The sequence below is a fragment of the Streptococcus gallinaceus genome (assembly GCF_040545695.1).
GTDB lineage: Bacteria > Bacillota > Bacilli > Lactobacillales > Streptococcaceae > Streptococcus > Streptococcus gallinaceus.
Genome location: NZ_JBEPMK010000009.1, coordinates 1 through 44,521, shown reverse-complemented (window position 1 = coordinate 44,521; position 44,521 = coordinate 1). Strand labels below are relative to the sequence as shown.

Genomic DNA, 44,521 nt, shown 5'->3' with positions numbered 1-44,521 from the left:
CGGTAGTCGCTTAGCAATTGGGAGTTTAGCTCAGCTGGGAGAGCATCTGCCTTACAAGCAGAGGGTCAGCGGTTCGATCCCGTTAACTCCCATAAATAGAAGGTCCCGTAGTGTAGCGGTTATCACGTCGCCCTGTCACGGCGAAGATCGCGGGTTCGATTCCCGTCGGGACCGTAGACTCGTTAGCTCAGTTGGTAGAGCAATTGACTTTTAATCAATGGGTCGCTGGTTCGAGCCCAGCACGGGTCATATATGCGGGTTTGGCGGAATTGGCAGACGCACCAGATTTAGGATCTGGCGCTTTCGGGCGTGGGGGTTCAAGTCCCTTAACCCGCATAGTAAGAAAATAGGCCGGCTTAGCTCAGTTGGTAGAGCATCTGATTTGTAATCAGAGGGTCGCGTGTTCAAGTCATGTAGCCGGCATAGAATGCGAACGTAGTTCAGTGGTAGAACACCACCTTGCCAAGGTGGGGGTCGCGGGTTCGAATCCCGTCGTTCGCTTGAGTCGCCGGGGTGGCGGAACTGGCAGACGCACAGGACTTAAAATCCTGCGATGGCAACATCGTACCGGTTCGATTCCGGTCCTCGGCATAGAACCACAATAGTATAATGAGCACCCTTAGCTCAACTGGATAGAGTACCTGACTACGAATCAGGCGGTTAGAGGTTCGACTCCTCTAGGGTGCATAACTCGCTTAGTGTTTACATTAAGGGAGATTTATTTTTAATCATATCGGGAAGTAGCTCAGCTTGGTAGAGTACTTGGTTTGGGACCAAGGGGTCGCAGGTTCGAATCCTGTCTTCCCGATTTGTAGTAATGGCGGTGTAGCTCAGCTGGCTAGAGCGTCCGGTTCATACCCGGGAGGTCGGGGGTTCGATCCCCTTCGCCGCTATTTTTATGGCTGACTTTGGACCTTTAGCTCAACTGGTTAGAGCTCTCGGCTCATAACCGAGCGGTCGTAGGTTCGAGTCCTACAAGGTCCATAAGATACTAATACGGAGGATTACCCAAGTCCGGCTGAAGGGAACGGTCTTGAAAACCGTCAGGCGTGTAAAAGCGTGCGTGGGTTCGAATCCCACATCCTCCTTACACACATCGCGGGATGGAGCAGCTAGGTAGCTCGTCGGGCTCATAACCCGAAGGTCGTAGGTTCAAATCCTGCTCCCGCAATATTGGCTCGGTAGCTCAGTTGGTAGAGCAATGGATTGAAGCTCCATGTGTCGGCGGTTCGATTCCGTCTCGCGCCATTAGGTCTTTATACCAAGTTTTTACTTGGGCGCGTAGCTCAGATGGTTAGAGCGCACGCCTGATAAGCGTGAGGTCGGTGGTTCGATTCCACTCGTGCCCATTAATATAGCATAATGGAGAATTACTCAAGAGGCTGAAGAGGACGGTTTGCTAAATCGTTAGGTCGGGTAACTGGCGCAAGGGTTCGAATCCCTTATTCTCCGTAGTTTACGAGAGTATCTAACGATATTCTCTTTTTTGTACTTAATTTGAAAGTGGAGGTTGAATTATGAATCGCTATAAAAAGTCTAGATTATTTATTATTGTCTCAGTGTTGAGTATTATTTCTCTTTCCTTTCTTTTTTTGACGACTAAGAATAGTGTAGAAATTCCGCTTGTCTCTTCGGGTGCAAAAAATGTTGTTTCGGTTGTGAATGAAGTCTTATCAGGACCAGTTCGTTTTTTATCAGAGCGTAAAATGTTTTTTCAAGATTTAGTAGATACATATGGTGAGAACCAAGAATTGAAAAAGACTTTATCAACCCTTAAGGATGAGGCTGCCGAAAATCAAACTTTGAAAAAAGAGAATGATAGCCTAAAATCTTCTTTGGGTTTAACGGAAGAAGCTGGAAATAGGGTCAAGATTCCTGCCTTGGTTTCTGTCCGGACTCCAGTTAGTTGGCTAAATAAAATGGTAGTGAACAGAGGTTCTTCTCAAGGGGTAACTTCTAATATGCTAGTGGTTGCTAATGGCGGAATTGTTGGTATTGTAACAGATGTTGAAGAGAATTCTGCGTCAGTTCAGTTATTCACGAGTTCAGCAGATTTCACAAAAGTTGCTGTTCGCATTTCAGCGGCTGGCGAGGCTGTGTATGGTATTTTGAGTGGTTATGATATTGAAAATAAGGCTTTTATCGTGTCACAATTAAACTCTTCTGCAGATATTGCAGTAGGAAGTCCAGTTGTTACAAGCGATTTAGCAGGGGATATGGCAGCTAATCTATCAGTCGGTCAGGTCAAATCTGTGAAGACAAGTAGTAATAATCTTAGCCGGGAACTATATGTATCGCCGTCAGCAGATTTTTCAGCTATTTATTCGGTTACACTTGTGGGTGGTGGAGATGAATAAGAAGTATTTATTATATCTAAGTCCGCTTATTTTCCTTATAGCTTTTTTGATTGATGGGCAACTGTCTACGCTGATAACCAATTGGCTTCCAGGCGCTATGACGGTATCAAGCCATATTCTCTTTATTTTGTCTATCTTTTATAGTGTTGATATGACATTGCGGGGGCAGCTGATTATTATGACAGCATTAGGAGCTCTTTATGATATATACTATTTGAATGTTCTAGGGATAGGATTGACAATCTTGCCTTTGATGGTGTATTTAATTTATTATTTTTACCAGCAGTTAAAATTTAATGTCTTATCGAATATTACAATATTATTGGTTGTACTGTTTGGATTTGAATTTGGTAGTTTTTTACTCGGGCGCTTATTTCATTTAACAAATCTATCTATGTATATGTTTGTATTTTATAATTTAGCCCCGACATTACTCTTTAATTGCCTGACATTAGTAGCTCTCCAGCCATTTTTTAAAAAAATTTTTGGAATAACAAACAAGACATAGAAATGTAACAAACGCGTAACATATAAACGCGTTTTTTTTGTTATTATTGTATAGTCAAAAAGATTAGAGGAGAGATTTAGATCTATGAAGAAAAAAATCTTAGCTGCTGCTTTGCTTAGTATTGTTGTATTGTCAAATGCAAGTAATTTTGCAGTAGTAAGTGCAGATGATGTGGACAGTAAGATTGCTGCACAGGATAGTAAAATTAGCTCAATCGAGTCACAACAAGCTTCTGCTCAATCACAAGTAGATAGCTTACAAGCAAAAGTTGATTCAATTGTGGCTGAACAAGCTAGCTTGAAAGCAGAAAATGAAAAATTGACGGCTGAATCGGAGGCTTTGAGCAAAGAAATCAAAACTTTGGCTGCGGATATCGTGTCACGTTCTTCTGCTTTGGAAAAACAAGCACGTAGCGCACAGACAGATGCTTCTGCTACAAGCTATATCAACACAATTTTAGATTCTAAGAATATTGCAGATGCAGTTTCTCGTGTGAATGCAATGCGTGAAATCGTTGCAGCTAACAACAAAATGTTGCAACAACAAAAAGCTGATAAAGAAGCAATTGCTAAGAAACAAGAAGCTAACCAAGCAGCTATCAATACAGTTGAAGCTAACTGGAAAAAATTAGATGATTCAGCTCAAGAATTGCAAACTCAACAAGCAAACTTGAAGGCTGCACAATTGAGCTTGGCTGCTGAAAAAGCAACTGCTCAAGATGAAAAAAACTCACTTCTTGCACAAAAAGCTGAAGCTGAGGCTGCTGCTAAAGCTGCAGCAGAAGCACAAGCTGCTTACTTGGCTCAACAAGCTGAAGTTGCTGCGAAACAACAACAAGCAGTTGCATCACCAGTTACAACTCAAGCAGTAGCTACTGGAACATCGGTTGCTGCGACATCAGCACCACAAGCAGTAGCAAGCTATACAGCGCCAGCAACTACAACTGTAAGTTACTCAAGTAGCGGCGTTAATACATACCCTGTAGGTCAATGTACTTGGGGCGTCAAAGAACAACTTGGTTGGGTTGGAAACAACTGGGGTAATGCAAATCAATGGCTTTACTCAGCAGCAGCGGCAGGTCGTGCTACTGGATCAACTCCACGTGTAGGTTCTATTGCTGTTTGGACAGCTGGTACATACGGTCACGTGGCAGTAGTAGTTGCTGTTAACGGATCACAAATCCAAGTTCAAGAGTCTAACTATGCAGGTAACATGTACGTAGGAAACTTCCGTGGTTGGTTTAACCCAGCTGCTGATGGTGTAGCAGGTTATATTTATTAATAAAACAAAAAAGACTAGGAAGCAGTTCTTAGTCTTTTATTGTGGAGAAATTTGCTCTGGATTTTGTTTGAAAATTGTTCAAAAAAGCGTTAAAATAGTAAAGTAGAAATAAATAGGAGGCAGTCATGTCATTTTCTGACTTAAAACTCTTTGCCCTTTCGTCTAATCAGGAGTTAGCTGCGAAAGTCGCAAGTAAAATCGGACTTCCATTAGGTAAGTCTTCAGTTCGTCAATTTTCTGATGGTGAAATTCAGGTTAATATTGAAGAATCTATTCGTGGTGCACATGTTTACATCCTTCAATCCACTAGTTCACCAGTAAATGATAATCTCATGGAAATTTTGATTATGGTTGATGCCTTGAAACGGGCTTCAGCTGAGTCAGTGAATGTTGTTATCCCTTATTATGGTTATGCACGTCAGGATCGTAAGGCACGTGCACGTGAGCCAATCACGTCAAAATTGGTAGCAAATATGTTGGAAACTGCTGGTGTTGATCGTGTCTTGACAGTTGATTTGCATGCAGCACAGATCCAAGGTTTTTTTGATATTCCTGTTGATCACTTGATGGGTGCTCCACTGATTGCGGATTATTTTGAGCGTCGTGGTATGGTAGGAGATGGTTATGTAGTTGTTTCCCCAGACCATGGTGGTGTAACTCGTGCGCGTAAATTGGCACAGTTCTTGAAAACACCGATTGCCATCATTGATAAACGCCGTAGTGTCGATAAAATGAACACTTCTGAGGTGATGAATATCATCGGTACTGTTGAAGGTAAAACATGTATCTTGATTGATGATATGATTGATACAGCTGGAACAATTTGTCATGCGGCAGATGCTCTTGCTGAAGCTGGTGCAGTTGCTGTATATGCTTCCTGTACACACCCTGTCTTGTCAGGACCTGCTATGGACAATATCACAAAATCAGCCATTGAAAAATTGGTGGTTTTGGATACGATTCAAATTCCTGAAGACCGTTTGATTGATAAAATTGAACAGATTTCAACAGCGAAATTGTTGGCAGAAGCCATCATTCGTATTCACGAAAAACGTCCACTTTCACCACTTTTTGAGACTTCAAAAGATAAATAAGAAGGAGCTGGGGAGTAATCCTCGGTTTTTTCTATTGGGGAAGTCTTTCTTTAGACTTGTTAATTGTCAGAAAATTTCGTATGATAGTAGGAAAGAAAGAATGAGGTGCATTCGATGAAGTTAGAAAATCGTTTTAATAAAAATTTGAATCGGATTGAAGTGTCTATGATTCGCCAATTTGACCAATCGATATCAGACATTCCTGGAATTTTAAAAATGACGTTGGGAGAGCCTGATTTTACGACACCAGACCATGTAAAAGAGGCAGCCAAGCGCGCCATTGATGAAAATCAAAGCCATTATACTGGTATGTCTGGATTGTTGGAGCTGCGTCAGGCAGCATCAGAGTTTGTGTCAGAAAAGTACAATCTTTCCTATAAAGCTGAGAATGAAATTCTGGTGACAATTGGTGCGACAGAGGCTTTGTCCGCCTCCTTGGTAGCCATCTTGGAGCCAGGTGATACAGTCCTTTTGCCAGCGCCAGCTTATCCTGGTTATGAGCCGATTGTCAACATGGTAGGAGCAGATATTGTCGAGATTGACACGACGGAAAATGATTTTGTCTTGACGCCTGATATGCTTGAAAAAGCGATTGTGGAGCAGGGAGACAAGCTCAAGGCAGTTATTCTCAACTATCCTGCCAATCCAACTGGTGTGACTTATTCACGAGAGCAGATAGCTGCTTTTGCGGATATTTTGAAAAAATATCCTATCTTTGTATTGTCAGATGAGGTCTATGCAGAGTTGACATATACTGGACAGCCTCATACTTCAATTGCAGAGTTTTTACCAGAACAAACGATTTTAATTCAAGGTTTATCAAAATCGCATGCCATGACAGGTTGGCGGATTGGTTTAATTATGGCCAAAGAAGAAATCATCGCTCAGTTAATTAAGAGCCATCAATACTTGGTTACTGCTGCTTCAACTGCTATGCAATTTGGTGCTTTGGAAGCCTTGAAAAATGGAAAAGATGATGCGCTACCTATGCGGGAAGAATATCTGGTGCGCCGAGATTACATCATCGAAAAGATGACAGAGCTCGGATTTTACATTATCAAACCAGACGGCGCCTTTTATATTTTTGCAAAAATTCCTGCAGGTTACAATCAGGATTCTATGGCGTTCTTGCAAGAATTTGCACGTAAAAAAGCAGTTGCCTTGATTCCAGGTGCAGCTTTTGGTCGATATGGTGAAGGCTATGTGCGGATTTCTTATGCAGCAAGCATGGAGAAAATCCAGGAAGCTATGAAACGTTTGAAAGAATTTATGGAAGAACATGGAGAGAATTGAGACCAGAGGACTTGTTCTTTACAATCGGAATTTTCGAGAAGATGATAAGTTGGTGAAGATTTTTACAGAGAAGGCAGGCAAGCGAATGTTTTTCGTGAAACATGCATCAAAATCGAAGCTGGTAGCGGGAATTCAACCTCTGACGGTGGCAGATTTTATAGTGAAAATCAATGACGATGGCTTGAGTTATATAGAGGATTTTCATCAGGTTCAGCCTTTTAAGAAGGTCAATGAGGATATTTTCCAGCTCAGCTATGCTTCTTATATCGTTGCCTTGGCAGACGCTTGTCTTCAGGATAATATGCATGACCCAGCACTTTTTCGATTTTTGGAAAAGACCTTGGAGTTGATGGAAGAAGGCCTGGATTATGAGGTATTGACCAATATTTTTGAAATTCAGCTTTTGGGGCGATTTGGTGTGTCCTTGAATTTTCACGAATGTGGTTTTTGTCATCGTGTTGGTCTGCCATTTGACTTTTCCTATGCCTATTCGGGTTTGCTCTGTCCTCAGCATTATCAAGAGGATGAGCGGCGGAGTCATTTGGATCCCAATGTTCCTTATTTGATTGATCAATTTCAGGCTATTTCGTTTGATGAGTTGAAGACCATCTCATTGCAGCCAGAAATGAAGAAAAAATTACGGCTTTTTATCGATCAATTATACGAAGAATACGTTGGTATTCACTTGAAGAGTAAGAAGTTTATTGATGATCTTCAAAATTGGGGAGACGTCATGAAGGGTAAAAAGTGAGATGAGATTGTTTTCCGTGCTATAATAGGATGGAGTAATCGATGAGAGAGGTAAAGAATAACTATGAAAAAAATTGCAGTTGATGCTATGGGTGGCGACCATGCTCCTAAGGCTATTGTCGAAGGGGTTAATCAGGCTTTAGAGGCTTTTTCAGATATTGAGATTCAACTTTACGGTGATGAAAATAAGATTAAGCCCTATTTGACGGCAACAGAGCGTGTGAGCATTATCCATACGGATGAGAAAATTAACTCAGATGATGAGCCGGCTAAGGCAGTTCGTCGTAAGAAAAATGCTTCTATGGTATTGGCAGCCAAGGCTGTGAAAGAAGGACAAGCCGATGCAGTTCTTTCTGCAGGAAATACAGGAGCTCTACTTGCAGCTGGTATTTTTGTAGTGGGGCGTATTAAAGGAATTACGCGTCCAGGGCTATTGTCAACCTTGCCGACTACAGATGGTAAAGGGTTTGATATGCTAGACTTGGGAGCCAATGCTGAAAGCACAGCAGAGCACTTGCATCAGTATGCAGTTTTAGGTTCTTTCTATGCTGAAAATGTCCGCGGAATTGCTCGTCCACGCGTTGGTTTGTTGAATAATGGCACCGAAGAAACCAAGGGTGATCCTCTTCGCAAGGAGACCTTTGCACTTCTGTCACAAGAGCCGTCCATTCATTTTATTGGAAATGTAGAGGCGCGTGACTTGATGTCTGGAGTGGCGGATGTTGTCGTGACAGACGGATTTACAGGAAATGCTGTCCTCAAGTCTATCGAAGGAACAGCGATGGGAATTATGGGGCAACTCAAGTCTGCTATTGAAGGCGGAGGCTGGAAGGCTAAAATCGGTTATCTCTTTATGAAAGATAGCTTGCGGACTATGAAGAAGTCCTTGGATTATTCTGATGCTGGTGGTGCTGTTCTTTTTGGTCTCAATGCGCCAGTTGTGAAGGCACATGGTTCGAGTGATGCCAAGGCGATTTTTTCAACTATTCGCCAGGTTCGCTTGATGTTGGAAACGCAAGTCGTACCGAAGTCGGTTGAAAAATTCTCAGTAGTGGAGGAAACGAATGAGTAAAGAGAAATTATTTGAGCAGTTGATCGAGTTAATCGATGCAGAAAAACGTGCTCAGCTCGCTATCACGATGAATACCGAAATTGCGAGTTTTGCAGAGGACTCTGTCGAGTTGATGGAATTTGTCGTTACAGTGGAGGATGTCTTCGGAGTGGAGATTCCAGATGAAGCGATTGAAAGTTTCACAAGTGTGTCTGATTTGGTAGATTATATAGCTGAACAGAAATAACGTCCGTAAAATACGGACGTTATTTTTTATATTTATAAAAAAGTCTGTTTTTGATTTGTTTTTAAAAAATTGTGTGCTATAATCAAAACAACAAAGCATGAAAGGCGAACGAAAACATGAAAAGAGATTTGGTTTATTCAGGTAAAGCAAAGGATATTTATAGCACAGAAAATGATGATTTGATTGTTTCGGTTTATAAAGATCAGGCGACCATGCTTAATGGAGCCCGAAAAGAGACGATTTCCGGGAAAGCAGTACTCAATAACCAGATTTCTTCTCTTATTTTTGAGAAATTAAACGCTGCGGGTATTGCAACACATTTTGTGGAAAAATTGTCAGAAACCGAACAATTGAATAAAAAAGTTGATATTGTTCCGTTGGAGGTTGTCCTTCGTAATGTGACTGCTGGTTCATTTTCAAAACGTTTTGGCGTGGAAGAAGGACTTGCTTTGGAGATGCCGATTGTTGAATTTTACTATAAGAATGATGATTTAGATGATCCATTTATCAATGATGAACATGTGACCTTCTTGAAGATTGCAACTGATGAGGATATTGCCTATATCAAGGCTGAAACACGTCGAATCAATGAACTTTTGAAAGATTGGTTTGATCAAATTGGTCTTCGCTTGATTGACTTTAAATTGGAATTTGGTAAGGATAAAAATGGCAAGATTATTTTGGCGGACGAATTTTCTCCAGATAACTGCCGACTGTGGGATGCTGAGGGGCGGCACATGGATAAAGATGTCTTCCGTCGGGAACTTGGTAGCTTGATAGATGTTTACAAAGAAGTGCTTGAAAAATTGCAGGAGCTTAAATAAAATGGATAAACGTATTTTCGTTGAGAAAAAGGCTAATTTTCAGATTAAATCAGAATCTTTGGTTAAGGAATTGCAACATAATTTGCAATTGAAAACCTTGAAAGATGTTCGGATCATTCAAGTGTATGATGTGTTTAACTTGGCAGAGGATTTGTTTGCGCGTGCGGAGAAACATGTTTTTTCTGAGCAAGTAACGGATACAATTTTGGACGAGGCGACTGTAGAAGCTGACTTAGCAAAGGCAGCCTTTTTTGCCATTGAGGCTGTTCCAGGTCAATTTGACCAACGTGCAGCGAGTTCACAAGAAGCCTTGCTTTTGCTTGGAAGTTCTAGCGATGTGGTTGTCAATACGGCTCAATTGTATTTGGTTAATGCTGATGTGGATGCTGATGAATTAGCGACTGTAAAAAATTACTTGTTGAATCCAGTCGATTCACGTTTTAAAGATATTACGGTTGCTATTCATCCGCAAGAATTTTCAAATTCTGATAAGACTATTCCAAATCTTGATTTCTTTGCAACGTATACAGCAGAAGATTTTGCAGCTTATAAGGCTCAAGAAGGTTTGGCAATGGAAGTTGATGACCTTCTGTTCATTCAAGATTACTTTAAATCAATCGGTCGTGTACCAACTGAGACAGAATTGAAAGTCTTGGATACGTACTGGTCTGACCATTGTCGTCATACCACTTTCGAGACGGAGTTGAAATCAATTGATTTTTCAGAGTCTAAATTCCAAGCACAATTGCAAGCAACCTATGATAAATACATTGCCATGCGTAATGAACTTGGTCATTCTGAAAAACCAGAAACTCTTATGGATATGGCGACAATCTTTGGTCGTTATGAACGTGCTAACGGGCGCTTGGATGACATGGAAGTGTCTGATGAAATCAATGCCTGCTCGGTTGAGATTGAAGTGGACGTTGATGGTGTCAAAGAGCCTTGGCTCCTTATGTTCAAAAATGAAACCCACAACCACCCGACAGAAATCGAACCATTTGGTGGTGCTGCAACTTGTATCGGTGGAGCCATTCGTGACCCGTTGTCAGGGCGTTCTTATGTTTACCAAGCTATGCGTATCTCAGGAGCTGGCGACATCACGACTCCAATCGCTCACACGCGTGCTGGTAAATTGCCTCAACAAATCATCTCTAAAACAGCGGCGCATGGCTATTCTTCATATGGTAACCAAATAGGTCTTGCAACAACTTATGTGCGCGAGTATTTCCACCCAGGTTTTGTTGCTAAGCGTATGGAGCTTGGTGCTGTTGTCGGCGCTGCTCCTAAGAAAAATGTTGTCCGTGAAAAACCAGAGGCTGGTGATGTGGTTATCCTCCTCGGTGGGAAAACAGGTCGTGACGGTGTCGGTGGTGCGACCGGTTCTTCTAAGGTTCAAACGGTTGGGTCTGTGGAAACAGCTGGCGCTGAAGTCCAAAAAGGGAATGCCATCGAAGAACGTAAAATTCAGCGTCTTTTCCGCAATGGCGATGTGACTCGTCTCATCAAGAAATCAAATGATTTTGGCGCTGGTGGAGTCTGTGTCGCTATCGGTGAATTAGCTGACGGTCTTGAGATTGATTTGAATAAGGTACCACTCAAATACGCTGGTCTTAACGGAACCGAAATTGCCATCTCAGAATCACAAGAACGTATGTCAGTTGTAGTTCGTCCCAGTGATGTGGACCAATTTATCGCCGAATGTGCTAAGGAGAATATCCATGCGGTTGTGGTGGCAATCGTTACTGAAAAACCAAACCTTGTCTTGACTTGGAATGGTCAAAAAATCGTCGACTTGGAGCGCAGTTTCCTTGATACAAACGGTGTGCGCGTGGTGGTTGATGCCAAGGTGGTTGACAAAGCAGTTGACCTTCCAGGACAAATTGATACGTCAGCTGAGACGCTTGAAGCTGATGCGCTAGCCATGCTTTCAGACTTGAATCATGCCAGTCAAAAAGGTCTTCAAACCATTTTTGACTCATCTGTTGGTCGTTCAACCGTCAACCATCCAATCGGTGGTCGTTACCAAATCACACCAACTGAGGCTTCTGTTCAAAAGCTTCCAGTTCAAAATGGTGTGACCAAGACCGCATCTGTTATGGCACAAGGTTTCAACCCATATTTGGCTGAATGGTCACCTTACCACGGTGCAGCTTATGCAGTGGTCGAAGCGACAGCGCGCTTGGTTGCAACAGGTGCCAACTGGTCTAAAGCGCGCTTCTCTTATCAAGAATACTTCGAGCGTATGGACAAACAGGCAGAACGCTTTGGTCAACCTGTGTCAGCCCTTCTTGGTTCTATCGAGGCGCAAATTCAACTTGGTTTGCCATCAATTGGTGGCAAGGACTCCATGTCTGGAACCTTTGAAGAATTGACAGTGCCACCAACCTTGGTAGCTTTCGGGGTGACAACCGCAGACAGCGACAAGGTACTTTCTCCTGAGTTTAAGGCCGCAGGTCAAAACATTTACTACCTTGCAGGTCCTGCTCTTGGTCAAGATATCGACTTTGATACGATCAATGCTAACTTTACAGCCTTTGAAAAGATTCAGGCTGAGCACACTGTTACAGCAGCGTCAGCCATTAAATACGGCGGTCTTCTTGAAAGCCTTGCTCTGATGAGTTTTGGTAACCGTATCGGTGTCTCTGTCAATGTGGCAGAGCTTGACAAGGTCTTGACAGCGCAACTTGGTGGTTTCGTCTTCACGTCAGATGAAGAAATTGCTGGCGCGGTTAAAATTGGTCAAACAACCGCTGACTTTACAGTGGTTATCAACGATGTGCTTCTTTCAGGTGACAAGCTCCTCTCGGCCTTTGAAGGCAAACTTGAAGAGGTTTACCCAATAGAATTCGAACAAAGCACCGCACTTGAAGCAGTGCCAGCAGTGGCTTCAGATGCTGTGATTACAGCCAAAGAAACTGTTGACAAACCATTGGTTTACATCCCTGTTTTCCCAGGAACAAACTCCGAATATGACTCAACTAAAGCCTTTGAACAAGCAGGTGCAGCAGTCAACTTGGTGCCATTTGTCACCTTGAACGAAGCTGCTATTGCTGACTCAGTTGACACCATGGTTGCTAACATTGAAAAAGCCAATATCATCTTCTTTGCGGGTGGCTTCTCAGCAGCTGATGAGCCAGATGGCTCTGCTAAGTTCATCGTCAATATCTTGCTCAATGAAAAAGTTCGCGCAGCTATTGACGCCTTTATCGAACAAGGTGGTCTCATCATCGGTATCTGTAATGGTTTCCAAGCCCTTGTCAAATCAGGTTTGCTTCCTTATGGTAACTTTGAGGAAGCTGGCACAACTAGTCCGACACTCTTCTACAACGATGCCAATCAACACGTCGCTAAGATGGTGGAAACACGTATCGCTAATACCAATTCACCATGGCTTGCGGGCGTGCAAGTCGGTGATATTTATGCCATTCCAGTGTCACATGGTGAAGGTAAATTTGTTGTGACAGCAGAAGAATTTGCAGAACTTCGTGATAATGGTCAAATTTGGAGTCAATACGTTGACTTTGATGGCAAGCCAAGCATGGACAGCAAGTACAATCCAAACGGTTCAGTCAATGCCATCGAAGGGATTACCAGCAAGAACGGTCAAATCATCGGTAAAATGGGGCACTCAGAACGCTGGGAAGATGGTCTCTTCCAAAACATCCCAGGAAACAAAGACCAACATCTCTTTGAATCAGCTGTAAAATACTTTACAGGCAAATAAGGCGAACGCAGTGAGCCTATAATCATACTTACCGCTGTGGCAAGAGTAACCTAACAATGTATTTGTTAGGTTACTGGGGAACTTTGAGACCTTAGGCTCAAAGTTAAGGTATGAGACATCGAAGATGGTTGCTACCGTCCCTGCCACCTAAGGTAAGTATAGAAAAAAGTGTTATATTAGGAAAAACAATGACATACGAAGTAAAATCATTAAACGAAGAATGCGGTGTCTTTGGAATCTGGGGGCACCCACAGGCAGCACAAGTAACTTATTTTGGGCTACATAGTTTGCAGCACCGAGGTCAAGAGGGGGCAGGCATTATCTCAAATGATGCAGGCAAACTCCTCCAGCATCGTAATACCGGTCTGCTCTCAGAAGTTTTTAAACATCAGGAAGATTTGGAGCAATTAACAGGTAGTGCGGCCATTGGACATGTTCGCTATGCAACAGCAGGCACAGCCTCTATCAATAACATCCAGCCCTTTCTCTATAATTTCACAGATGAGCAGTTCGGCCTTTGCCACAATGGGAACTTGACCAATGCCCTTTCCCTAAAAAAAGAATTGGAGCATCAGGGAGCTATTTTTAATGCTTCATCAGACACTGAGATCTTGATGCACCTGATTCGTCGCAGCCACCATCCAGACTTCATTGGAAAAGTCAAAGAGGCGCTGAATACGGTAAAAGGTGGCTTTGCTTATCTTTTCATGACAGAAGACAAGCTCATCGCTGCGCTTGATCCCAACGGTTTTCGTCCCCTGTCGATTGGTCGGATGAAAAATGGTGCATGGGTTTTAGCTAGTGAAACCTGTGCCTTTGAAGTTGTTGGTGCCGAGTGGGTGAGAGACGTTAAGCCTGGGGAAATCATCGTCATTGATGACAAGGGGATTACCTATGACCAGTACACCACAGACACTCAGCTAGCCATTTGCTCTATGGAGTATGTCTACTTTGCTCGTCCAGACTCGACCATTGCTGGAGTTAACATTCATACGGCTCGTAAAAATATGGGGAAAAGGCTGGCGCAGGAATTCAAGCATGAGGCTGATATCGTGGTCGGTGTGCCCAACTCGTCACTCTCAGCAGCTATGGGCTTTGCCGAAGAATCCGGACTTCCAAACGAGATGGGCTTGGTAAAAAATCAATACACCCAGCGCACCTTCATTCAACCCACACAAGAATTGCGTGAGCAAGGCGTACGGATGAAGTTATCTGCTGTTTCAGGAGTGGTCAAAGACAAGCGCGTGGTCATGATTGACGATTCTATCGTACGTGGGACGACCTCTCGCCGCATCGTGCAATTACTGCGTGAAGCAGGAGCCAAGGAGGTCCATGTGGCGATTGGCAGTCCAGAGCTTAAGTATCCTTGTTTCTACGGCATTGATATTCAGACACGGCGTGAGTTGATTTCAGCCAATCATACTGTTGATGAAGTCTGCAAGATTATCGGTGCAGATAGTTTGACCTACCTCTCCTTAGATGGTTTGATTGACTCAATTGGTCTTGATACTGATGCGCCAAATGGTGGTCTCTGTGTGGCTTACTTTGATGGCCATTATCCAACGCCGCTTTATGATTACGAGGAAGCCTATCTGAAAAGTTTAGAAGAAAAAAGTAGTTTTTACATTGATGAGGTCAAGTAACAGCTCTGCTATTTTCCAAAAAGAAAGGAATAAAAATGTCTAAAAAGAAAAATGCATACGCTCAGTCAGGTGTTGACGTTGAAGCGGGTTACGAAGTGGTTGAGCGCATCAAAAAACACGTGGCGCGGACCGAGCGTGCGGGTGTCATGGGAGCTCTCGGTGGTTTTGGAGGGATGTTTGATCTGACAGCGACCGGCGTCAAAGAGCCGATTCTCATCTCTGGAACTGATGGTGTGGGCACCAAACTCATGTTGGCTATCAAGTATGACAAGCATGACACGATTGGTCGGGACTGTGTAGCCATGTGTGTTAATGACATCATTGCAGCAGGTGCAGAGCCGCTCTATTTCTTAGACTACGTAGCGACTGGGAAAAATATTCCTGCTAAACTGGAGCAAGTGGTAGCCGGTGTGGCTGAAGGTTGTGTTCAAGCTGGCGCCGCTCTTATTGGTGGCGAAACGGCTGAAATGCCTGGTATGTATGGCGAAGACGATTACGATTTGGCTGGTTTTGCGGTCGGCGTAGCTGAAAAATCACAGATTATTGACGGTTCAAAAGTCAAGTCTGGTGATGTTCTGCTCGGTCTTGCTTCGTCAGGAATTCATTCAAACGGTTATTCGCTTGTCCGCCGTGTCTTTGCGGATTACACAGGTGAGGAAGTCCTTCCTGAATTGGAAGGTAAGAAACTCAAGGATGTTCTTCTTGAGCCAACCCGTATTTATGTGAAAGCCTTGCTTCCATTGATTAAGGGAGGTTTGGTCAACGGGATTGCCCACATCACAGGTGGTGGTTTCATCGAAAATGTGCCTCGTATGTTTGCTGATGATTTGGCTGCTGAGATTGAGGAAGACAAGGTGCCAGTTTTACCGATTTTCAAAGCCCTTGAAACATACGGTGAGATTAAGCACGAAGAGATGTTCGAGATTTTCAACATGGGTGTCGGCATCATGCTGGCTGTTAGCCCTGAAAATGTTGCGCGTGTCAAAGAGCTTCTTGATGAGCCTGCTTATGAGCTTGGTCGTATTGTGGAAAAAGTTGGCGCTAGCGTGGTGATTAAGTAATGGCCAAAAAGATTGCAGTATTTGCCTCGGGGAATGGCTCCAATTTTCAAGTCATTGCCGAGCAATTTCCGGTAGAGTTTGTCTTTTCAGACCATCGAAACGCCTATGTCCTAGAGCGTGCTGAGCAATTAGGTGTGCCTAGCTATGCCTTTGAACTCAAGGAATTCGATAGCAAGGCAGATTATGAAGAAGCTATTGTTGAGTTGCTGGCTGAACATGAAATCGACTTGGTGGTGCTGGCTGGTTACATGAAGATTGTCGGGTCAACGCTGCTTTCTGCCTACGAAGGTCGTATCATCAACATCCACCCAGCCTATTTGCCAGAATTTCCAGGTGCACACGGTATCGAGGACGCTTGGAATGCAGGTGTGGCTGAATCAGGCGTGACCGTTCACTGGGTGGATAGCGGTGTTGACACAGGTAAAATTATCAAACAAGTGCGCGTGCCGCGCTCAGCTGACGATACCATTGAGATTTTTGAAGCAAGGATTCATGAGGCAGAGTATCAGTTGTATCCGGAGGTTTTGGAGAGTTTGGGAGTGGTAAAAAAAGGTTAAACTTTGCTACAATGAAACTATGAAACGATTAAAAGATTTGAAATTAGCAGAGCTTATTTTTGGAAATTGGGAAGAGACAATCATTTTGTCTTGTTTGCAAGGTGTTATGGGAGAGGTTTGGGTAGATGGTGATAGTCAACCCCAATCTGCTCTTGCAAAACTTGGAAAAGAGGTTGCGTTTGGTTTTTTAGCAGGACGACCAAATACAGACTTGCTTGAATTGTGTCGGGGGCAAGATATTATTTTAGTCCCGCAAAATCAAGCATGGGCAAATTTGATAGAAGCGACATATAAAGAAAAAGCACATGCTTTTACACGCTACGCTACCAAGAAAAATACGGATTTTGATGACAAAATGTTGAAAGACATTGTTTTGGGCTTACCGAAAGAACTTGAGCTGAGATGCATCGACCAGCAAATTTATGATGCTTGTCTTGAGGAAACATGGTCTCAGGATTTAGTGGCTAACTATGATAATTTTTTGCATTATCAACAGTTTGGTGTAGGCGTTGTTATATTACATAAAGGCCAAATGGTAGCAGGAGCATCCTCTTATTCGACCTATCAAGATGGTATCGAGATTGAAATTGACACACATCCTGATTATCGCAGAAAAGGATTGGCCAAGATTGCTGGGGCGAAGTTGATTTTAGAATGCTTGGCGCGCGGTCTTTATCCAAGTTGGGATGCACATACAAAGGTTTCGCTTCATTTAGCTCTACAACTCGGTTATGAATTTTCTCATGAATACAGAGCTTATGAAATTGATTGGAAAAAGGAGAAAAAATGACAAAACGTGCACTAATCAGTGTTTCTGATAAAGCTGGCATTATTGATTTTGCTAGTCAACTGAAAAAATTAGGTTGGGACATTATCTCAACAGGTGGGACTAAGAAGGCTCTTGACGAAGCTGGTCTTGAGACCAGCGCCATTGACGATGTAACTGGCTTTCCTGAGATGATGGATGGCCGCGTTAAGACCCTTCATCCTAAGATTCACGGTGGTCTTTTGGCACGTCGTGACCTTGATAGCCACCAAGAAGCTGCTAAGGAAAATAACATCGAGATGATTGACCTTGTGGTGGTTAACCTTTACCCATTCAAGGAAACTATCCTCAAACTCGATGTGACTTACGCGGATGCGGTTGAAAATATTGATATTGGTGGACCATCAATGCTTCGTTCAGCAGCAAAGAATCACGCTAGCGTTACCGTTGTGGTGGACCCTGCGGACTATGTCGTGGTCTTGGATGAATTGGCTGACGCTGGTGAGACAACCTATGCCACTCGCCAACGTTTGGCAGCCAAGGTTTTCCGCCACACAGCAGCCTACGATGCCTTGATTGCTGAGTATTTCACAGCACAAGTGGGAGAGGCTAAGCCTGAAAAATTAACGCTCACCTACGACCTCAAACAGCCAATGCGCTACGGAGAAAACCCACAACAGGATGCTGATTTCTACCAAAAAGCTATTCCGACAGACTATTCAATCGCTTCAGCCAAACAGCTCAACGGAAAAGAATTGTCCTTCAACAATATCCGCGATGCTGATGCGGCTATTCGTATCATTCGTGACTTCAAGGACCGTCCAACAGTTGTTGCCCTCAAACACATGAACCCTTGTGGTATCGGGCAGGCAGACGATATTGAGACAGCTTGGGACAATGCTTACGCTGCTGATCCGGTTTCTATTTTCGGAGGAATCGTCGTCTTGAACAGAGAGGTTGATGCGGCGACAGCTGAGAAAATGCACCCAATTTTCCTTGAAATCATCATAGCACCATCTTACTCTGAAGAAGCGCTAGCCATTTTAACCAATAAAAAGAAAAATCTTCGTATCTTAGAGTTGCCATTTGACGCCCAAGACGCCAGCGAAGTCGAAGCTGAGTACACAGGTGTGGTTGGTGGACTTTTGGTGCAAAATCAAGACGTGGTCAAGGAAAGCCCAGCTGACTGGCAAGTGGTGACAGACCGCCAACCAACCGAGCAAGAAGCGATTGCTATGGCATTCGCTTGGAAGGCCATCAAGTACGTCAAATCAAACGGTATTTTGGTAGCCAATGACCGCATGACACTAGGTGTCGGTTCAGGTCAAACTAACCGTGTTGGAGCAGTCAAAATCGCTATCGAAGCAGCCAAAGACCGCCTTTACGGCGCTGTTCTTGCTTCCGATGCCTTCTTCCCATTTGCGGACAATATTGAAGAAATTGCTGCCGCAGGTATCAAGGCCATTATTCAGCCAGGTGGTTCCGTCAGAGACCAAGAGTCGATTGATGCGGCCAATAAGCACGGCATGACCATGATTTTCACAGGTGTTCGTCATTTTAGACATTAAGATTTGTGTAAGAAATCTTTTAGGAAAACTTAAGCTAGCAGGACTATACTATAGTCAATCCTAGCAGTAGTTGTCATCCAATTGTTACGGTTCTGCGAACCTGACTCTTGGGACATCTTTGCATAGATATTCGTAAGTTGCTAAAGCAACAACGGATATCGTAAAAATTTTTACTGGCAAATCCAGTATCCATATCTGTAACTAGAAATAACTCGACTTTGGTCGGTTTTTTCTTTTGCAAAAAAGGCACAAGATGTGCCTTTGAGTTTAGTTTGGGTAAATGTAGGCTGCGACACCGTCGGAAATGGGATTGAACCAGCCGCGGAAGTCTCCAAGATACATCTTGCCTGCATAATTTGATTCTTGTACGCGAATTTGGCTAGAGCTGCGAACCTCGGTTACGAAAGCGACATGGCCAAATGCCCCACTTGTCCAGACAGCGATGGATCCAACTTTTGGAACATTTCCGATTGTGAATCCAGCTTTTTTAGCAGACTCAGCCCAGGTGTTGGCATTTCCCCACCAGTTTCCAACCCAAGGGGCGACTTCTTTGACTCCCCAGGTGCATTGGCCAACGGGATAGGTATTTGGTGTGCTTTCTTTCTGAGTAGCAGTGATATCCATGGTGGTTGCTTTTAACCCTTTTCCGTTTTGGTAGATATGCACGTTGTATTTTCCGATTCCTTTGTGATTGGTCAAGGGGAGTTTCAGACTGTAGGTTTTATCTGCTGAAAGGGTTGTCTTGTACCATTTCAAGTCATCTTGTCCATTTTCATCTGACCAAATAGCGAATTGCACATCGCCTGATCCATAGATATTTTTAGCGGTGAGTTGCATGGTGCTTGCGGCGATAAATTGAGAGCTGAAGGCTAGGGGTAATTTTGCGGCGGTCAAGTCCACTGTAGGTTGAGCATAACCTGTGCGTGTCCCGTCTGTATAGGTCACGTAGACATGATTTTGGTAGATTCCGGTGTGATTTTGGTGTTCTTGAAAATCTACCGCTACTTGATAGTTACCATTGATGAGATTGGCTTTCCGCCATTTGATATTGGCCTGCTTATCCATAGACCAAGTCGCGACATCAACGGATTTTATCTTCTTTGACTGCAATGTTTCTTGGGTGAGTACCTGATAGGTTCCTGTTGTCTGATTGACATTTCCGTAGGTGATGGTCGGTTTTGGCTGTAGCGGGACATGTCCATTTTCGACAAGAGTTGTAGCTTTTACTACATATTTTTGAGTGTCTTGCCCATTTTCTTTGATATAAACGTGGCTTTCGTAATTGCCCAAATTAAAGTTATGTGCATTGAGAGGGATGCGCAAACGATAGCTACCATCGTCATTTTTAGTAGCGCTGTACCAAACAATGTCATCCTGCCCATTTTGACTGGACCAAGTTGGAATCTTGACTTCAGTGGTGGTTTCTGGCAGATTTTGGACAGTAATGTCAATCGCACCGACTTCGGAAATGGTCGAAGTCAGACTGACGGGTGATTTGGAGCGGGTAAAGGCTCCTGCATCTAAAAAGACCAATCGATCCTGGATAACGATATAGGCATGCACCGTATAGTTTCCGTAGCCAGTATGGTTGGCAAGAGAAAACTCAGTCTGCTCTTTGTCGGCGAGATACCACTTAATGTCGTCTTGCCCGTTTTCATTGGACCAGACAGCGTATTGGATTTTATAGCCTTCTTGTTGTGGAGAACGACGGTAAGAGATTGTGACGTTCTGGTCTTTTTGTTCAATTTTGATTGGTTGAGTGAGAGTAGTTGGGTCTGTTGGAATGGGTTGAGCTAAATTTTTACTATCTGATCGAGGGCTGATTTCTTCAGCCCGACTGTCAATTGGAAAACTCGCAGTAGCTAAGACGGCAGCTGATAACAACAAAAATTTAGAATATTTTTTCATAAAATTCCTCCTGCCTTAACTATTCGCATTCGCTGGTGAAAGTGCAGGGATTTTATTTTATTGAAAATGTAAGCTGATAATTCCGAACGTTAGTAAAGAAATACAGGTGAATTATTTATAAAACGAACAAATGTGGTATAATATTTTTATAAAATTCGTCTTAAAGGGGAAGTTATGAAGCTCTTGGTTGTTGGTTCAGGTGGTCGTGAGCATGCGATTGCTAAGAAGTTATTGGAGTCTGATGGTGTTGAACAGGTCTTTGTGGCACCTGGGAATGATGGTATGACCTTGGATGGCTTGGATTTGGTGGATATCGCTATTTCTGAACATTCTAAGTTGATTAATTTTGCTAAAGCAAATGATATCGATTGGACCTTTATAGGTCCGGATGATGCGCTAGCGGCTGGTATCGTTGATGATTTCAATCAGGCTGGGCTCAAGGCTTTTGGTCCGACTCGTTTGGCAGCGGAGCTAGAATGGTCAAAAGATTTTGCCAAGGAAATCATGGTCAAATACGGCGTTCCGACAGCAGCCTATGGCACATTTTCCGACTTCGAAAAAGCTAAGGCCTACATCGAGGCGGAGGGTGCGCCTATCGTGGTCAAGGCGGATGGGCTGGCGCTAGGTAAGGGCGTGGTCGTGGCAGAGACGGTCGAGCAGGCGGTAGAAGCAGCTCAGGACATGCTGCTGGACAATAAGTTCGGGGATTCTGGTGCGCGTGTGGTCATCGAAGAATTTTTGGATGGGGAAGAGTTCTCCCTCTTTGCCTTCGTCAACGGCGACCAGTTTTACATCATGCCGACAGCTCAGGATCACAAACGTGCCTTTGACGGCGACAAGGGTCCAAACACAGGTGGTATGGGTGCCTATGCACCAGTTCCCCACCTGCCTCAGTCAGTGGTGAATACAGCCGTTGAAACCATCGTTAAACCAGTCCTTAAGGGCATGATTGCTGAGGGGCGTCCTTATCTCGGCATCCTTTACTGTGGTCTCATCTTGACAGCGGACGGACCAAAGGTCATCGAGTTCAACGCCCGCTTTGGCGACCCAGAAACTCAGATTATCCTCCCTCGCCTGACGTCAAATTTCGCTCAAAACATCAGCGATATCCTCGATGGCAAGGAGACAAACATCACTTGGACGGACAGTGGCGTAACTCTCGGTGTGGTCGTTGCCTCAAACGGCTACCCGCTCGCCTACGACAAAGGCATGGAGCTCCCAGAGAAGACTACTGGCGACATCGTCACCTATTACGCAGGCGCTAAGTTTTCGAAAAATGGTAGAGCACTGCTATCAAACGGCGGTCGCGTTTACATGTTAGTCACAACAGCAGACACCGTCCAAGCTGTGCAAGACCTCATTTACAACCAACTTAAAACCCAAAACACAGAAGGTCTCTTCTACCGGACAGACATCGGAAGCAAGGCAGTGAAATAATAAAAATTTACCTAATAACTTAGCAGCTCAGCTATTGCGAGCGAAGCGAGCCACCCCCGATAATGGTCGCCGTGGTGAAAAGACCGTAACTGAAAGTTACGATCGAGGGAAACCTTGAGACCTTAGGCTCAAGGTTTAGGAATGAAACCGCAGGTTTGCTTCCTACCTCACCACATAAGACCATTATCAAAAAGAAAAGGATATTCATATGCAACCAGTCATTTCCATCATCATGGGCTCAAAATCCGATTGGGCCACCATGCAAAAAACTGCTGAAGTCTTGGATTATTTCCAAGTTCCATACGAAAAAAAAGTCGTCTCTGCCCACCGCACCCCTGACCTCATGTTCAAACATGCTGAAGAAGCCCGCGGTCGTGGCATCAAAATCATCATCGCAGGTGCGGGCGGCGCTGCCCACTTACCAGGTATGGTCGCTGCCAAAACAACCCTTCCTGTTATCGGTGTTCCTGTCAAATCGCGCGCCCTCAGCGGTGTTGATTCCCTCTATTCTATTGTTCAGATGCCGGGTGGGGTGCCTGTGGCGACCATGGCCATTGGTGAAGCGGGAGCTACAAACGCTGCCCTCACAGCCCTCCGAATTCTCGCTATCGAGGACCAAAACTTGGCGGAGGCGCTAGCCCATTTTGCAGAGGAGCAAGGAAAAATCGCGGAGGCTTCAACGGATGAACTCATCTAAAACCATCGGCATTATCGGAGGCGGGCAATTGGGCCAGATGATGGCAATCTCGGCTATTTACATGGGCCACAAGGTGGTGACCCTGGATCCGACGGCTGACTGCCCAGCATCGCGCGTGTCGGACATGATTGTGGCTGACTACGACGACGTTGAGGCTTTGGCGCAATTAGCTGCGCGCTGTGACGTGCTTACCTATGAGTTTGAAAACGTGGACGCAGACACCTTGGACAAGGTCACCAAGCCAGGACAATTGCCACAGGGAACGGACCTCCTGCGCATCTCCCAAAACCGTATTTTTGAAAAAGACTTCCTGTCAAATAAGGCTGGCGTCACTGTGGCACCCTACAAGGTTATCATATCAAGTCTAGACCTAGAAAAACTAGACCTGTCTAAAAACTATGTCCTCAAAACCGCAACAGGTGGCTACGATGGACATGGGCAAGTGGTTATCAACTCTCAAGAAACTCTGGCTGACGCGATGGAATTGGCAAATCATGCCGAGTGTGTCTTGGAAGAATTTGTGACCTTCGACCTTGAAATCTCGGTCATCGTGTCAGGCAATGGCAAGGACGTGACGGTCTTCCCAGTCCAAGAAAACATCCATCGCAACAACATCCTATCAAAAACCATCGTCCCAGCCCGCATTTCTGAAGAACTGGCAGAAAAAGCCCAAGCTATGGCAGTGCAAATTGCCAAGCGGTTGGACCTATCAGGAACCCTCTGCGTTGAAATGTTTGTGGCGGGTGACCAGATTTTGGTTAATGAAATCGCACCTCGTCCCCACAACTCAGGACATTATTCCATTGAAGCCTGCGACTTTTCACAGTTTGATACTCATATCCTAGGTGTTCTCGGACAACCCTTGCCACTAATCCACCTCCATGCACCAGCCATCATGCTTAATGTCCTCGGCCAACACATGGAAGCCGCGCAAGCCTTTTGTCATGAAAATCCTAGCGCCCACCTCCACCTTTATGGTAAACTAGAAGCGAAGCACAACCGCAAGATGGGGCATGTGACCTTGTTTGGAGATGCGGAGAGTGTGGAGGAGTTTGTTAGTGGTTTAATAACTATGTAAGGAGAATTTGATGAAAAGGGAGTATTTCAAACGGTTGATAATTAAGAATGATTTATTTAGCCTTATAATAATTACCATTGCTTTGATACTCTCTATATTAGGAGGATCCACTTTCTTTAGTAATAGGCTTGATTTGAATTCTACTTATCCGATTTTTTTATATGCGACAATTGCAACTTTGATATCTGCTCTTTGCGACCCGCTATTTGAATTTTTCAGAGTAGAGGGTAAGAGGAAAAAATTATTTACAATAACGATTGGCGTGATGGCTAGCTTGATTATTTTCCTGCTTAGTCTTTATAATAATTCTATATTTTTGTTTATTCAATCAATTTCAAAAAGAGGAGGTTTTTCAGCGATATCAGTCTCACTTTTACTATTGAATATTGCGTATATAAACTACCAGTTACAGGTTTCAAAAGAAAATGAGATAGAGCAAGAAAAACAAAAAGTTGTAAAACTTTTGAAAGAAAATTTGGAGTATAAGAGAAGGAATAATGGAAGTGAGTAACAAGTTAAAGCTAAGATTATCAGCTCAAAAAGATAATCAAACACTTTATACAAATTGGCAAATTTCAAGATTGTCTGATAACTTTAGTGAATTTTATTATAAAACCATATTATTGAATGATCTTTCTCAATATATTAATCAAGGTGTTGAAGAAAAAGATGTTATTATTTTTAATTCATCAATAAACATTAATAGCCAATATAAAAGATATGAGGAACCTATTTTAGATCTAACAAAATCCAGTGATATTGTTAAATACTATCATTTAGGTTCTCCAGTTTCTCTAAGCTTAAACAAACAAATTTTGATTTTACATGAGTTTTTTGAAGCGTATCGACAGTATTTTTCAATTGTAAATAAGCATAAATTAAATATTGGAAATAAAAAAGAAGATTTATTGAGATTGTATGAAGAATCAATGGCTGGAAATATTAGAGAATTTAATTTGGTTGATTTTTTTGAGGAGTCTATTCAAAATAACAATGTTGCTAATGGTGACAACAAGAAAAAATGTGTTCAAGAGATACGGAATGTATTTAAAAATTCTATGCAGAAGCTACAACAATCATTAGAGGAACAAGTAAAGCATAAATCTGAGGAGTTTCATTATATATTCAACAGATTTGAGCGTCCGATAATTGGTATTAAAGTAGCTGATGATAAAATAAAATTGTTAGGGAGTGACTTTTTTGTACAATCTAAGTTTACTTATTCAAATAGTCGCTTTTTAGAAACGAATTCAATAAAACAAAATAGTCCACTTGAAATGATATTGACAATGTCTATACTTGTTCTGCCCAGTATAGTACTTATTTTACGAGAAAAGTTAGTCCTCATGCAACAACAAAATAAAAATGGTGAACTTGATCAAGAAATAGCGTCTTTGGAGCAAGAAATTAGGAATTTAGAAAATAAGGGGCAACAAGCGGGGATTGCAATTAATCAACCAGATCATGTGCAGCCAGGACTGATAGATTCTGTCAAAAGAAAAGGTAAACAGGTTCTTAATGAATTTGATACTGAAGTAATATAAGGAGAAAACATGCTAGAACGTTACACACGCCCTGAGATGGCGAACATTTGGAGTGAAGAAAACAAGTACCGTGCTTGGTTGGAAGTGGAGATTTTGGCTGACGAGGCTTGGGCTGAGTTGGGTGAAATTCCTAAGGAGGATGTGGCGAAGATTCGTGCCAATGCGGACTTTGATATTGACCGCATTCTTGATATTGAGCAAGAAACCCGTCACGATGTGGTGGCTTTTACCCGTGCGGTTTCTGAGACCCTTGGCGAAGAGCGCAAGTGGGTTCACTATGGCTTGACCTCTACTGACGTGGTGGACACTGCCTACGGTTATCTCTACAAGCAGGCCAACGACATTATCCGTCGTGACCTTGAAAACTTCACTAATATCGTGGCTGATAAAGCTCGTGAGCACAAGATGACTATCATGATGGGTCGTACCCACGGTGTTCATGCTGAGCCAACAACTTTTGGTCTTAAACTTGCCACTTGGTACAGCGAAATGAAGCGCAACATTGAGCGTTTTGAACATGCTGCCGCTGGTGTGGAAGCAGGGAAAATCTCTGGTGCCGTTGGTAACTTTGCCAACATCTCACCATTTGTGGAAGAATATGTTTGTGGCAAATTAGGCATCCGCCCACAAGAAATTTCAACTCAAGTCTTGCCACGTGACTTGCATGCCGAATACTTTGCAGTGCTTGCTAGCATCGCAACATCTATTGAACGCATGGCAACCGAAATCCGTGGTCTACAAAAATCAGAACAGCGCGAAGTTGAAGAATTCTTCGCCAAAGGTCAAAAGGGTAGCTCTGCTATGCCTCACAAACGCAACCCAATCGGTTCTGAAAACATGACTGGGCTAGCGCGTGTTATCCGTGGTCACATGGTGACGGCTTATGAAAACGTAGCCCTTTGGCACGAACGCGATATTTCGCACTCATCAGCTGAGCGCATCATCATGCCTGACACGACTATCCTCATCAACTACATGCTCAACCGCTTTGGTAATATTGTCAAGAATTTGACGGTCTTCCCTGACAATATGCTCCGAAACATGAATTCAACCTTTGGACTTATCTACAGCCAACGCGTGATGCTTACCTTGATTGAAAAAGGTATGACCCGCGAACAAGCCTACGACTTGGTTCAACCAAAAACAGCCTACTCATGGGATAACCAAGTAGACTTTAAACCGCTCCTCGAAGCTGACGAAGAAGTCACATCCCGCCTCACACAAGAGGAAATAGACGAGCTCTTCAACCCAATCTACTATACAAAACGTGTAGATGACATTTTTGCTCGATTGGGTTTGGATTAAAAAAGATTGAAGAATTATTCTTCAATCTTTTTTTATAATCAACACCACGAAAACAGAGCAACTTTTGGGTGAAATCCGAATTTTAAATTATAAAAACAAATAAAATATAATAAAAAACATATATTTGTGATATAATACACGAATAAGCACTAGGAGAGAAGGATATGAAAGAGTTAGGAGTAAAAATTCGTCGGTTGAGAGAAGAAAAAGGCATAACGCGAGAAGGCTTTTGTGGAGATCAGTCAGTCCTTTCTGTGAGACAATTTGCTAGGATCGAGGCGGGTGAGTGTATACCCACTCTGGAGAGAATGCGATATATTGCACAACAATTTGGAGAGTCTGTCAGTTTTTTTATTGACGAAACGTCCTTAGAACTTCCTAAGAAATATAAAGAGTTAAAATATCAGATATTACGCACTCCAGTTTATACAGATGATGAAAAAATTCAAGAACGAGAAGAGCAGTTTGATGAAATTTATAGTGATTACTATGACCGCTTACCAGAAGATGAAAAGCTAACAGTTGATAGTTTGAGAACAATTTTGGATACTTTTAGTACACGAAAAGTTGACTTTGGGGCAGGTTTACTTGAAGAATCTTTAGAGCAGCTGAAGCTTAAACATAGCTATCAGATGAATGATTTGATTTTAATCAAGCTCTATTTGTTGTGTGCTAATGCGTCTTCTGAGTATTATGACGAACTATTCATTCATAAAATATTTTCTTTGCTGATGAAACACTACCATAGGTACGATACAGAAGAATTGTTTATCATCAATTCTATTTGTATGGATTTGTTTTCTATTTATTTTAAAGAAAAAAATATTTCGAAAGTGGAAGAAGTTTTGCAAGTCATTTCAGATACAATAGAGAAAGTTCATGATTTCAAGCGTCTTCCGGTACAACAGCTATTGCAATGGAAATACAAACTCTATCTTTTAAATGATAAGAAAAATGCAGAGGAATGTTATTTGAAGGCTATTGCATTTGCGCAAATGACTGGAGATAGTTACTTAGAGAAACAGTTAATGCAGGAATGGAAAAAAGATACGCAGGGAACATGACATATGTGACATGTTAAAATAGATTAGAATCTCTTAAAATAAACAATGTAAAAAATATTTAGGAGATAACTAATATGAACAAACTTTTTAAGTTGAAATACTTATTCTTTCTTGCATTACCATTTGTAGTAAACACAGTAGAAACTTTATCAGACTGGGAATGGTGGAAATATTGATCTGGAGGGCGAAACGAGTCGTGTTTCGCTCTTTTAGCGCTTATCAATAGCTTCTTTTTATGCTATAATACTTTTATGACTAGAATTTTTGATACAGAGCAAATGGGGGATGAGGAGCAAGTTGAACGGACGCTGCGCCCCCAAAAATTAGACGAATATATCGGTCAGGACAAGGTCAAGGATCAGCTGAAGATTTTTATTGAAGCGGCTAAGCTGCGGGACGAGGCTTTGGATCATGCCCTTTTGTTTGGACCTCCTGGCTTGGGAAAGACGACTATGGCTTTTGTCATTGCAAATGAGCTGGGCGTTAATATCAAGCAGACTTCCGGTCCGGTGATTGAAAAAGCAGGCGATTTAGTAGCGATTCTCAATGACTTGGAGCCGGGAGATGTTCTTTTCATCGATGAAATTCACCGTATGCCGATGGCGGTTGAGGAAATTCTCTACAGTGCTATGGAGGATTTCTATATTGACATCATGATTGGTGCTGGAGAAGCCAGTCGTGCCGTGCATTTGGACTTACCGCCTTTTACTCTGATTGGTGCCACCACCCGTGCAGGGATGTTGTCCAATCCACTTCGAGCACGTTTTGGAATCACAGGTCACATGGAATACTACGAGCTGGATGATTTGACAGAGATTGTCGAACGGACGGCAGAAATTTTTGAAATGGAAATTACCCATGAAGCGGCAATTGAGCTGGCTCGTCGGAGTCGTGGAACACCTCGTATTGCTAATCGTCTACTCAAACGCGTGCGCGATTTTGCTCAAATTATGGGAGATGGGCTGATTGATGATGCCATTACGGACAAGGCCTTGACCATGCTGGATGTAGACCGAGAAGGTTTGGACTATGTGGACCAGAAAATCCTTCGCACCATGATTGAAATGTATAATGGCGGACCTGTGGGTCTGGGAACTCTTTCGGTCAATATTGCTGAGGATCGTGATACGGTTGAAGACATGTATGAGCCTTATCTTATTCAAAAAGGTTTTATTATGCGAACGAGAACGGGGCGCGTGGCAACGGCCAAAGTCTATGACCATCTGGGTTATCCCTACCACGGGAAATAAAAACATGGAAACTCTCAAAAAAGAATTGCAGCAGGATTCAGATATATGGAAGATTCTGCACATCATCAAGGAACTTGAACTCAAAGATAGTTGGCTGTGTGCAGGTAGTGTGCGTAATTTTATCTGGAATCGTTCTTCTGGGCAACCAGGCTTTGATCCAGAGACAGATGTAGATATTATTTTTTATGATCCAGACGTTTCTTATGAGGAGACTTGTCAGTTGGAAAAGCAATTGCTACAAGTCTATCCGCAGTATCGTTGGGAATTAAAAAAAACATGCACATCCATAATCCTAGAACAGCCCCCTACATCAATTCTAAAGATGCTATGTCAAAATATCCCGAAACTTGTACCGCAAGTGGTGTTCGACTGATGGAAGATGAGACGATAGAAGTGTTTGCCCCTTACGGACTGGAAGTTATTCGAGCGTTTCGCATTGAGCCAACGCCTCATTTCCTTCAAGATGAGGCACGTCGTCAACTTTACCACACACGCCTGCAAAAGAAAAATTGGTTAGAAAAATGGCCAAATTTACAGATTACAACTATTCCTGTAGCAGACTAGAGGCAACTCTAGTCTTTTTTCGTATAACAACTTCAAGCTGACTTTCCATCAATTGAAAAACCTTCTTCTATTAATAGTAAACAAACAGGTCCGATTTTTTGATACAGAAATGGTTCCTGTTTTATTTTTTAAATAAGTGCACAAAATTCTTGCAAAGCGAATAGAGTTTTGATATACTACTATGGTGCTGTGAAAATCACAGTTTAGCTTTGATGCAAGAGGTTGCGACACGCTCGGTTGCATTGCCACGCAATCACCTGTCGGTTTTCTTGTGGAGCTAGCCTATTATCGTAAATAGACGAAAAGGAGACAAAGATGGCAAACAAAAAAATCCGCATCCGCTTGAAAGCGTACGAACACCGTACTCTTGACACAGCAGCTGCAAAAATCGTAGAAACTGCAACTCGTACAGGCGCTAGCGTAGCTGGTCCAGTTCCGCTTCCAACTGAACGTAGCCTCTACACAATCATCCGCGCGACTCACAAATATAAAGATTCTCGCGAACAATTCGAAATGCGTACACACAAACGCTTGATCGACATCGTTAACCCAACTCAAAAAACAGTTGATGCGTTGATGAAACTCGACTTGCCATCAGGTGTGAACGTAGAAATCAAACTTTAATCTGATTTCACTTGAGCATAAAAAACGCTCGTTAAAAACTTTTTAAGAAAAATAAAGAAAAGGAAACATTTTCTCATGACAAAAGGAATCTTAGGGAAAAAAGTGGGAATGACTCAAATCTTCACTGAATCAGGTGAATTTATCCCTGTAACTGTCATCGAAGCTACTCCAAACGTAGTTCTTCAAGTGAAAACTGTTGAAACTGACGGCTATGCAGCTGTTCAAGTTGGTTTTGATGACAAACGCGAAGTATTGAGCAACAAACCTGCCAAAGGCCATGTAGCAAAAGCTAACACAGCTCCTAAGCGCTTCATTCGTGAATTCAAAAACATTGAAGGCTTAGAAGTTGGTGCTGAAATCACAGTTGAAACATTCGCAGCCGGCGATGTTGTTGATGTAACTGGTACATCAAAAGGTAAAGGTTTCCAAGGTGTTATCAAACGCCATGGTCAATCACGTGGTCCTATGGCTCACGGTTCACGTTACCACCGTCGTCCAGGTTCAATGGGACCTGTTGCGCCAAACCGTGTCTTCAAAGGTAAAAACCTTGCAGGCCGTATGGGTGGAAACCGTGTGACAATTCAAAACCTTGAAATTGTACAAGTTGTTCCAGAAAAGAACGTTATCCTTATCAAAGGTAACGTACCAGGTGCTAAGAAATCTCTTATCACTATCAAATCAGCAGTTAAAGCTGGTAAATAATAAGGAAAGGGGAAATCAGTCGAAATGGCAAACGTAACATTATTTGACCAAACTGGTAAACAAGCTGGTGAAGTTGTATTGAACGATGCAGTATTTGGTATCGAACCAAATCAATCAGTTGTGTTTGATGTCATCATCAGCCAACGTGCTAGCCTTCGTCAAGGTACTCACGCAGTTAAAAACCGTTCAGCAGTTCGCGGTGGCGGACGCAAACCATGGCGTCAAAAAGGAACTGGACGCGCTCGTCAAGGTTCTATCCGTTCACCACAATGGCGTGGCGGTGGCGTAGTCTTCGGACCAACTCCACGTTCATACGCGTACAAACTTCCACAAAAAGTTCGTCGCTTGGCACTTAAATCTGTTTATTCAGAAAAAGTTGCTGAAAACAAATTTGTAGCTGTTGACTCACTTACATTTGCAGCTCCAAAAACTGCTGAATTTGCAAAAGTTCTTGCAGCTTTGAGCATTGATTCAAAAGTCCTTGTTATTCTTGAAGAAGGAAACGAATTCGCAGCTCTCTCAGCTCGCAACATTCCAAACGTGAAAGTTGCAACTGCAACAACTGCAAGTGTTCTTGACATCGCAAACAGTGACAAACTTCTTGTGACTCAAGCAGCTATCTCTAAAATCGAGGAGGTTCTTGCATAATGAATTTGTATGATGTTATCAAAAAACCTGTCATCACAGAAAGCTCAATGGGCCAACTTGAAGCAGGTAAATATGTATTTGAAGTTGACACTCGTGCACACAAATTGTTGATCAAACAAGCTGTTGAAGCTGCGTTTGAAGGTGTTAAAGTTGCTAACGTTAACACAATCAACGTAAAACCTAAAACAAAACGCGTAGGTCGTTATGTAGGTCGCACAAACAAAGTGAAAAAAGCTATCATCACTCTTACAGCTGATTCAAGAGCAATCGAGTTGTTTGCAACTGAAGCTGAATAATCTAAGGAGGAAATAACGTGGGTATTAAAGTTTATAAACCAACGACAAATGGCCGTCGTAACATGACTTCTTTGGATTTCGCTGAAATCACTACAAGCACTCCAGAAAAATCATTGCTTGTTTCTCTTAAGAGCAAAGCTGGTCGTAACAACAACGGTCGCATCACTGTTCGTCACCAAGGTGGCGGTCACAAACGTCACTACCGTTTGATTGACTTCAAACGTAACAAAGATGGCGTTGAAGCAGTTGTTAAAACTATCGAGTACGATCCAAACCGTACTGCAAACATCGCACTTGTACACTACACTGACGGTGTGAAAGCTTACATCATTGCACCAAAAGGTCTTGAAGTAGGTCAACGTATCGTTTCTGGTCCAGATGCGGATATCAAAGTTGGTAACGCACTTCCACTTGCAAACATTCCAGTCGGTACAGTTGTACACAACATCGAGTTGAAACCAGGTCACGGTGGTGAGTTGGTCCGTGCTGCTGGTGCATCTGCACAAGTACTTGGAGCAGAAGGTAAATACGTTCTTGTTCGTCTTCAATCTGGCGAAGTTCGTATGATCTTGGGCACTTGCCGTGCTACTGTTGGTACTGTAGGTAACGAACAACAATCACTTGTTAACATTGGTAAAGCAGGACGTAGCCGTTGGAAAGGTATCCGCCCAACAGTTCGTGGTTCTGTAATGAACCCTAACGATCACCCACACGGTGGTGGTGAAGGTAAAGCACCGGTTGGACGTAAAGCGCCATCTACTCCATGGGGTAAACCTGCGCTTGGTCTTAAAACTCGTAACAAGAAAGCGAAATCTGACAAACTTATCGTTCGTCGTCGCAACCAAAAATAATCAACTAGCTAGTTGATTTATCCGCCAGCTCGGTAGTGCGCGTAAGCGCACAAGCCGCTGTGGTACATTATTTAAAGGAGAAAACTACATAATGGGACGTAGTCTTAAAAAAGGACCTTTCGTCGATGAGCATTTGATGAAAAAAGTTGAAGCTCAAGCAAATGACGAAAAGAAAAAAGTAATTAAAACTTGGTCACGTCGTTCAACGATTTTCCCAAGCTTTATCGGATATACAATCGCAGTATACGATGGACGTAAACATGTACCTGTTTACATCCAAGAAGACATGGTAGGTCACAAACTTGGTGAATTTGCACCAACTCGTACTTACAAAGGTCACGCTGCTGACGACAAGAAAACACGTAGAAAATAATAGGAGGAAAACACAATGGCAGAAATTACTTCAGCTAAAGCAACTGCTCGCACAGTACGTGTTTCACCTCGTAAATCACGTCTTGTCTTGGATAACATCCGTGGCAAAAGCGTAGCCGATGCAATTGCAATCTTAAAATTCACACCAAACAAAGCTGCAACAGTGATTGAAGGAGTTTTGAACTCAGCTATCGCTAACGCTGAAAACAACTTTGGTTTGGAAAAAGCTAACTTGGTAGTAAGCGAAGCATTCGCAAACGAAGGACCAACTCTTAAACGTTTCCGTCCACGTGCGAAAGGTTCTGCTTCACCAATCAACAAACGCACAGCTCATATCACTGTAGTTGTGGCAGAAAAATAAGGAGGTAAAAACGTGGGACAAAAAGTACATCCAATTGGTATGCGTGTCGGCATCATCCGTGACTGGGATGCTAAATGGTATGCTGAAAAAGAATACGCGGATTACCTTCATGAAGATCTTTCAATCCGCAACTTTATCAAAAAAGAATTGGCTGATGCATCAGTTTCAACTATTGAAATTGAACGTGCAGTAAACAAAGTTATCGTATCAATCCACACTGCTAAACCAGGTATGGTTATTGGTAAATCAGGTAGCAATGTTGACGCACTTCGTGCACAATTGAACAAATTGACTGGTAAACAAGTACACATCAACATCGTTGAAATCAAATCACCAGATTTGGACGCTCACCTTGTTGGTGAAGGTATTGCTCGTCAATTGGAGCAACGTGTTGCTTTCCGTCGTGCACAAAAACAAGCTATCCAACGTGCAATGCGCGCTGGTGCTAAAGGTATCAAAACACAAGTTTCTGGTCGTTTGAACGGTGCTGATATTGCCCGTGCAGAAGGCTACTCAGAGGGTACTGTTCCTCTTCACACACTTCGTGCTGATATCGACTACGCATGGGAAGAAGCTCTTACAACTTACGGTAAACTTGGTGTTAAAGTATGGATTTACCGTGGTGAAGTTCTTCCAGCTCGTAAAAACACTCAAGGAGGTAAATAACCAATGTTAGTACCTAAACGTGTTAAACACCGTCGTGAATTCCGTGGAAAAATGCGCGGTGAAGCTAAAGGTGGTAAAGAAGTAGCATTTGGTGAATACGGCCTTCAAGCTACAACTAGCTCATGGATTACAAACCGTCAAATCGAAGCTGCTCGTATCGCGATGACTCGTTATATGAAACGTGGTGGTAAAGTTTGGATCAAAATCTTCCCTCACAAATCATACACTGCTAAAGCTATCGGGGTTCGTATGGGTTCTGGTAAAGGTGCTCCTGAAGGTTGGGTAGCTCCAGTTAAACGTGGCAAAGTAATGTTTGAAGTTGCAGGCGTTTCAGAAGAAATCGCTCGTGAAGCATTCCGTCTTGCTGGCCACAAATTACCAGTTAAAGTGAAATTCGTAAAACGTGAAGCAGAATAAGGAGAAGGCATGAAACTTAATGAAGTAAAAGAATTTGTTAAAGAACTTCGTGGACTTTCTCAAGAAGAACTTGCAAAACGCGAAAACGAGTTGAAGAAAGAACTCTTTGAGCTCCGTTTCCAAGCTGCTGCAGGTCAACTTGAGCAAACTGCTCGTTTGAACGAAGTTAAAAAACAAATTGCACGTATCAAAACAGTGCAATCTGAAATGAAATAATAGATTGGGAAAGGAGAATTTCAATGGAACGCAATAATCGTAAAGTCCTTGTTGGACGTGTTGTGTCTGACAAAATGGACAAAACCATCACAGTTGTAGTTGAAACTAAACGTAACCACCCAGTCTATGGTAAGCGTATTAACTACTCTAAAAAATACAAAGCTCATGATGAAAACAATGTTGCTAAAGAAGGCGATATCGTTCGTATCATGGAAACTCGTCCGCTTTCAGCTACAAAACGTTTCCGTCTTGTAGAAGTTGTAGAAGAAGCAGTTATCATTTAATCAAACTGAAAGGAGAAAACGAATATGATTCAAACAGAAACTCGTTTAAAAGTTGCTGACAACAGTGGCGCACGCGAAATCTTGACTATCAAAGTTCTTGGTGGTTCAGGACGTAAATTTGCAAACATTGGCGACATTATCGTTGCTTCAGTAAAACAAGCTACTCCTGGTGGTGCGGTTAAAAAAGGTGACGTTGTAAAAGCTGTTATCGTTCGTACTAAAACAGGTGCTCGTCGTGCTGATGGTTCATACATCAAATTCGACGAAAATGCTGCTGTTATCATCCGTGAAGACAAAACTCCTCGCGGAACTCGTATCTTTGGCCCAGTGGCACGCGAATTGCGTGACGGCGGTTTCATGAAAATCGTTTCATTGGCACCAGAAGTACTTTAATCTAAAAACAAACTAAGTCCCCTGCAGTTCTGCAGGGTGCCCATTAGGGCGTAAGAAATTCACAGGAGAAACCAAATGTTTGTAAAAAGAGGCGACAAAGTTCGCGTTATCGCTGGTAAAGACAAAGGTGTTGAAGCCCTTGTTGTAACAGCACTTCCAAAAGTAAACAAAGTTGTTGTTGAAGGTGTTAACATTGTCAAAAAACATCAAAAACCAAACAACGAAAACCCTCAAGGTGCAATCGTTGAAATCGAAGCTCCAATCCATGCATCAAACGTTCAAGTTTTGGACAAAAACGGTGTAGCTGGACGCGTTGGTTACAAAGTTGTTGACGGCAAAAAAGTTCGTTACAACAAAAAATCAGGCGAAGTGCTTGATTAATCACGAAGGAAAGGAGAAGTATAATGGCAAATCGTTTAAAAGAAAAATATCTTAATGAAGTTGTTCCTGCTTTGACTGAGCAATTTAACTATTCATCAGTTATGGCTGTGCCAAAAGTTGATAAGATCGTTTTGAACATGGGTGTTGGTGACGCTGTTTCTAACGCTAAAAACCTTGAAAAAGCTGCTGAAGAATTGGCACTTATTTCAGGTCAAAAACCACTTATCACAAAAGCTAAGAAATCAATCGCCGGCTTCCGTCTTCGTGAAGGGGTTGCTATCGGTGCGAAAGTGACTCTTCGTGGCGAACGCATGTATGAATTCTTGGACAAGTTGGTTTCAGTATCACTTCCACGTGTACGTGACTTCCACGGTGTTCCAACAAAATCGTTTGATGGACGCGGAAACTACACACTTGGTGTGAAAGAACAATTGATCTTCCCAGAAATCAACTTCGATGACGTTGATAAAACTCGTGGTATGGATATCGTCATCGTTACAACTGCTAACACTGACGAAGAATCACGTGCATTGCTCACAGGCCTTGGTATGCCGTTTGCGAAATAATAGGGAGAGAATAAATGGCTAAAAAATCAATGATCGCTAAGAACAAACGCCCAGCTAAGTTCTCAACTCAAGCCTACACTCGTTGTGAAAAATGTGGACGTCCACATTCAGTTTACCGCAAATTCAAACTTTGCCGTGTATGCTTCCGCGACTTGGCTTACCTTGGACAAATTCCAGGCGTTACAAAAGCTTCTTGGTAAGAAGATGATACAAAGGGCGTTAAAAACGCACAGCAAAAATAGGAAACTAGACGACGAGACTTTGGTCTCTAGGAGAGTTTATCTTTTTTGTCCAGTGTTTAGCCCGTGTTCGAATCGGCTTGTTCTGTGAATGAGCGTACATCTAAATCAGCTTTGCTGAGCCTGTCCAAATGGACATCATTAACTAGCAAGTGATTCTTTCAAACTGCTAGTAAGAGGAGAAAATAAAATGGTTATGACTGACCCAATTGCAGACTTTTTGACACGCATTCGTAATGCTAACCAAGCAAAACACGAAGTGCTTGAAGTACCTGCATCAAACATTAAAAAAGGGATTGCTACAATCCTTAAAAACGAAGGTTTTGTAAAAAACGTTGAATTCATCGAAGATGACAAACAAGGCATCATCCGTGTATTCTTGAAATACGGACCAAACGGTGAAAAAGTTATCACAAACTTGAAACGTATCTCAAAACCAGGTCTTCGTGTTTACTCAAAACGTGAAGATGTTCCTAAAGTTCTTAACGGACTTGGAATTGCAATCATTTCTACATCAGAAGGTCTTTTGACAGACAAACAAGCTCGTCAAAAGAACGTTGGTGGAGAAATCCTTGCGTATGTATGGTAATTTAGTCGTTTTAGACTAAATTTCTGCCCCGTGAAAACTGGCCATATGGCCTGATAATTTAACAGGAGAAAAATAACATGTCACGTATTGGTAATAAAGTGATTACATTGCCTGCTGGTGTTGAGCTTGCTCAAAACAACGGCGTGGTAACTGTAAAAGGACCTAAAGGTGAATTGACTCGTGAATTCCCTACAACCATTGAAATCAAAGTAGAAGGTACAGAAGTAACACTTCACCGTCCAAATGATTCAAAAGAAATGAAGACTATCCACGGTACTAGCCGTGCTAATCTCAACAACATGGTTGTTGGTGTTTCTGAAGGCTTCAAAAAAGAACTTGAAATGCGTGGTGTCGGTTACCGTGCACAATTGGCTGGTAACAAATTGACACTTGCAGTTGGGAAATCACATCCAGACGAAGTGATTGCACCAGAAGGTATCACATTTGAAGTTCCAACACCAACACAAATCATTGTGTCTGGTATCAACAAAGAAGTTGTTGGTCAAACAGCAGCTTACATCCGTAGCCTTCGCGCTCCTGAGCCATATAAAGGTAAAGGTATTCGTTACGTTGGTGAATTCGTTCGCCGTAAAGAAGGTAAAACTGGTAAATAATAGTTTCTTGAGGAAGATGTATATCTTTCTCGGAACTTTATTTTCCGAAACTAGCCTCGTTTGAGGCGAAATCAATAATAAAGAGGTGAAAATTGTGATTTCAAAACCAGATAAAAACAAAATCCGCCAAAAACGCCACCGTCGTGTTCGCGGTAAAATCTCTGGAACTGCTGCTCGCCCACGTTTGAACATTTTCCGTTCTAATACAGGCATCTACGCTCAAGTGATTGATGACGTAGCGGGTGTAACGCTCGCAAGCGCTTCTACTCTTGATAAAGAAGTTTCAAAAGGAACTAAGACAGAACAAGCCGTTGTTGTAGGTAAACTCGTTGCTGAACGTGCAGCTGCGAAAGGTATTTCTGAAGTGGTCTTTGACCGCGGTGGATATCTCTATCACGGACGTGTGAAGGCTTTGGCTGACGCAGCTCGTGAAAACGGATTGAAATTCTAATAGGGAGGACACTAAGAAATGGCATTTAAAGATAACGCAGTTGAAATTGAAGAACGCGTAGTAGCCATCAACCGTGTTACAAAAGTTGTTAAAGGTGGACGTCGTCTTCGTTTTGCAGCTCTTGTGGTTGTTGGAGACCGTAACGGACGTGTAGGTTTCGGTACTGGTAAAGCTCAAGAAGTACCTGAAGCTATCCGTAAAGCAGTTGAAGCTGCTAAGAAAAACATGATCGAAGTACCAATGGTTGGTACAACAATCCCTCACGAAGTTCGTTCAGAATTTGGTGGTGCTAAAGTATTGTTGAAACCAGCTGTAGAAGGTGCTGGGGTTGCTGCTGGTGGTGCAACACGTGCCGTAATCGAATTGGCAGGTATTGCAGATGTAACATCTAAATCACTTGGCTCAAACACTCCAATCAACATCGTTCGTGCAACAGTTGAAGGTTTGAAACAATTGAAACGTGCTGAAGAGGTTGCTGCACTTCGCGGAATCTCAGTTTCAGATTTGGCATAAGAAAGGGGAACTCATGGCTCAAATTAAAATTACTTTGACGAAGTCTCCAATCGGCCGTATTCCATCACAACGTAAAACTGTTGTGGCGCTTGGTCTTGGCAAATTGAACAGCTCAGTCGTTAAAGAAGACAATGCAGCTATCCGTGGTATGGTTAACGCCGTATCTCACTTGGTAACTGTAGAAGAAGTTAAATAAGACTTCAAACAGAATAAGAACTTGAGTCGTACGGGTTTCTGTGCGGCTTAAAGTTAATTTAGTATAGGCGAGTTTTTGTGGGAAGTCCTTTTTCTCATAAAGGCGCTAGCATTTTACAAATAAGGAGAAATTAAATAATGAAACTTCATGAATTACAACCTGCAACAGGTTCACGTAAAGTTCGCAACCGTGTAGGTCGTGGTACATCATCGGGTAACGGTAAAACTTCTGGCCGCGGTCAAAAAGGTCAAAAAGCTCGTAGCGGTGGCGGCGTGCGTCTTGGTTTTGAAGGTGGACAAACTCCATTGTTCCGTCGTCTTCCAAAACGTGGTTTCACAAACATCAACGCTAAAGAGTATGCAATTGTGAACCTTGATCAATTGAATGTTTTCGAAGATGGTACAGAGATAACACCAGTTGTACTTATCGAAGCTGGTATTGTCAAAGCTGAAAAATCAGGAGTTAAAGTTCTTGGTAACGGCGAATTGACTAAGAAATTGACAGTGAAAGCTGCTAAATTCTCTAAATCAGCTGAAGAAGCAATCACTTCAAAAGGTGGCTCAGTAGAAGTCATCTAAGGGGTGACCAACTATGTTTTTTAAACTATTAAAAGAAGCGTTCAAGGTAAAAAATGTTCGCAATAAAATTTTGTTTACAATTTTTATCTTATTTGTTTTTCGCGTAGGAACACACATCACAGTACCAGGAATCAACGCAAAGAGTTTAGAGGCGGTGTCAAACTTGCCATTCTTAAACATGTTGAGTTTGGTTTCAGGGAATGCGATGAAGAACTTTTCCGTTTTTGCCTTGGGTGTTAGTCCTTATATCACTGCATCCATCATCGTTCAACTGTTACAAATGGACATCGTTCCAAAGTTTGTTGAATGGGGAAAACAAGGTGAAGTTGGTCGTCGGAAATTAAATCAAGCAACACGCTATATTTCACTTGTTCTTGCATTTGTTCAATCAGTCGGTATTACAGCAGGTTTGAATGCTCTCGCGGGTGCTCAACTGACAACCATGCCTCTCAACTGGAAAACTTACATCATTATCGGTAGTATCTTAACAACTGGTTCAATGATTGTTACTTGGTTCGGTGAACAAATTACAGACAAGGGTTACGGAAATGGAACATCAATGATTATCTTTGCCGGTATCATTTCATCCCTTCCAGCTACTATCAAAGAAATTTACGAAGATCGTTTTGTGAATATCGACTCTAGTCGCTTAACAGAATCGGCTATCTTTGTAGCCGTATTGGTAGTTGCTATTTTAGCCATTGTTTATTTTACAACCTACGTACAACAAGCGGAGTACAAAATTCCAATCCAGTACACAAAACGTGCGCAAGGTGCTCCTTCGAGCTCATACTTGCCGTTGAAGCTGAATCCAGCTGGTGTTATCCCTGTCATCTTTGCAGGTTCTATCACAGCCATTCCGACTTCAATTTTACAATTTTTGACAAGTCAAAACCGCACAAGCTCACTTCTTCAAAACTTGCAAAGCTACTTTGATTACACTACAGTTAAAGGAATGCTTGTCTATGCAGTTTTGATTATCATCTTTACATTCTTCTACAGTTTTGTTCAGGTAAATCCAGAAAAAACTGCTGAAAGTTTGCAAAAGAGTGGTGCTTACATCCACGGAGTTCGTCCAGGTAATGGCACAGAGCAATACTTTTCAAAATTGTTGAAACGTTTAGCAACTGTAGGTTCTCTTTTCCTTGGTATTGTGGCCTTGTTACCAATTTTGGCACAAAACCTTTTGGGACTTTCTTCTAATATTGCTTTCTTGGGTACAAGTTTGATCATCGTGATCATGACAAGTATCGAAGGTATCAAGCAGTTGGAAGGTTACTTATTGAAGAGAAAATACGTTGGATTTATGGAAATCACAGAATAGTATATAGGTTGACATTGTCAACCTTCTATTTTGTTTTGATAGGTCAATTAACATTAGAAAATAGCGTAAAGCTATTCACACAATAAAAGGAGTTCGAAATGAATCTTTTGATTATGGGGTTGCCAGGTGCTGGTAAAGGGACACAGGCAGCAAAAATTGTTGAAAAATTTGGCGTAGCTCATATTTCAACAGGAGATATGTTCCGCGCTGCGATGGCTAACCAAACTGAAATGGGTTTATTGGCAAAATCATATATCGATAAAGGTGACTTGGTTCCTGACGAAGTAACAAACGGTATCGTGAAAGAGCGCTTGACTCAAGATGATATTCAAGAAAAAGGTTTTTTGCTAGATGGCTACCCACGCACAATTGAGCAAGCACATGCTTTGGATGAAAACTTGAAAGAGTTAGGTATTGATCTTCAAGGTGTGATCAATATTGAAATTGACCCAAGTATTTTGGTAGAACGCCTTAGCGGACGGATTATCCACCGTGAAACGGGTGAAACTTTCCATAAAGTCTTTAACCTACCACCTGAAGGTTACAACGAAGCAGATTACTACCAACGTGAAGATGACAAACCAGAATCAGTAAAACGTCGTTTGGAAGTAAATATTGCTCAAGGACAACCAATTATCGATCACTATCGTGCACAAGGACTTGTTCATGATATTGAAGGCAATCAAGATATCGATGTTGTATTTGAAGCAATTGATGCTGTTTTATCAAAATTACAATAATTGATGAATATGACTTGCTTTTTTTAGATAAAAATGATAAAATAAGCCAGTCTGACTTATAATTGTTACCTCTGTGCGCAGAGGGCATCAAATCGAAATTTAGAGGGGGAAACTTTTGCATGGCAAAAGAAGATGTGATTGAAATTGAAGGCAAGGTAGTTGATACAATGCCGAATGCTATGTTTACTGTTGAGTTGGAGAATGGACACCAAGTCTTGGCAACTGTTTCAGGGAAAATCCGTAAAAACTACATCCGTATTTTGGTCGGAGATCGTGTAACTGTCGAGCTTAGCCCATATGATTTGACACGTGGACGTATCACATACCGCTTTAAATAGTCGAAATACTTGGAGGGATAAAAATGAAAGTAAGACCATCGGTCAAACCAATTTGCGAATACTGCAAAGTTATTCGTCGTAATGGTCGTGTTATGGTAATTTGCCCAGCAAATCCAAAACACAAACAACGTCAAGGTTAAGATAGAAAGGAGAAAAAATGGCTCGTATTGCTGGAGTTGACATTCCAAACGACAAACGTGTTGTAATTTCATTGACATACGTATACGGAATCGGTCTCACAACATCTAAAAAGATCCTTGCTGCTGCAGGAATTTCTGAAGATATCCGTGTAAAAGACTTGACTTCTGATCAAGAAGACGCTATCCGTCGTGAAGTTGATGCAATTAAAGTTGAAGGTGACCTTCGTCGCGAAGTAAACTTGAACATCAAACGTTTGATGGAAATCGGTTCATACCGTGGTATCCGTCACCGTCGTGGACTTCCTGTCCGTGGACAAAACACTAAAAATAACGCTCGCACTCGTAAAGGTAAAGCTGTTGCGATTGCAGGTAAGAAAAAATAAAATAGGAGGTAAAAAAATTGGCTAAACCAACACGTAAACGTCGTGTGAAGAAAAATATCGAATCTGGTATTGCACATATTCACGCTACATTTAACAACACTATTGTTATGATTACTGATGTGCATGGTAACGCTCTTGCTTGGTCATCAGCTGGTGCTCTTGGTTTCAAAGGTTCTCGTAAATCTACACCATTCGCAGCCCAAATGGCTTCAGAAGCAGCTGCTAAATCTGCACAAGAACACGGTCTTAAAACAGTTGAAGTTACAGTTAAAGGTCCAGGTTCAGGTCGTGAGTCTGCTATTCGTGCTCTTGCTGCCGCTGGTCTTGAAGTTACTGCAATTCGTGATGTGACTCCTGTACCACACAATGGTGCTCGTCCTCCAAAACGTCGCCGTGTATAATCATACAAACGATACACAGCTTTTCGTTTAAGAGGGAGTAAGAAATGATTGAGTTTGAAAAACCAACTATAACAAAAATTGATGAAAATAAAGATTACGGCAGATTTGTTATCGAGCCACTAGAACGTGGTTATGGAACAACTCTTGGTAACTCACTTCGTCGTGTACTTCTTGCATCACTTCCAGGTGCTGCAGTGACATCAATTAAAATTGATGGTGTACTCCACGAATTCGACACAGTTCCAGGTGTTCGCGAAGATGTTATGCAAATTATTTTGAACATCAAAGGCATTGCTGTAAAATCTTATGTCGAAGACGAAAAGACAATTGAACTTGATGTTGTAGGTCCAGCAGAAATTACTGCAGGCGACATCTTGACAGATAGTGATATTGAAATTGTAAATCCTGATCATTATCTTTTCACCATCGCTGCAGGCGCTACTTTCAAGGCAGTTATGACTGTCAATACTGGACGTGGCTATATCCCAGCAGAGGGTAACAAAAAAGATGATGCACCAGTAGGTACACTTGCGGTAGATTCAATCTATACGCCTGTTGTCAAAGTAAATTACCAAGTTGAACCAGCTCGCGTTGGTAGCAATGATGGTTTTGACAAATTAACGCTTGAAATCATGACAAACGGAACGACAATTCCTGAAGACGCATTGGGACTGTCAGCACGTATTTTGATGGAACACTTAGGATTGTTTACTGATTTAACTGAAGTTGCCAAGTCAGCCGAAGTGATGAAGGAAGCAGAAGTGGCTTCAGATGATCGTATGCTTGACCGTACAATTGAAGAACTTGATTTGTCAGTGCGTTCATATAACTGTTTGAAACGTGCAGGAATTAACACTGTATTTGATTTAACAGAAAAATCTGAACCTGAAATGATGAAAGTGCGCAATCTTGGCCGTAAGAGTCTTGAAGAAGTCAAAGTTAAATTGGCTGACCTTGGTCTAGGATTGAAAAAAGATAAATAATATAGGAGGAAAAAATGGCATACCGTAAATTAGGACGTACTAGCTCACAACGTAAAGCAATGTTGCGCGATTTGACGACTGACCTTTTGATCAATGAATCAATCGTTACAACTGAAGCTCGTGCGAAAGAAATCCGTAAAACAGTTGAAAAAATGATTACTCTTGGTAAACGTGGCGATTTGCACGCTCGTCGTCAAGCAGCAGCATTTGTTCGTAACGAAATTGCAGCAGAAAACTATGATGAAGCAACAGATAAGTATACTTCTACTACAGCTCTTCAAAAATTGTTCTCTGAAATTGCTCCTCGTTATGCAGAACGCAATGGTGGTTACACACGTATTCTTAAAACAGAACCACGTCGTGGTGACGCAGCACCAATGGCAATTATCGAACTTGTATAAGATCATCAATTTTGTTGAGTGTTATGATGATGGGATATTGAATCCTTAGTCTAGCTCTGGTCTACCGCTGAGATTATCTCAGCGGTAACACTCATCAGAAATTGAATATCGAACGCTTGTTTATGAAATGACTTAGTTCTAAATCATTTCATAAGCGGGCGTTTTTGTATTTGTATACGGCGCTGAGCATCCTCGATCATCCAAGAGCATCGCGAGGTGCATAAATTGATAGCAGAGGCGTTGTTAGAGCATGAAACGCTGGATAGCGTGCAAATTAAGT

At 42.3% G+C, this 44,521-nt stretch carries 53 protein-coding genes, 16 tRNA genes and 2 pseudogenes; 70 read left to right on the top strand and 1 reads right to left on the bottom strand.

Annotated features, from left to right (window positions below; genetic code table 11):
• Positions 1-19 precede the first annotated feature (19 nt).
• From ABID27_RS09935 to purH, 31 genes are all read left to right on the top strand, one after another.
• Positions 20-92: transfer RNA gene (locus tag ABID27_RS09935), tRNA-Val, on the top strand.
• A gap of 9 nt (positions 93-101) precedes the next feature.
• Positions 102-174, top strand: a tRNA-Asp gene (locus ABID27_RS09930).
• A 2-nt stretch (positions 175-176) separates the two neighbouring features.
• A tRNA-Lys gene (locus ABID27_RS09925) sits at positions 177-249 on the top strand.
• Positions 250-254: 5 nt separating this feature from the next.
• Positions 255-336: transfer RNA gene (locus tag ABID27_RS09920), tRNA-Leu, on the top strand.
• Between the two features lie 14 nt (positions 337-350).
• Positions 351-423, top strand: a tRNA-Thr gene (locus ABID27_RS09915).
• A gap of 6 nt (positions 424-429) precedes the next feature.
• A tRNA-Gly gene (locus ABID27_RS09910) sits at positions 430-501 on the top strand.
• 6 nt (positions 502-507) lie between these two features.
• Positions 508-591: transfer RNA gene (locus ABID27_RS09905), tRNA-Leu, on the top strand.
• 22 nt (positions 592-613) lie between these two features.
• A tRNA-Arg gene (locus tag ABID27_RS09900) sits at positions 614-687 on the top strand.
• A gap of 47 nt (positions 688-734) precedes the next feature.
• A tRNA-Pro gene (locus ABID27_RS09895) sits at positions 735-808 on the top strand.
• An 11-nt stretch (positions 809-819) separates the two neighbouring features.
• Positions 820-893: transfer RNA gene (locus ABID27_RS09890), tRNA-Met, on the top strand.
• A 17-nt stretch (positions 894-910) separates the two neighbouring features.
• A tRNA-Ile gene (locus ABID27_RS09885) sits at positions 911-984 on the top strand.
• A 14-nt stretch (positions 985-998) separates the two neighbouring features.
• A tRNA-Ser gene (locus ABID27_RS09880) sits at positions 999-1,088 on the top strand.
• Between the two features lie 9 nt (positions 1,089-1,097).
• Positions 1,098-1,171 (top strand) — tRNA-Met (locus ABID27_RS09875).
• Between the two features lie 4 nt (positions 1,172-1,175).
• Positions 1,176-1,248, top strand: a tRNA-Phe gene (locus ABID27_RS09870).
• Between the two features lie 27 nt (positions 1,249-1,275).
• Positions 1,276-1,349, top strand: a tRNA-Ile gene (locus ABID27_RS09865).
• A 15-nt stretch (positions 1,350-1,364) separates the two neighbouring features.
• Positions 1,365-1,452, top strand: a tRNA-Ser gene (locus ABID27_RS09860).
• 65 nt (positions 1,453-1,517) lie between these two features.
• Positions 1,518-2,357 carry a rod shape-determining protein MreC gene (gene mreC / locus ABID27_RS09855; protein ID WP_354281850.1) on the top strand — a complete coding sequence of 280 codons (840 nt, stop codon included), beginning with the start codon at positions 1,518-1,520 and terminating at the stop codon, positions 2,355-2,357.
• Positions 2,350-2,865: a rod shape-determining protein MreD gene (mreD, locus tag ABID27_RS09850; protein ID WP_253366341.1), complete on the top strand. Its 516-nt coding sequence runs from the start codon at positions 2,350-2,352 to the stop codon at positions 2,863-2,865. The genes mreC and mreD overlap by 8 nt, the downstream gene beginning before the upstream one ends.
• 84 nt (positions 2,866-2,949) lie before the next feature.
• Positions 2,950-4,146, top strand: coding sequence for a peptidoglycan hydrolase PcsB (gene pcsB / locus ABID27_RS09845; protein WP_253366339.1), 1,197 nt, complete (start codon positions 2,950-2,952; stop codon positions 4,144-4,146).
• A 125-nt stretch (positions 4,147-4,271) separates the two neighbouring features.
• A complete protein-coding gene (locus ABID27_RS09840) occupies positions 4,272-5,240 on the top strand; it encodes a ribose-phosphate diphosphokinase (protein WP_354281848.1) in 969 nt (322 codons plus the stop codon).
• 114 nt (positions 5,241-5,354) lie between these two features.
• A complete protein-coding gene (locus ABID27_RS09835) occupies positions 5,355-6,533 on the top strand; it encodes a pyridoxal phosphate-dependent aminotransferase (protein ID WP_354281846.1) in 1,179 nt (392 codons plus the stop codon).
• The gene (gene recO / locus ABID27_RS09830; RefSeq protein ID WP_354281844.1) at positions 6,520-7,284 is read left to right on the top strand and encodes a DNA repair protein RecO; all 765 of its coding nucleotides are present in this window, start codon (positions 6,520-6,522) and stop codon (positions 7,282-7,284) included. The genes ABID27_RS09835 and recO overlap by 14 nt, the downstream gene beginning before the upstream one ends.
• A 63-nt stretch (positions 7,285-7,347) precedes the next feature.
• The gene (gene plsX / locus ABID27_RS09825) at positions 7,348-8,355 is read left to right on the top strand and encodes a phosphate acyltransferase PlsX (RefSeq protein ID WP_253366331.1); all 1,008 of its coding nucleotides are present in this window, start codon (positions 7,348-7,350) and stop codon (positions 8,353-8,355) included.
• Entirely contained in the window at positions 8,348-8,581 is a 234-nt protein-coding gene (locus ABID27_RS09820) for a phosphopantetheine-binding protein (RefSeq protein ID WP_253366329.1), read from the top strand. Before plsX ends, ABID27_RS09820 begins: the two co-directional genes overlap by 8 nt.
• A gap of 116 nt (positions 8,582-8,697) precedes the next feature.
• Positions 8,698-9,405 (top strand): phosphoribosylaminoimidazolesuccinocarboxamide synthase, encoded by a 708-nt coding sequence (gene purC, locus ABID27_RS09815; RefSeq protein ID WP_354281842.1) that lies wholly within the window; start codon positions 8,698-8,700, stop codon positions 9,403-9,405.
• 1 nt (position 9,406) lies between these two features.
• Positions 9,407-13,132 (top strand): phosphoribosylformylglycinamidine synthase, encoded by a 3,726-nt coding sequence (locus ABID27_RS09810; protein WP_354281840.1) that lies wholly within the window; start codon positions 9,407-9,409, stop codon positions 13,130-13,132.
• 188 nt (positions 13,133-13,320) lie between these two features.
• Positions 13,321-14,775, top strand: coding sequence for an amidophosphoribosyltransferase (purF, locus tag ABID27_RS09805; RefSeq protein WP_354281838.1), 1,455 nt, complete (start codon positions 13,321-13,323; stop codon positions 14,773-14,775).
• Between the two features lie 35 nt (positions 14,776-14,810).
• The gene (purM, locus tag ABID27_RS09800; protein WP_354281836.1) at positions 14,811-15,836 is read left to right on the top strand and encodes a phosphoribosylformylglycinamidine cyclo-ligase; all 1,026 of its coding nucleotides are present in this window, start codon (positions 14,811-14,813) and stop codon (positions 15,834-15,836) included.
• Entirely contained in the window at positions 15,836-16,393 is a 558-nt protein-coding gene (gene purN, locus ABID27_RS09795) for a phosphoribosylglycinamide formyltransferase (RefSeq protein WP_354281834.1), read from the top strand. The genes purM and purN overlap by 1 nt, the downstream gene beginning before the upstream one ends.
• A 19-nt stretch (positions 16,394-16,412) precedes the next feature.
• Complete coding sequence (locus ABID27_RS09790; RefSeq protein WP_253366317.1) at positions 16,413-17,183, top strand: GNAT family N-acetyltransferase; 771 nt, start codon at positions 16,413-16,415, stop codon at positions 17,181-17,183.
• The gene (purH, locus tag ABID27_RS09785; RefSeq protein ID WP_354281832.1) at positions 17,180-18,727 is read left to right on the top strand and encodes a bifunctional phosphoribosylaminoimidazolecarboxamide formyltransferase/IMP cyclohydrolase; all 1,548 of its coding nucleotides are present in this window, start codon (positions 17,180-17,182) and stop codon (positions 18,725-18,727) included. The genes ABID27_RS09790 and purH overlap by 4 nt, the downstream gene beginning before the upstream one ends.
• Positions 18,728-18,994: 267 nt before the next feature.
• Here purH and ABID27_RS09780 read toward each other — a convergent pair whose 3' ends face one another.
• Complete coding sequence (locus ABID27_RS09780; RefSeq protein ID WP_354281830.1) at positions 18,995-20,635, bottom strand: GBS Bsp-like repeat-containing protein; 1,641 nt, start codon at positions 20,633-20,635, stop codon at positions 18,995-18,997.
• Positions 20,636-20,809: 174 nt separating this feature from the next.
• Between ABID27_RS09780 and purD the strand changes: the two genes are divergently transcribed.
• The 39 genes and pseudogenes from purD to ABID27_RS09585 form a co-directional block, all read left to right on the top strand.
• A complete protein-coding gene (gene purD / locus ABID27_RS09775; RefSeq protein WP_354281828.1) occupies positions 20,810-22,072 on the top strand; it encodes a phosphoribosylamine--glycine ligase in 1,263 nt (420 codons plus the stop codon).
• A gap of 208 nt (positions 22,073-22,280) precedes the next feature.
• Positions 22,281-22,769, top strand: a complete 489-nt coding sequence (purE, locus tag ABID27_RS09770) for a 5-(carboxyamino)imidazole ribonucleotide mutase (RefSeq protein WP_354281827.1) — start codon at positions 22,281-22,283, stop codon at positions 22,767-22,769.
• Complete coding sequence (gene purK, locus ABID27_RS09765) at positions 22,756-23,847, top strand: 5-(carboxyamino)imidazole ribonucleotide synthase (protein ID WP_354281825.1); 1,092 nt, start codon at positions 22,756-22,758, stop codon at positions 23,845-23,847. Before purE ends, purK begins: the two co-directional genes overlap by 14 nt.
• Before the next feature lie 10 nt (positions 23,848-23,857).
• Positions 23,858-24,358 (top strand): hypothetical protein, encoded by a 501-nt coding sequence (locus tag ABID27_RS09760; protein ID WP_354281823.1) that lies wholly within the window; start codon positions 23,858-23,860, stop codon positions 24,356-24,358.
• Complete coding sequence (locus ABID27_RS09755) at positions 24,345-25,391, top strand: hypothetical protein (RefSeq protein WP_354281821.1); 1,047 nt, start codon at positions 24,345-24,347, stop codon at positions 25,389-25,391. Before ABID27_RS09760 ends, ABID27_RS09755 begins: the two co-directional genes overlap by 14 nt.
• Positions 25,392-25,400: 9 nt before the next feature.
• A complete protein-coding gene (gene purB, locus ABID27_RS09750) occupies positions 25,401-26,696 on the top strand; it encodes an adenylosuccinate lyase (RefSeq protein ID WP_354281819.1) in 1,296 nt (431 codons plus the stop codon).
• Positions 26,697-26,860: 164 nt separating this feature from the next.
• Entirely contained in the window at positions 26,861-27,760 is a 900-nt protein-coding gene (locus ABID27_RS09745; RefSeq protein WP_354281817.1) for a helix-turn-helix domain-containing protein, read from the top strand.
• Between the two features lie 251 nt (positions 27,761-28,011).
• Positions 28,012-29,010 carry a Holliday junction branch migration DNA helicase RuvB gene (gene ruvB, locus ABID27_RS09740; RefSeq protein ID WP_354281815.1) on the top strand — a complete coding sequence of 333 codons (999 nt, stop codon included), beginning with the start codon at positions 28,012-28,014 and terminating at the stop codon, positions 29,008-29,010.
• Positions 29,011-29,014: 4 nt separating this feature from the next.
• Positions 29,015-29,574: pseudogene (locus ABID27_RS09735) on the top strand (nucleotidyltransferase family protein).
• A 315-nt stretch (positions 29,575-29,889) separates the two neighbouring features.
• Positions 29,890-30,198, top strand: coding sequence for a 30S ribosomal protein S10 (rpsJ, locus tag ABID27_RS09730; RefSeq protein WP_067087606.1), 309 nt, complete (start codon positions 29,890-29,892; stop codon positions 30,196-30,198).
• A gap of 75 nt (positions 30,199-30,273) precedes the next feature.
• Positions 30,274-30,900, top strand: coding sequence for a 50S ribosomal protein L3 (gene rplC, locus ABID27_RS09725; RefSeq protein ID WP_222348931.1), 627 nt, complete (start codon positions 30,274-30,276; stop codon positions 30,898-30,900).
• 24 nt (positions 30,901-30,924) lie between these two features.
• Positions 30,925-31,548, top strand: coding sequence for a 50S ribosomal protein L4 (gene rplD / locus ABID27_RS09720; RefSeq protein WP_253366293.1), 624 nt, complete (start codon positions 30,925-30,927; stop codon positions 31,546-31,548).
• Positions 31,548-31,844 (top strand): 50S ribosomal protein L23, encoded by a 297-nt coding sequence (locus ABID27_RS09715; RefSeq protein WP_253366285.1) that lies wholly within the window; start codon positions 31,548-31,550, stop codon positions 31,842-31,844. The genes rplD and ABID27_RS09715 overlap by 1 nt, the downstream gene beginning before the upstream one ends.
• 17 nt (positions 31,845-31,861) lie before the next feature.
• Complete coding sequence (gene rplB / locus ABID27_RS09710) at positions 31,862-32,695, top strand: 50S ribosomal protein L2 (RefSeq protein ID WP_253636131.1); 834 nt, start codon at positions 31,862-31,864, stop codon at positions 32,693-32,695.
• A gap of 91 nt (positions 32,696-32,786) precedes the next feature.
• Positions 32,787-33,068, top strand: coding sequence for a 30S ribosomal protein S19 (rpsS, locus tag ABID27_RS09705; protein WP_000533766.1), 282 nt, complete (start codon positions 32,787-32,789; stop codon positions 33,066-33,068).
• 15 nt (positions 33,069-33,083) lie between these two features.
• Positions 33,084-33,428, top strand: coding sequence for a 50S ribosomal protein L22 (gene rplV, locus ABID27_RS09700; RefSeq protein WP_222348928.1), 345 nt, complete (start codon positions 33,084-33,086; stop codon positions 33,426-33,428).
• Between the two features lie 12 nt (positions 33,429-33,440).
• Positions 33,441-34,094, top strand: coding sequence for a 30S ribosomal protein S3 (gene rpsC / locus ABID27_RS09695; RefSeq protein ID WP_253366281.1), 654 nt, complete (start codon positions 33,441-33,443; stop codon positions 34,092-34,094).
• Positions 34,095-34,097: 3 nt separating this feature from the next.
• Positions 34,098-34,511: a 50S ribosomal protein L16 gene (rplP, locus tag ABID27_RS09690; RefSeq protein WP_049617483.1), complete on the top strand. Its 414-nt coding sequence runs from the start codon at positions 34,098-34,100 to the stop codon at positions 34,509-34,511.
• 9 nt (positions 34,512-34,520) lie between these two features.
• Positions 34,521-34,727: a 50S ribosomal protein L29 gene (rpmC, locus tag ABID27_RS09685; protein WP_253366276.1), complete on the top strand. Its 207-nt coding sequence runs from the start codon at positions 34,521-34,523 to the stop codon at positions 34,725-34,727.
• Between the two features lie 23 nt (positions 34,728-34,750).
• Positions 34,751-35,011 (top strand): 30S ribosomal protein S17, encoded by a 261-nt coding sequence (rpsQ, locus tag ABID27_RS09680; RefSeq protein ID WP_000440801.1) that lies wholly within the window; start codon positions 34,751-34,753, stop codon positions 35,009-35,011.
• Positions 35,012-35,035: 24 nt separating this feature from the next.
• Entirely contained in the window at positions 35,036-35,404 is a 369-nt protein-coding gene (gene rplN / locus ABID27_RS09675; RefSeq protein ID WP_004195497.1) for a 50S ribosomal protein L14, read from the top strand.
• A 75-nt stretch (positions 35,405-35,479) separates the two neighbouring features.
• Positions 35,480-35,785 (top strand): 50S ribosomal protein L24, encoded by a 306-nt coding sequence (gene rplX, locus ABID27_RS09670; protein WP_253366274.1) that lies wholly within the window; start codon positions 35,480-35,482, stop codon positions 35,783-35,785.
• A gap of 23 nt (positions 35,786-35,808) precedes the next feature.
• Positions 35,809-36,351 (top strand): 50S ribosomal protein L5, encoded by a 543-nt coding sequence (gene rplE, locus ABID27_RS09665; protein ID WP_222348924.1) that lies wholly within the window; start codon positions 35,809-35,811, stop codon positions 36,349-36,351.
• Between the two features lie 14 nt (positions 36,352-36,365).
• Positions 36,366-36,551 (top strand): type Z 30S ribosomal protein S14, encoded by a 186-nt coding sequence (locus ABID27_RS09660; RefSeq protein ID WP_002936651.1) that lies wholly within the window; start codon positions 36,366-36,368, stop codon positions 36,549-36,551.
• Positions 36,552-36,780: 229 nt separating this feature from the next.
• Complete coding sequence (gene rpsH, locus ABID27_RS09655; protein WP_253366272.1) at positions 36,781-37,179, top strand: 30S ribosomal protein S8; 399 nt, start codon at positions 36,781-36,783, stop codon at positions 37,177-37,179.
• A 77-nt stretch (positions 37,180-37,256) separates the two neighbouring features.
• On the top strand, positions 37,257-37,793 hold the full coding sequence (gene rplF / locus ABID27_RS09650) for a 50S ribosomal protein L6 (RefSeq protein WP_253366270.1): 537 nt from the start codon (positions 37,257-37,259) through the stop codon (positions 37,791-37,793).
• Positions 37,794-37,887: 94 nt separating this feature from the next.
• The gene (rplR, locus tag ABID27_RS09645; RefSeq protein WP_222348921.1) at positions 37,888-38,244 is read left to right on the top strand and encodes a 50S ribosomal protein L18; all 357 of its coding nucleotides are present in this window, start codon (positions 37,888-37,890) and stop codon (positions 38,242-38,244) included.
• Positions 38,245-38,262: 18 nt separating this feature from the next.
• On the top strand, positions 38,263-38,757 hold the full coding sequence (gene rpsE, locus ABID27_RS09640) for a 30S ribosomal protein S5 (RefSeq protein WP_253366268.1): 495 nt from the start codon (positions 38,263-38,265) through the stop codon (positions 38,755-38,757).
• A gap of 13 nt (positions 38,758-38,770) precedes the next feature.
• The gene (rpmD, locus tag ABID27_RS09635) at positions 38,771-38,953 is read left to right on the top strand and encodes a 50S ribosomal protein L30 (protein WP_222348920.1); all 183 of its coding nucleotides are present in this window, start codon (positions 38,771-38,773) and stop codon (positions 38,951-38,953) included.
• 137 nt (positions 38,954-39,090) lie between these two features.
• Positions 39,091-39,531 carry a 50S ribosomal protein L15 gene (gene rplO / locus ABID27_RS09630; protein WP_253366266.1) on the top strand — a complete coding sequence of 147 codons (441 nt, stop codon included), beginning with the start codon at positions 39,091-39,093 and terminating at the stop codon, positions 39,529-39,531.
• A gap of 13 nt (positions 39,532-39,544) precedes the next feature.
• Positions 39,545-40,855, top strand: coding sequence for a preprotein translocase subunit SecY (gene secY / locus ABID27_RS09625; protein WP_253366264.1), 1,311 nt, complete (start codon positions 39,545-39,547; stop codon positions 40,853-40,855).
• A gap of 98 nt (positions 40,856-40,953) precedes the next feature.
• Complete coding sequence (locus ABID27_RS09620) at positions 40,954-41,595, top strand: adenylate kinase (RefSeq protein ID WP_253366262.1); 642 nt, start codon at positions 40,954-40,956, stop codon at positions 41,593-41,595.
• 119 nt (positions 41,596-41,714) lie between these two features.
• Positions 41,715-41,933 (top strand): translation initiation factor IF-1, encoded by a 219-nt coding sequence (gene infA / locus ABID27_RS09615; protein ID WP_002936627.1) that lies wholly within the window; start codon positions 41,715-41,717, stop codon positions 41,931-41,933.
• Positions 41,934-41,956: 23 nt separating this feature from the next.
• Complete coding sequence (rpmJ, locus tag ABID27_RS09610) at positions 41,957-42,073, top strand: 50S ribosomal protein L36 (protein WP_001808836.1); 117 nt, start codon at positions 41,957-41,959, stop codon at positions 42,071-42,073.
• Positions 42,074-42,090: 17 nt separating this feature from the next.
• Entirely contained in the window at positions 42,091-42,456 is a 366-nt protein-coding gene (gene rpsM / locus ABID27_RS09605) for a 30S ribosomal protein S13 (protein ID WP_049617497.1), read from the top strand.
• A 17-nt stretch (positions 42,457-42,473) separates the two neighbouring features.
• On the top strand, positions 42,474-42,857 hold the full coding sequence (gene rpsK, locus ABID27_RS09600) for a 30S ribosomal protein S11 (RefSeq protein ID WP_018166218.1): 384 nt from the start codon (positions 42,474-42,476) through the stop codon (positions 42,855-42,857).
• 44 nt (positions 42,858-42,901) lie between these two features.
• Entirely contained in the window at positions 42,902-43,840 is a 939-nt protein-coding gene (locus ABID27_RS09595; protein ID WP_253366260.1) for a DNA-directed RNA polymerase subunit alpha, read from the top strand.
• Positions 43,841-43,854: 14 nt separating this feature from the next.
• Positions 43,855-44,241 carry a 50S ribosomal protein L17 gene (gene rplQ, locus ABID27_RS09590; RefSeq protein ID WP_222348914.1) on the top strand — a complete coding sequence of 129 codons (387 nt, stop codon included), beginning with the start codon at positions 43,855-43,857 and terminating at the stop codon, positions 44,239-44,241.
• 186 nt (positions 44,242-44,427) lie between these two features.
• Positions 44,428-44,521 (top strand): annotated as a pseudogene (locus ABID27_RS09585) (ATP-dependent metallopeptidase FtsH/Yme1/Tma family protein); the annotation flags it as partial.

Coding starts and splice junctions, on each gene's coding strand:
- mreC (WP_354281850.1), top strand. CDS start 1,518: ATGAATCGCTATAAAAAGTCTAGATTATTTATTATTGTCTCAGTGTTG.
- mreD (WP_253366341.1), top strand. CDS start 2,350: ATGAATAAGAAGTATTTATTATATCTAAGTCCGCTTATTTTCCTTATA.
- pcsB (WP_253366339.1), top strand. CDS start 2,950: ATGAAGAAAAAAATCTTAGCTGCTGCTTTGCTTAGTATTGTTGTATTG.
- ABID27_RS09840 (WP_354281848.1), top strand. CDS start 4,272: ATGTCATTTTCTGACTTAAAACTCTTTGCCCTTTCGTCTAATCAGGAG.
- ABID27_RS09835 (WP_354281846.1), top strand. CDS start 5,355: ATGAAGTTAGAAAATCGTTTTAATAAAAATTTGAATCGGATTGAAGTG.
- recO (WP_354281844.1), top strand. CDS start 6,520: ATGGAGAGAATTGAGACCAGAGGACTTGTTCTTTACAATCGGAATTTT.
- plsX (WP_253366331.1), top strand. CDS start 7,348: ATGAAAAAAATTGCAGTTGATGCTATGGGTGGCGACCATGCTCCTAAG.
- ABID27_RS09820 (WP_253366329.1), top strand. CDS start 8,348: ATGAGTAAAGAGAAATTATTTGAGCAGTTGATCGAGTTAATCGATGCA.
- purC (WP_354281842.1), top strand. CDS start 8,698: ATGAAAAGAGATTTGGTTTATTCAGGTAAAGCAAAGGATATTTATAGC.
- ABID27_RS09810 (WP_354281840.1), top strand. CDS start 9,407: ATGGATAAACGTATTTTCGTTGAGAAAAAGGCTAATTTTCAGATTAAA.
- purF (WP_354281838.1), top strand. CDS start 13,321: ATGACATACGAAGTAAAATCATTAAACGAAGAATGCGGTGTCTTTGGA.
- purM (WP_354281836.1), top strand. CDS start 14,811: ATGTCTAAAAAGAAAAATGCATACGCTCAGTCAGGTGTTGACGTTGAA.
- purN (WP_354281834.1), top strand. CDS start 15,836: ATGGCCAAAAAGATTGCAGTATTTGCCTCGGGGAATGGCTCCAATTTT.
- ABID27_RS09790 (WP_253366317.1), top strand. CDS start 16,413: ATGAAACGATTAAAAGATTTGAAATTAGCAGAGCTTATTTTTGGAAAT.
- purH (WP_354281832.1), top strand. CDS start 17,180: ATGACAAAACGTGCACTAATCAGTGTTTCTGATAAAGCTGGCATTATT.
- ABID27_RS09780 (WP_354281830.1), bottom strand. CDS start 20,635: ATGAAAAAATATTCTAAATTTTTGTTGTTATCAGCTGCCGTCTTAGCT.
- purD (WP_354281828.1), top strand. CDS start 20,810: ATGAAGCTCTTGGTTGTTGGTTCAGGTGGTCGTGAGCATGCGATTGCT.
- purE (WP_354281827.1), top strand. CDS start 22,281: ATGCAACCAGTCATTTCCATCATCATGGGCTCAAAATCCGATTGGGCC.
- purK (WP_354281825.1), top strand. CDS start 22,756: ATGAACTCATCTAAAACCATCGGCATTATCGGAGGCGGGCAATTGGGC.
- ABID27_RS09760 (WP_354281823.1), top strand. CDS start 23,858: ATGAAAAGGGAGTATTTCAAACGGTTGATAATTAAGAATGATTTATTT.
- ABID27_RS09755 (WP_354281821.1), top strand. CDS start 24,345: ATGGAAGTGAGTAACAAGTTAAAGCTAAGATTATCAGCTCAAAAAGAT.
- purB (WP_354281819.1), top strand. CDS start 25,401: ATGCTAGAACGTTACACACGCCCTGAGATGGCGAACATTTGGAGTGAA.
- ABID27_RS09745 (WP_354281817.1), top strand. CDS start 26,861: ATGAAAGAGTTAGGAGTAAAAATTCGTCGGTTGAGAGAAGAAAAAGGC.
- ruvB (WP_354281815.1), top strand. CDS start 28,012: ATGACTAGAATTTTTGATACAGAGCAAATGGGGGATGAGGAGCAAGTT.
- rpsJ (WP_067087606.1), top strand. CDS start 29,890: ATGGCAAACAAAAAAATCCGCATCCGCTTGAAAGCGTACGAACACCGT.
- rplC (WP_222348931.1), top strand. CDS start 30,274: ATGACAAAAGGAATCTTAGGGAAAAAAGTGGGAATGACTCAAATCTTC.
- rplD (WP_253366293.1), top strand. CDS start 30,925: ATGGCAAACGTAACATTATTTGACCAAACTGGTAAACAAGCTGGTGAA.
- ABID27_RS09715 (WP_253366285.1), top strand. CDS start 31,548: ATGAATTTGTATGATGTTATCAAAAAACCTGTCATCACAGAAAGCTCA.
- rpsS (WP_000533766.1), top strand. CDS start 32,787: ATGGGACGTAGTCTTAAAAAAGGACCTTTCGTCGATGAGCATTTGATG.
- rplV (WP_222348928.1), top strand. CDS start 33,084: ATGGCAGAAATTACTTCAGCTAAAGCAACTGCTCGCACAGTACGTGTT.
- rplP (WP_049617483.1), top strand. CDS start 34,098: ATGTTAGTACCTAAACGTGTTAAACACCGTCGTGAATTCCGTGGAAAA.
- rpmC (WP_253366276.1), top strand. CDS start 34,521: ATGAAACTTAATGAAGTAAAAGAATTTGTTAAAGAACTTCGTGGACTT.
- rpsQ (WP_000440801.1), top strand. CDS start 34,751: ATGGAACGCAATAATCGTAAAGTCCTTGTTGGACGTGTTGTGTCTGAC.
- rplN (WP_004195497.1), top strand. CDS start 35,036: ATGATTCAAACAGAAACTCGTTTAAAAGTTGCTGACAACAGTGGCGCA.
- rplX (WP_253366274.1), top strand. CDS start 35,480: ATGTTTGTAAAAAGAGGCGACAAAGTTCGCGTTATCGCTGGTAAAGAC.
- rplE (WP_222348924.1), top strand. CDS start 35,809: ATGGCAAATCGTTTAAAAGAAAAATATCTTAATGAAGTTGTTCCTGCT.
- ABID27_RS09660 (WP_002936651.1), top strand. CDS start 36,366: ATGGCTAAAAAATCAATGATCGCTAAGAACAAACGCCCAGCTAAGTTC.
- rpsH (WP_253366272.1), top strand. CDS start 36,781: ATGGTTATGACTGACCCAATTGCAGACTTTTTGACACGCATTCGTAAT.
- rplF (WP_253366270.1), top strand. CDS start 37,257: ATGTCACGTATTGGTAATAAAGTGATTACATTGCCTGCTGGTGTTGAG.
- rpsE (WP_253366268.1), top strand. CDS start 38,263: ATGGCATTTAAAGATAACGCAGTTGAAATTGAAGAACGCGTAGTAGCC.
- rpmD (WP_222348920.1), top strand. CDS start 38,771: ATGGCTCAAATTAAAATTACTTTGACGAAGTCTCCAATCGGCCGTATT.
- rplO (WP_253366266.1), top strand. CDS start 39,091: ATGAAACTTCATGAATTACAACCTGCAACAGGTTCACGTAAAGTTCGC.
- secY (WP_253366264.1), top strand. CDS start 39,545: ATGTTTTTTAAACTATTAAAAGAAGCGTTCAAGGTAAAAAATGTTCGC.
- ABID27_RS09620 (WP_253366262.1), top strand. CDS start 40,954: ATGAATCTTTTGATTATGGGGTTGCCAGGTGCTGGTAAAGGGACACAG.
- infA (WP_002936627.1), top strand. CDS start 41,715: ATGGCAAAAGAAGATGTGATTGAAATTGAAGGCAAGGTAGTTGATACA.
- rpmJ (WP_001808836.1), top strand. CDS start 41,957: ATGAAAGTAAGACCATCGGTCAAACCAATTTGCGAATACTGCAAAGTT.
- rpsM (WP_049617497.1), top strand. CDS start 42,091: ATGGCTCGTATTGCTGGAGTTGACATTCCAAACGACAAACGTGTTGTA.
- ABID27_RS09595 (WP_253366260.1), top strand. CDS start 42,902: ATGATTGAGTTTGAAAAACCAACTATAACAAAAATTGATGAAAATAAA.
- rplQ (WP_222348914.1), top strand. CDS start 43,855: ATGGCATACCGTAAATTAGGACGTACTAGCTCACAACGTAAAGCAATG.